A 44,119-nucleotide genomic window follows, 5' to 3' on the forward strand; every position below is an offset into this window, starting at 1 on the left:
AAGCATCAATATTGGATTGCATACGACCCAACTGGATCTGGCGTATGATCGATATGGCTTGTTCTTGAGCGGCGTAAGGAGAAAAACTGGAGGAACCAATATAGCGGCTAGCTGCATAGACGGAAAGTATGCTAAGAAGGAGAATAACAACGACTAATTCAACAAGGGTAAAGCCGTTGTGACTATCTGAGGTCGACTTCATAGATACCACACTTAAAGGTCAATGCTAAGTATAAAATATGTTGTTAATAATAAGGCCAGCAACGTTTACTGACCTTATATTTAAGATAACACATCACATCGTCACATTATTTACAATCAGTCACGTTAACATTTACTGTTGGTGTGTTGCCACTTTGAGTTGGTTCTATGTATTCAACATAACATTTTGTAATCCCTGCATATGCCGTAATTGAGTCAGAAGCAAAAGTTACTCGGTATTTTGTGCTGGCAGCTTCGCTAGCTCCGTCCATATAACCTGACCAGTCAGCAGCATTATCCAACCCTGTAACCGCCTTCGTTAAAGTTCCCGCGGTTGGATAACCAAATGCTGTATTGATAGTAGTCGAACCTTCAGTAATAGACGCCTTTGCGTCACCTTTTGCTAACGACTCAATACCATCAATGGCGGACTTACCAAATACAATACCACCAGCACCATTAATTGCGCCCGATAGACCTTGAATAGAGGAAACACGCGCATCTTCTTGCAAGTTTAAAAATCTCGGCGCGGCTGTAACAGCCAGAATACCCAGAATAACAATAACCACTACCAATTCGATTAGGGTAAAACCACCTTGTCTCTTCATAACTTAATCTCTCTAAATGAAATGTAACAAGCTCAGAACAACTGAACACTTGAATTTACTAATGAATGTCTACATTGCTGTCACTATAGGTAATAGCCAAGCAACAATACTTATCAATAGCGATATTTAAAGTAAACATCGCCATGTTAACGGTTAGTTGGTTAGGTTCACCAATACACGACCTGTTGTTATGTCGTACTCAAAATTATGATTAGTCGAGCCTTCCAACTGAGTATAAGTGCAGGTGCCACTGTTGGTTGCCGCAGCAGAGTACCTTGCATCCGCATCCGAGGTATCATTTTCAACCACGGTTGGTGGGTTTTGAAGCAGGTTTTCCATCAACTCTAAACAAATCGCGTTTGTTGCGCCTGTTGCACCCGAGTTCGCCGTACTTGAGACAGCCAGTGGATAACCGTCGCGAAAGCCACTGTTATTCGATGAGTCGGTAAGAATAAAGTCGACGCCGTCGTAATCGACAACATTAACATTATTAACCTGCGGCCTAGATTCTGCTTCCCATTGAGCTCGAGCAGAAAGCACCGCCGTTGCAAATCCGCCTGCAACCCCTTCAATACTCGCTTTTTTTGCTTCGTCAGTGATGTCCAAAAACTTTGGCAATGCCGCCACGGCTAATAATCCGACCACAACAATGACAATGACCAATTCAACCAAAGAAAAACCAGTCTGTTTTTTCATACTGTCTTCTACCTTTTTTTCTGGAGCGCATTCTATCTGCATAATTTATGTACTTGGTTAATTTTGCGTCAACTAATTCATTTAATTGATGTATCAATATTAATAGATAATTTTTTATCTATAATTTTCAATATTATAACATCGTGTCCTGTATAACTATAACTACAAATATAGTCATTTTTAATATTATTACTTTTTATGCTGTCTAGAGGATGCCCAAACACCTCTTTACCTTCATTTAACAACAAAAGCCAATAGCCACAATCAATGACACCTTTTTTTATCGGTAAGGGCCAACCTTCTGAATTAAATTGAATTTCTTTTTTATCTACTATCATCGTTTCTGGCCGTTTTTGAATCAACCAGTTCTCTTTATAGAAATTTGCTTTATTCAGCATTCTTTTTGCAGCAACCGCATACGCGGTTTCCATCGTTGTAACCTGTAGCTTATTCCCTATGGATAGAACGGATAGCGTCAATATGGATATCAATAATAGCCATACTGCAAATCGAGGTGACACCGACGGAATCACAATGGCTATCCTTTTCCCTGTATCGCGTCTAGCATCCCCCACATTGGCAGGAATATCCCCAACGCTAAGATCAATACAATACCGGCTACAAACACCAACAATATAGGTTCAATTCTCGCGGTTAATGTTTTGAGATCATAGTCAACTTCTCGATCATAAAAATCGGCCACTTCTAATAATAGCTCATCAATACGACCCGTCTCTTCACCTACGGAGATCATTTGAATAACTAATGGGGTAAAAATACCACTTTTGATGGCGGTATTTGAAACCGTCCCCCCCGCTTCTATTGAACTTTTCATTGCCAATAGCCGCAATTCAAGGAATCGATTTCCCATCGCTTCTGCTGATAGCGCAATGGATTGGTTCAGTGGCACGCCTGATTTCAACATGAGAGCAAACGTTCGTGAAAATCTCGCCATTTGAGCCCGGGTGACAATGCTGCCTACTATGGGCATTTTTAGTCTAAAACCATCCCATTTCTCTCTGCCGCTAGGGCTTGATGTCCATGTTTTAAATGCAAATAAAGCGCCAAATATACCGGCAATAATTGCCCCCCAATATGAGACAACAAAATTGGACGTGCCAATTAATATTCGTGTCGGTAATGGTAGGTCAACACCAAATCGACTAAACATACTGGCAAACTGAGGAATGACAAAGTAGTTCAAGATACCGAGCGCAAGCGTAACAAAGACGATGACGAAAGTAGGATATCGCATTGCACTTTTTATTCGCTTTCTCGTTTCCAGCTCCTGTTCATAGTAATTACTTAACTGAAGCAATACCTCATCCAACCGCCCCGTATTTTCGCCCACGCTAATCATAGAAACAAACAAAGAACTAAATACGTTGCTATGCATTCCCATTGACGCCGAGAGATTTCGCCCGTTAGTCAGTTCGGATACTACGTCTTCTAACGCTTTTTTAAGCTGTTTATTATCTGTATTAGAGGCCAATCCATTGATAGATCGTAGCAATGGAACGCCAGCTTTCGTCAGGCTATACATTTGACGACAAAATATAACCAGCACTTCTAACGGAATCGATGGCGTGAACAGTTTAGCAAGATCAAAATTGGCGATTCCTTCACTAGACGAACGACCAATAGTAATAGAGGTAGGAATAACACCTCTATTCATCAAGGTGTCGGCAGCCAGCTCTTCAGTGGGGGCTTCTACATCCCCTACCACCTGTTTGCCATCTGAACTTCGTCCTTGATATCGATAATTTGGCATGGATTATTTCTGACTCCGCATATTAGGGTCTGTTGACCTTTCGTGATTATAAATAGATAGGATCTTTATTGCCGGAAGCGTCACCTTCACCAAGGCCTAATACTTCATTCACACTCACTACACCTTGCAGAGCCAACTCCATTGCAGAAGTAAGCAAAGGTTTATACCCGGGTGCTTTTCTCGCTTTTTTTGCAAATCCAACGGTGTCATCTGCACGAAGGGCGTCCATCATATCCTCTCCAAACTCTAACAGTTCAAATACACCAATACGGCCTTTGTAGCCCGTCAGATTACAGTTTTGACATCCACGTCCTTTCGAGAAGGAAGCGTGTAACTGATTAGGAAATCGGCTCTCTATCCAGATCTTCTGTGCGGTATCTAGTTCTGCCTTCGTACTACAATCTGGGCAGATCTTTCTAATTAATCGTTGAGCGAGCACCGCTCTTACGGAACTTGCGACAAGATAACCTGGCGCCCCCATATCGATCATCCTAAGAGCGCTATCCACAGCATCATTCGTATGCAAAGTACTCAAAACTAAGTGCCCAGTTAATGCGGCACGTAACCCAATTTCAACCGTCTCTTGATCTCGCATCTCACCCACAAGGATAATATCGGGATCTTGGCGTAAAAACGTCCGCAGAACGGTTGAGAAATCTAGATTGATTTTTGGGTTAACTTGAACCTGATTCACCCTTGGCAGTCGATATTCAACGGGGTCTTCAGCCGTGATTATCTTCTTAGACGCGTCGTTTAATTCTGACAGTGCACCATACAATGTTGTTGTTTTCCCGGACCCTGTCGGGCCAGTGACCAATATCATGCCGTGTGGACGCTTGAGCTGATGCCTAAACCTTTCGAGAAGGTCTTTTGGTAATCCTGATTCTTCTAGCTTCCGAACCCCTGTTGTTTGATCCAAAAGACGCATGACAACCGACTCACCATGTTGAACGGGCATAGTAGACATACGTATATCAATGGAATGACCTTTAGAGCGAATATTAAACCGACCATCTTGAGGCAGCCTTTTTTCCGATATATCTAAATTTGCCATCAGTTTTAATCGAAGGACCAAGGCTGAGGCGATATTAACTTCATTCAATAATGTTTCATGCAAAATACCATCGATTCGTTGCCTTAAACGCAACACATTCGAATCCGGTTCGATATGGATATCAGAGGCACCTACTTGTACGGCGTCTTCAAACAGTGAGTTGATCAGTTTAACAACGGTTACCTCATCACTATCGGCACCTTCAGTCAGACCAAAATCAAACGAATCCGTCGTTTGATGCTCTGCCTGTAGCTGCTCAGCAAATGAAGCAATCTCTTTGGTTCGGCGATAATAGCGATCAAAGCCATCAACAAGTTGATGTTCCAATGAAATAACAAACTCTAACGTATACTGAGAAAGCCTTGTTAAGAGTGATTCTTGCGCAGGCAAATCAGCCGGGTCACTCATTGCAATTCGCAATGTATCTCCATTTTTCCCAATAACGAGAGCACGAAGTCGACGAGCATGAACCTCTGGTAGTAATTGAACCGCATCTATATCGATATCAGCACGACTGAGATCGATAACGGGTAACAACAATTGTTGAGAAAGAAATTCCAGCATCTGTGTTTCGGTTAAGAATCCCAGCTGAATAAGCGTATCGCCCAGTTTTCTACCGGTCTTCTTTTGAGCAAGTAGGGCCTGTTCAACAGCCTGCTCTGTGATAATGCCTTCTTCTACCAGCAAGTCACCGAGTCTTTTTCTTAGTTTAATTTGCACCAGACGCGTCCTCTAAATTAGTGAGAATGTTGAGGCGGTCTCGTATGAATGATTGAGTCTGTTTTGATACACCCACTCTTTCCGTTGCTTCTAGATATGACGCTTTCGCCTCTGGGTACATCATTTTCCTTTCTTGCTGAATAGCCAACCCTAACCACCACCGTGCATTATCTGGTTCTTTTTCTACTAACATTTGATAGGTTTCAAATGCGACAACTGAATTCTTAATTTGCTGAGCAAGCGCTGCACGCATTGCAAGATAATCAGTATCCACATTTTTCGGTAAATAGATTAGTGGACTCAGCGCAGCTTCAGGTTGGTTTTCCTTTACTAAGATCTTAGATAGAGCAATACGAAGTATCTGGCTGCCTTCATTTAGTTTAATTCCATGTTGTAGTAATTCGGCGGACTTGCGTAGATTTTTCTTGCCATAATAGAGCGCAGCCAGTCGCTTACGCGTTTCTTCATCTGATGACTGGTACCTCAGTGCGGTTTCAAATTCGCTAATGGCACCATCTAAATTATTACTATCAAGCTCTTTTTTTCCTCTTTCAATCGCATAATTAGCCAACTGCAGAGGGGTCAGTTCTACTTGTTCCACCGCCATGGTACCTGCGCCTAAAGCGCTCTCTTTTTCAACGGGTGTCATGGATGGCTTAATTGGGATATCTTTTTGCTTTGCTGGCGTCGATACCTGCGCGATTAAGACTGGTGACGGCACGGACTTTAACGAAGTAGAATCTATCGTACGATCACTGACTTTTCTTTTCTCAGTCCGTTCTGCTGGGGCGGATTTGGTGGTTTCTGTCGCTATTGATTCTACATAGACACTGATGTTTGCATTCTCGATTACCTTTGATGTTGGCGAAGAGTTCATCGATGTCACTATCGTTGGTTGGATTAATTGAGCATCCTGTGTCGGTATAGATAATGGTTCTGCTATTGGTGTGCTAATTGTTGTCATCTGTTGCGAAACGGCCCAACCACCAATACATAGGCTTAAAGTAAAGCCCCCTACCGCCCAAGCCAAATTATTCGCACTTTTCACTGCCGTAATTTCTGCTCTCACTATCTTTGATACTGTGTCGACATCTTTATTCGCGATGTCGGCTAGGGCGTTATTAATCACACTCATGTCTGTCTCCAACCCCATAATATCGGCGTTTTGTATTTTGGTTTGAGCGCATCATAGGTATCTTGAATTGCGTCGTATATAAATTGGTTTTTTATTATTTTTTCTTGATGTCCAAACGCTAGGATCAAACTTTTATGGCAAATCTGATTGATCAGTCTAGGTATACCTTTGCTTGCTTTCCATATCGCTTTTCTCTGATTTAAAGAGAAGAGTAACTTGTCTCCCCCACTCATCTCTATACGATATTGTATGTAAGCGCATGCCTCAGAAATGGTCAGTGGGCGTAACTTGGCACTAAAAGTAATTCGTTGTCTGAACTGTCGCATATGATTCGCTTCCAAACGCTCATCCAATTCTGGCTGACCAAACAAAACAATCTGTAAGAGTTTTTTGTCTTCTGTTTCTAAATTACCGAACAAACGCAGCGTTTCTAAAGCTTCATCACTCAATGCCTGTGCTTCATCGATCAAAGTGATCACCTGCTTTCCATGCAAAGAGAGTTCCAACAACTTATCTTGAATCGCATCAACCATCTGACCCGGTTCGACATGCCCAATACCTAACTCTTTCGCAATCGCAGAACGTAGACCATCTCCTGAAAGAACGGGGTTGGGCAGATAAACTAGCCCAACATTATTCGGGAGCTGATTGATTAGCATACGGCAAACCATGGTTTTTCCAGTCCCTACCTCGCCTGTAACCTTTATCACACCTTCACCCATTTTCACCGCAGATATAACCGTCTGGAGTGCTTCATAGTGTGGTGCTAGCCCTTGAAATAGCTCGGTCATTGGAGTCAATCCAAATGGCGTTTTTTCAAAGCCAAAAAAGGTTTGGTACATGATTACTCCGAGTCGGGGAACCACTCCTGCAAAAGATCACGAGAACGTTCTACTTCCTGCTGCCACGTGTGTACACCAACAACCGTTGGTTTAAGTAAAATCACTAGCTCTGTTTTTTCGGTATATTCAGATGTATTTCTAAACAAGTGACCTAGCCCAGGAATATCACCTAACAACGGCACCTTTGATACCCTGTCGAAGGTATTCGATTTCATCAAACCACCTATCACGACAACATCACCGTCCCGCGCTCTGATGACCGAATCGGACTCCCTAATCGATGAGCGAGCCATCGGGGCATCGTTAAGAAATTCATAGGTTTTCTCTTCCACATCAATGACGGCAGGATGAACGTGCAACATGACGTTTCCTTTTCCGTCTATCTGAGGTGTCACATCTAGAGATATCCCTGAGAAAAATGGTGTTAACTCATACTCCGTTGTTGGGGTAGTTGTATCTCCAACTTCGATATAATCTATTGTAACCCCAGTAACAAAGTACTCATCGACTCCAACTTTGATTACTGCCTTCTGGTTGTTAGCTGCGGTTACGCGCGGGCTCGAAAGCACGTTAAGATCGCCCTGCGTTGACATGAAACTCAACACTGCTTCAAAATTTCCATCCGAAATAGTGACATTGGTTTGACCGCCTAGAAGCTCGCCTATAGAGTCTTGTCCCGGTAATATAGTCGATACTGCCGTTCTGGCTATATCAACTGAACCGCTGCCTATAGAGGCACCGATATTTGACCAGTTGATACCTTGTTGGTAACCATCACTGAGTGTCACTTCTAATATCTTGGCTTCTAAAATAACTTGTCGTTGCAATCTTTCGTGAGAGATGCTCAAAAACTGTTTAATATCTCGTATTTCACTAGGTTGAGCTCTAACCGTTAAGACACCTGCTTGTGGATTTACCGTCACACTTCTTCCGTCTTCAGAGCCAATTAAGTTCTCTACTGTGCTTTGAAGCTGAGACCAAAAATCACTTTCACTTGTGGTTTCAATCGTTGTTCCGCCGGTATTACTGCTTGAGCTAGAATTGGAATTTGAATTCGATGAGCTATTCGAATTCGACGAGTTAGAATTAGAGTCACTATCGCTATTATCGTCATCATCTTTTGTAGAGACGGTACTGGTTGTAATATTGGTTAGTGAACGACCATTCCTTTTTAGTTGCAGATAATCAACAGGTAAGGTTTCTGTGCGCATCCCGGCAGGGTAAATCTGTATGATTTTCCCTGTTTTAATGATGTCATAACCGTACATATCCCTTGCAACATTAAGTACCTCATCCAAGGTGACGTCTGATAAATTAACCGTCATTCGACCAGAAACATTAGGATGAATCACGGCGCTATATTCCGTACCATTAATGATGCTGGCAAAAAATGTTTTGGCTTCTACGCCATCAGCCTGAACTCTGAATCGTTTTAAAGAGGTGAAAGCGACGCCTGTATTGGTATCGAGTTCCGGCATCAAATCTGCTTGAACCGAAGCTGGCAACTCATCGAGGCTTCGATTATTTGCATTATTTGCAGCTTCATTAAGTTCTTGCTTTATCTCAACAGGATCCCGGTGCCCCATTGAACATCCCACCAATGACGCAATTAAAATTCCAACGACAACTTTACGCATAATAAGTATCAAACCTTAGTTTCAATTCTTTATATCTAATTTAAACAGAGCCAAATGATGCACAACATTTCCTCGCACTATTGTTACTTCTTTTTGTGTGATCTTTCTTACTTTGTAACCACTAATGAGATCATCCACATTGGCTAACTTATCATCCAGTACCGCATAGCAATTCGATTCCTCTCTGCACACAATACTTTGCAGGGTAGGCACCGGATATGTTTTTTTTACTTTTTTGCTAACAGCCGTCTTAGGTGCGATCCAATTTAGAGGAGCTGTTGGGTCTTGAGATGCCAGCGTTTTCGATGCAACAAAAATCAGGCACAATCCCACCAAAATCATTCGACAATTAACCACCAATGAACTCCTGTCTTGTTCCTAAGGTGTATACCACCAGCACTAATTTTGCTTTAGGGTATGCATCAACTTCATACTCAAAACTGCGCCAAAAATATCTCACCTTCATCGACTCTAATGTTGCAAGATAGGCCTTAATATCAAAATACTTTCCAGTCAGTTCTAGCTTAACAGGATGTATAAAATAGCCCGCATGTTCGTTGGCGTCCGATAGGATCGCCTCTGCGGGAAGAGACTGAAGCGAGACAAGTTTTAGCGCCACACTATTATCTAGCACCATTTCAAGTACTTCTGCCATATCAGACGGCGAGAGCAAGCCACCCACAAATTCAGCCAACTCAAATGAAAGATCCTGACTTTCATCAGATAACCGTGCTAATTGTATATCCAATTCGACATTAGGGTCAGTGAGTAATTGCTCTTTAAGCACCACTATTTCTGTTTCGAATTTAGTAATCAGTATTGATTCAGCCTTGTTTTGCTTTTTCTTTGCTGTACTTAGATTTTGAATAGGATCGATTAATAGAGTGAGTAGGATAAAAAATAGCGCGACTAAACCGCCACCTGAAATTAACCATTTTTCTCGCTGAGATAATAGTGCGAATTTTTCTGACAGTTGGTTCCAGCTCTGCATTTATTTTTCTCCTACAGAAAGGGAATTCTTTGATTCAACTTGAGTCATCAATTCAAACGTAACGATGTCCTCTTCGTTTCGACCAATATTCAAACTTTCAAAAGTTCTTCCTACCAGGTTAAGTTCCGTTTTAAATTGCTTGACCCATTTAGGAACACTACTTGGTGCCCTTGCTAACCCTTTGAGATTAAGTATTTTCTCATTCAATTCGATATGAGATATCGAGATATCGTCTCGGCCCAGTTCAGACAGTGATGCCATGACGCCGGAATACCCTTCTTTCAAAGAATCATCAAATTGATTAATCGCTTTAAGCGTCGCTTTTTTCGCATCAACATCGACGGTTAACCTGTCAATCGCTTTAAGCTTCGCTGGATTAGGTTTATGATTCGCGACTTGATAGCTAAGCGTTTCAAACTCATCCGATAATCGTTCTTTGTTCCTTATCTTTACCGTCAATTCTTGATCTATCTCAGCTATTTCGTAATTCATATAGCCGTAATATCCCCCCATAATTAACAAGAGAAGAAGCCATGACGAAAAAACTGTTTTTAAAGTAAACCGTTCTTTTTTAGGCTTAAGGTGGGCAGGGTATAGATTTATACCATCATCAGAAATCAGTGGAAGCGTATTGCATAATACCTGACCACATGACAATTGGTCAGTCATATTCAACGCAGAAACTTGAGTACTCAAACGCTCAGATAAAGCGCTAACTAACTCTTCAGTATTGTCCTCATCACAGAGAACTAATAGATGATTGAAAGCCGCATCACGCAACTGAGATGACAAGTAATCGATTGATCTTTGCAATTCAAGAGCAATACTATCGAGCTGTAGTTCGCTTGAAGCCACACCAGTCAATGGTGGCACAACACCTCGAATGACTCTTTGAAATCTATTTTTCGTTTCTACAAAAGCACTTATTTTATAGCTGTCTTTCATTCCGCGATAAAGCAGCATGAAATTATTTACATCACTTTGTGCATGCCCCCAAACTTCATCTTCTGGAACAATCCGAGATAAACCAATATTCGCATTATCCAATATACCAATAAGTGGCGTTAGGTATTTTTTACTCAGAACATAAGCCTGTGCGCGTCGACCATCCGGCAACAAATAGGCATCGGCTACTATATCCGTCACTCTTTCATTTACCAGATCTTTCAATAGAAACGGCAATGCAACCGACCATTCGTCTTTAGGAAGTTCTGGCTTATCTATTTGATAAAGTTGATAATAATTAGAGCTAAAAACGACCGTTGCCGAATACTTATTACTGGTAAAAGAACTAAGTGCAACTTTCAGTGCGGCATCCCAACTAGACTCAATTGGAAACAGTAACGTCTCTTCACTCGCCTTATCAGAAGACCTGATATAAATAGCATCAACTTGAATGACGATTCTAAGTTGATCTTTATTATTAGATGAAGAAGTTAACTTACTAAATAGTGAACGAACATTCATATAGTTTACACATTTTCCTTAAAACTTCTTACGCCAACGATTTCTACCGCCAACCTGTACCTTGGGAGCTTCAGGTTTGGGGATAATCTGATTTTCGGCTTGGAACATCCTTCCTTGGCCACCATCAACGCCTAATTCAACCAAACAATTCCATTCTTTTCCACGCTCGACACCAACAGCGATGACCTGTGTTTTCGTTCCTTCACAAGCGCCAATTAAGCTACGAATAAATAATTGATTTTCTTGTCTTTGTTCTATTTTCTTAACAAGACTTCTATGCAGTTTTAGATAATCGATATCTAGGTCTTTAATATAATGCGTACTGGTTATTGTTCGCCCAGCCTGCCCTATTATCACCTCACAACCTAGCCCTGAAATCATTCGAACTACAGGCCGCATATAATCCAAATTGTTGACTATCTGCCCTTCGACAAATTCAAAGCTTAATTTACTTCTTGTTTCTGCCGTTAATTGTAGCAGTTCGTCCCTTAACCATCTGAAATTCATTCGATCTTTAAATGGTAGAACGTTCAAGTTTATAGAATAACATGTCCCAAGAGTGGTTGTTTTAATAAATGTAAGAATAGTTTTGACAACCAATTGATCCATATGAGATTCATAGCCCACTTGCTCAATAGCAGACATAAATCTAGAGGCTTTTAATATACCAACACCGTCGTCATCTATCCTTGCAAACAACTCATTATGCAACAACTTGATTTTATATGAAGAACGGTTTATTAGATAACAAGGTTGTTCAAAGATAAGTACTCGTTCATTCGAGAAGGACTTATCAAATAATGTACGCCATCTCACTGTCCCTCGCGAATCGCCAATGACTTCCTTCTTATGAAAGCGACTCCAATTGTTACTATTTTGTAGTTCAGCGCTCTTCAATGCTGTTTCTACTTCACTCAAGATATGACCTCGTCGCTCCCCTTCTGAATACATGGTGATCCCAATATGACACCAATTATCGTTATCCATCGAATCTATGAGTGATACTTTCTCTAATTGACGCACGCATTGGTTAGCCAAAACTGAAATATCTTTACCATTTTGATGAGGAATTAAAACGGCAAACTCTGATTCAAAATATCGTGCAAATACGACATCAGGGAAACGCTGAACAATATTTGAAATTACGCCACCAACTTCAACGATGAACTCATCACATCGTTGTTTATCCACTCCTTCAGTTAAACTGTCCCAGTCGTAAATCCTAAAAAGAACAATCGCGCCCGTCGCACCACTTTCTTGCAATGCAGATTCCAATTTAGAATCAAACAACACTCTATTTGCCGCACCCGTCAATTGATCCAAAAAGGTGTGAGTGCGAATGAAAGTATCGAACCGACTTCGTTCTTGCCGTGCATCCTGAAGCTCATCAATGAGTACATCAAGAGCTTCACTTGCTGTATATGGCCACTCTTTGTGATCACCTTTAGCATACTGAGCCACCCTGCCAGCTAAAATCATTCGTCCTCGTTCTTCCAATAACTCAGAGCCTCTAAGTTGTTTTTTTAGCCAATTAACACCCTGAAAAAGACAAAATAAAACGAGGGCGATAGCCAAAGATACCGACGACAAAGCGCTAAAAGAATGGCTCTGTTCTAGATAGGGCGACAAAACCTTTATATTAATAGAAAATCCATCATTTTTTTCTAAAGAATAACTTTTTTCGTACAGACGAGATGTATCGATTTGAGTGGAATTGTTGACGTAGTGGTAGACACGTTCTTGAGAAGATAAAAGCTCTAATTCTATTATATTATTTGCTTGGGAAAGTAGAGGTATCCAACCTTGTATATTCTGTACATCTTTATCGTCAACGAGTGATTTGTCGATAACAGATATGATGCCATCGACTTGTTGATTGAGATATTCTTGGCCGATACTTCGAAATGTAAGTGTCCCACCAACAAATAAAATAAACATTGCACCTATAACGATAATGGTGACAAAAGCAGTCAGTCTTGTACTCAATTTCAGAGTTGGGGTATAACGCATGAATAGAAAAATCCTTTTAACTATTTTATCCCAGAATCCAGTTTACACTTTTAGCTCTACTTACTTCTTGTAAATATGAACCTTTCTGTACGATATGTGAATGCATGATTACGTATTTATTCGAATCTAGCTCTCAATTTATACAAAAGTCAGTAACAAATTTTGCCGAATGCTTAAGGGGTCCAAAAGGAATAGCGCTTTTACGTTAACATTAAAAAGCCCGCTAAAGCGGGCTCAATTTGGAACATCAATGTTGATATTCGTTAAAATGGTTATGCTCACCTTAAGTGACTGACCGACCCACTAAAGCAATGAAAATAAAAGCCCACAAGATAATCACCAGTGAAAAAGTAAAGTTTTTTGTTAAGTATATGCATATTTACGCCCAAACTTTACAATATGAACAACCCGCCTAAGCTTTAAAAATACAAGATATATTATAGTCTACCTAAACGTTTTCGCACTCTAAAGTTGCTGGTCAGCCTTTTGGCAAGCAACTAAAGTTGCATTGCAAGCATCGAAATCTAAAAAATGTCCAACAGCAAACTCTGACGCTAACAAAGATATCAGTTGTACATATCTTCGCACACGACTAGGTGTATTTATCACATTATAGATTAGTGTTGAGAACTTTTCTTCCGCTGTTTCACCATCAAGCGTCAACATTGCTGAGCGACAACAATAATTAAATACACTATCAGCATATCCGTCATAGAGAGGGTTATGCGCTCTACCTCCTGCTAAGATTTCTCCATCTTTATACGCAACCGTTGTTACGTTTCTCACAATCTCCGTTAAGAACATTAATGGGGAACCAGTTGCATTAACAGTCTTTCCATACTTTTCCATGAACTTTAACACTAAGTACGTATCCGATGCCTCCGATGAGCGGCTAAGCTCAATAACATCGCTGTACAAAATTGGAACAGGAGTACCAATAAATAAATTGAATTGAATACTATTTTTCCTTTCTTCCAGCGATAAGACATTTAAAATTTTCATAACAAAGGAATTCATGTTCGCAGCAGGACATCCAGAACGATACACCAATTCACACATTAGGTGGTCAATACAAAGTAGTGGAATATTGTTTGCTGCGGATAACTGAAAAGTCGAATATACAGTATCATCTACAAACTCCCGTATCTTGACCAGCATCTCAGGCGTATCTGCTGGTTTAAGAACTTCTACTGTTGCGAACTCAAGTAGTGCCTTAAGTTCCTCGATCAAGTTCTTGGAGTCTCTTTGAATGTCTTCAGATGTAATTCGATAAAGCCCTCGATCTGATACACCCATTGACATGTAATCTTCCCTAAGAATATCCTCAATCCAAGCTTCTAAAACGTTCCTTGTGTGCTGCTCTATTATCACAGCTACGTCTAGGCGATCGAGAATTGAGGAAAAACCCATTAGCGAAAGATAAACCGCAGTATAAATGTCAACTATTACTCTATGAGGTTTTTCTTCTCCTTCACTAAACAATCCTAAATTCTGGCTAGTGCTTTTTGAAGTTAAATGGGTGATAGCCCCTCTTATAGGATTACTTGGGCTGGTAATTTTCGCTCGCATCATTAACGGAAAGTTGGGGCTTTGTAGTGCTTCGTCTCTTTTTTTATCTTGCAACGAATACTGCCTAAGAATACTTTCAAAATAAGGTATGTATTCATCTTCATTAGCTGGAAGAGAAAATTTCCTGAAGGCATCTGTCCCATCATTGCCCTTGTGACGTAAATCAGCAGCCTCTTGAAAAGCGGCAACATAAGGAGAATAACGCTGCAATAGTGAAATATTTCCAGATACCTCTCCTATCTGCATATTCTCTAGAGTTTGCCCCAATGGTGAGTCTACTGCCAGAAGGCAAGGGTGGCTCGCATCCACATCACTGACAAGAATACGCCTATACGTTTCAAATCCGTCTGAATACACAACTCCATCACGACAGTTCTTTGGTAAATAAGGGTTCTCTGCAACATTTATACGATGCTGTAAACAATTTGCGTGAATATCAGTTAGAGGCTTTGCAAGCTTATCTGGATTTTGAACAAACCAATCAACAAGCACCCTATCAGCCAAATTCGCGTCAACGTATATCGCTATTTGATTAACTAGAGATACTTTTGACTCATCATATGATGAGAAAATACTTTCAGGGATATCAAATATAATTTTCTTGAGTCCGTTTGTATCTACCCCTTTAACTCTTGAAACATACAATAACAATTGCCATGCATAAGGACTGTTTGGTGCAAGGTTAGTTGCAGCTTTAGCTGATTCGATTGACGGCTCATAATTACCTAGACGCTCGTAAATTTGAGCTTCTCTTAAAAAAATCAGCGTAGTCTTATCTTTAAGTTCTAGGTGCTTTACTTGAGATAAGAATAAGTCAAACTTCTCACTGGCAAATAGAGCATTTAGATAGCATTCAAAAATTGGAGAAACCCATGCCTCTTCAGATAAAAAGGGATTAAGATATTCAACAGCATAAAGAGGTAAATTTAGCTCTATGAATCTGTCACATAGCCTTAAGATAGCGAACGGATTTATTCGAACAAATTTTTCAGAATCCAGTTCTAAGAACTTTTTGGCGCTGTTATCGAGCCGTTGCACTTCTTTTTTATCATCTATTGAACATACTGATGCCCTAAGATACAAATCAAAAAACGAGTTGATATAATCATCACCAGCTTGAACCGCTCCTCCTTTATCTACCCACTTAGTCACTGCCTTAGTTTGTATTTGCTTGTTCTCAAGAGCAAAGTCTAAGCGAGCAAATTGCTCTAAATCCAAAGAGTCAGATACTAAATCAAATTTAGTTTCGGAAACGTTCACTGTTGACGACAGTTGCCCTATGAAGTCAGCAGTCAAATAATCTAGTTTCCTGATTTCATCTATGTGTGTTCTTCCTAAATCGTATAGCCGACGATCTAAATAATAGGTGAGATTAAGAAGATTGATTAGAGTAGCAGTGTGTCTTTTGTCGCTCTTACCTTCTATGTCAACCAATAACTGAAGTATAAGCCTATCCGCAATTTCTTTTTCTTGCTTACCTAATGAAATAAAGTGTTTATGTTGATTTCTAGTAACAAGAGCGCAGCTTTCTGCATAAAGTAAAAGTGTTTTTGAGTTAGTTGAAGAATAATACTCATGTAAACGACTAGCTAACTCAAAAGCAAACTCAAAATTCTGTACTCTTATTGCTCCTCGAACTAATCCAGTCAACTCTTGCTCTGATAAGTCATAAGCTGTCGAACTCTCATAATTTTCAGTTATCTCTTCTTTCGTCGCTAAACGCTCGTAAAACGCCTCTTTAACATAAAAGCTGTCACTTCCAGAACCATCGTATCGCGCTCTTGCTTGCTTCTCCAATGTTCTAGATTCAACATCAATTAAAATTGAGGTAGTAACATCCCAGACACTTTGGGGGAGATTTTCGAGCTTTAATAGCTTTAGTAGTTCATTTTTTGACAATGACTCAGAACCGTTGACCAATTCAACCTTTATGTTTAATGCTTTTAAAAGTAGATGAACGTCAGTCTCTAAAGCATTTATTTCACTAAGAACATCAAGCTTTTCGCAAGCTCTATCTATCTCTCTGTAGCAGATATCACGCATGATATTGTCTATCACACTGCTGAGGTCTCTAGATTGAATACTGCGAACAATGTTTTCGTATTTATTCACAACATTGTCGCCAGGGCCTTTATGCTTCTGAGTCACCATTGCGCCACCTACTAATTATTTATAGTTTTGTTCACGACATTATCACCAGATCCACTATGAGTTTGGGTAACTGTACCAATATTCGTATTTTGCTCTGGCTTTATCAATTTCAAAATCTCTTGTAGCTCTAGTGATTCATTCACCTTACGCTCAATTACATGTTCACCATAGTCCTGGAGTTCAAGAGCATTTACCTTATTTGCTAACTGCTCCAGCAAGACATCGTCAATAAGCCAGCCTTGCAGCTTCTCTTTCAAAAAATCATTTGTTATTGCGACACCTTTCTTAAACCCATCATAGAGTATTCCTGACAGAATCGTGTTCGTTAAAAAATCCATATTAATCCCTTTATTTTGTTATATAGCCAATCTGATAAATCCCACATGTATCAAGTCAAAATATCACAAGAACTAAATTCGTTGAAATACTCAAACACGCCTAAGTGCAATGGTTTTCTCGATTCTCATGACCATATCAGCATCCTCATCTGATGTTTGCAGCTTACTTAATATACCCAGTAGTGTTGTTGTAGCTTCTTTGAAAAAATCGGCATCTACGTCCCTGAACTCCTCTCGAATGTCACTAGGCTTACACTCTAATGCTTCAGAGAGCTTTAAAAGTGATTTTCTGCCAATCGGCGTATTACCATTTAAATACTGAGAGAAGTTACCCTGACTCCAACCTAACCGATCCGTAGCGAATTCTTCTTGGGTTATTTTATATTTATTCTTGTACCTAACCCACAACTCTTTCGTATTCTCCGCTGCACGTAAATCTAATTCTTTTTGAGATCCATTAGTGCAAGATGACGTCCTTTTTACCCCTTTTGATCTTATTTTTTGACACTGACACATTATAAAATTTAAACCTTAAATTATGTAAGAATAATAATACATACGCCCTTAACAAAGCGGCAAACCGCTTGAATTGAAAAATGCGAGTCATTTCTTAACACATTTAAGAATTCTTAACCTATTTAAGAACTGCTAAGAATTCGGCAATCCTTTAGACACTTACCATCATTAAATCGTCTCGCAAGCTTGCTTGATTTAACGCTGACAAGCGCCATAATTTTAAGACCCCTATGCAATCTCAACGTTCATCAAGGCTAACTCCTGTTGCAAAAGATCCTTGAGGTAAGTATCACGTTTGTCAGCCTCGCTTAATCGACCAATCGCTTTGGAAAAACTCTTAAAGTTGCCTACTAGCTCGATCTTCACTTCAGCTCTAGTTAACGCAGTATATATCCATGAGTTATCCAACATTTTGCTGTTAGTAACTGGAATAATTACTCGCTTGAACTGACTCCCTTGAGCCTTATGAAGTGATATGGTGTAGGCAGCACGAATGGAGTCAATCAAATCAATTGTAAGCGCTATCACTTCACCCGTGTCGATTTGCACATCAGCAAAGCTAATCTCACCATCCTCGACTTCCACTATAGATGCACCAACATTCATCAGCGTCCCTAGTGTGCCGTTTTGCACACCTCTATCCCAATTATTTTGTACAAAGATTATCGGATCATTCTCACGAATATCGAGGTAATTTTTAGTACCATTAAAGTCAAAGCGAAGCTTTTTACCATGTGGATTACAGGCGGTTTGGCAAAGTTCGTTAATAACATCGATTCCACCATTACCACCATACTTGGCCGATATAACTTGCGTATCTTTTGGCTTCTGTTTGTAAAGCTGAGTAACCCGCTCATTGATATCCTTTGTCAAGCACGAATGAAATACAATATTGTCATTAAACATGCCTGCTTCAGGCACCAGCTTATCCACAATAAACCTTGTAAAGTCGGGGATGCCAGTGCTTCCCTTTTGGCGCTTAACAACGTCTAAGGTTACTGTTGGAATAACATCGACCGCTTCATGTAACACAAGACCTGCCGAAATTGGTGCAAGCTGTTTGGGGTCGCCCACCAATAAGAACCTTACTCTGCCTTTAGTTAAGTTCACCAACTTAAACATGGTCGCCAAATCAATCATGGATGCTTCATCAATAACTATTAACGTCCTATCACCTAGAGGCTCTTGCTCAACATTCTTAATAAAGCCAGTGATAGTTTGGGCAGGAAAGCCCGTGGCCTCAGTGATACGCTTAGCCGCTCGACCACTCAAGGCCATTGCTCGTATATCTGTACCAAGACTTTGATAAGCTTTTAATATAACATTTAAAACGGTGGTTTTGCCTGTACCAGCACCACCTGCAATGATGGAAATGCCATGAGCCAAAGCACTTCGTACTGCTTCATTTTGCTTTTGAGTTAGTGGAAAAGTTAGGCTTGATAATGCAGAGCTTAACGCTTGGTCGTAATGCTGACTCCAGACCTTTCTCATCGCAAGTTTGGCCAAGCGCCTGGCAACCACCTGCTCCATAATCCACTGTCCAACAGCGTGGTAGTTGCCTTTTTCACTCAAAATAAAAGCCGTGTTTTCGTATCCTGCTTTAAGTGCCTCGATAGCCAGCTCATTGGAACCCAAGAGTGTTTCCACCAAAGACTTCAGGTGTTCATGCTTCGATACGGTGTGCCCGTCGGTCATCCGAGCCTGCAAAGCTTGCTCGACAGCTCCGCGAAGCCTTACGTATGCATTGGGCTGCACGGCAAAATTAGTCATCGCAAGCTTATCGACTTCGGCAAACTTTAGGCCAAAGCTAATAAGACGATAAGGGTCATCTTCAATGGCTTTAACCGCATCAGCCTTATGGTGTTTAATAATGATGCGAGCAATACCAGATGGAATATCATGCCTATCGAACCAAGCAATTTGCTTTAAGTTCTCATAGCGTTCCCATCCCACAACAAGCCCATTTGCAACCGCCTCTGTCACACCCTTAACATGCTTCAAGCGCTCAACATCTTTGTTTTCAAGAAGGTCATATACTTCCTTCTTGAACTTAAGCCAAATACGCCGAGCTAAACGCTCACCAACGCCTGCGAATGCAGAATCCGATTGTATGTACCGTGTAAATAAGTTTTCCGTCTCAGGGACAATTACACGCGCTTTTTTAGCATTAATAAAAACCTCTATGAGTCGAGCTTCTCCCCGTGTAACCGTCCGCGCTGTAACGCTTTCAGCAGTCACCTTCCAGAGTTGACCAACAGCAGGCATCATCGGCAACAGAACATCTGACGCCTTAACAACGTAGTATTTGCGTGCGGAAAGGTTATCGCCATCACTATTCACGGCAACGGCTCGGAATACATGTGAATCCTCGGTTTCATGTCCCGCCGAAGTTACACGCAGTAGAATGCGAGCATCGTCCTTCATCTAGGCATTACCCCTGAACCACTTAACACCTCGGACAGTTCCGTGTACTGCTCTAGCTTACTTCTGAGCCTTTCAATTTCAGCATCTTTATTCAGACACTTAGTTTTTAGACGCTCGACTTCGGTTTTTAAACGCTTCAGCTCGCTACCTGACTGGTCATAAAGCTTCTCCACACCAGAATCTTGCTGCTCCTTAGCACCTTCTGCCAAAGGAGCTAGAACACCTTTGCTACGTAAGTCCCCCTCCAAAGCCAAAAGGGCAGCTTTAACCAGATCATTGTCGTTTAACGTACTTCGAGCAATACCAGTCCCTTTAGCTACTTCGCTTCGATTCAGCTTGGCACCACGACCAATCGCCACAAAATCAGCATCGGAAAGGGAGCCTGCCCACGCCTCAAATTTATCCAAGCTCTCTTGAGCTTGCGATACATCTTTTTTCTTAGCCATGACTTCCCCTACTGGTTATCTTTGCTCGGTAAAGCTTCTGATAGTTGTTCAGGCGTTACGCCAAAACGGTGAGCGTTGTAAAGCCACACCTGAAACTGCTCCAATAGTTGCTGATTCTCTCGCTTCAATCGCTCTATTTCTCGTTGCTGCTTCTCTAATCGCTCAGCGGCTACTTTCAGGCTTGGTGGCAACTTAGGCTTATTTGAAGGCACCTTACCCGATACAAGCGCCTTTACTTCCTGAAACGCACTCTTGATCCTGACCTGTTTTTGCAATGTCTGCCGTGTTGTCTTGAACTTATGTTCATGTTCAACTGCCTCAACGAGCCTATCCCATGAAAGCTTGGAGTCAGTCGGCCAATCATCCAAGATTTCAACAATGTTAGATATATCTTTATCAGTCAAATGCTTAGCCATTAACCTTCTTCCTCCATCATGTAATCAAGCTCATCCAAATCATCTAGGTCATCAAAAACACTATCATCCATTTCAGGTAACTCGACGTCCGCTTTTCCGATAAGCGCTTCGACCGAAACAGATTGAACACGTTTGAAATTGACGATTTCAGGCAAGCGCTTTTTGCCATTAGCTTCCAATGCTCTATCCAGTTGAGTCACATCTTCAACATTGGCAAGCTTGATCAAGGCACCATCTTCGATATTTGGGTTTTCCATCATTTCCAGCAGTTGCTCACAGCGCTCTGTCGTTAGTTTTCTACGCTGATACCATTGCTCAGCCCCCTGAACACCGTCATCAACCGCTTTTTTATCTTGCTTCAGGAGTTTTTGCTCACGAGCCAGCCGCTGGCGTATACGCTCACATTTGCCATCATCACCCTTGATACAAACATGCTCATTGCAGTTAACGCAATCCCTGTACTTGGTGCAAGGTTCACTTAAATACGAGGTCACACACATACCAAACTCGGTCGTGTGGGCTGTTAGGGATGCCTTCGTGTTTAACTCTTGAATCGTTCGAGGGGTAGCAACCTGAATTTGAATTTGTGTGCTAGACGCTTGTTCTTGCGTTGCAAGTTCATTTTCACGATCTTCAATGAAGTCAGAACCATACTCCTCATGTGTCGTATGGTTATAGTAACGGTTGTGTTTCGGGTCACTACGCATTGCCCACTTTGCTCGCATTTCCCCGTCCATGCCATTCACCGCAGCCATGGTGTCCAGCATGTGACGTAACTGGTGCGACGTTAGCGATAAGTCGCCAAAGTCCCAACGCTGAAATATGGAAAAAGTGCCAGTAAGAAGCTCTCCTGTTTTGCGGTTCTTTTTTTTGGTCGGCGCTAAGTCTTCATTTAGCGTGTTAATCGTTGGTATTGTTAACTCGGTATAGATGGTTGCTTTTTGAGAAGAAAACCTATTTGCAAATCCAGCAAATAAGGAATCAGACCACTTCACCTTGACCTTACCTTCCCCTTTTGCAAAGGGCACATAGGGAAAACCCTTTGGCAACTCGCTACGAACAATTTTGCTCAAATCTCGCAATCTCACCACATAGTCTTTGCGCTCTATCCCCTTACGCTTTAAGAGTGGATTAACAGCCCCATTAAGTTTTTGACCCTTTTCATACACGGATAAATCTAACCCTAACGCTAGAGCAACTTCGTTCTTTGTTAATAATTGTTCTTCAGGCACATCAGGACAAAGTGGATGACGAGGAAAGTCAGGCGATTCTTCCAACATTTTCGCAAAGGCACGAGCATCGGCAGATTGCGCCTTAAGCCGCTCAACCGCAGTCGTAACAGAATCAATCATGACCGTAGGCAACCATTTATTTTCATGCCCATAGCTTTTACCTGAATACCAACGAAGTCCCTTAAGCGTGATTTCATCATCATAGTTGAACCTTGAAGGTGTATCGTCACTGCCGTCACTAGGTTGCTTTTGCAAAAGCAGCTCAATATCTTCTTTCGCAAGCCCTAATTCCATGGCTCGATTGGCTTTCATTTCCTCTGAGTGCAAGCAGTCAGCACTTAAATACAAAGGCTCAGAGCCACGGGCAGGCGCACTAAACAACAAAGTCATTGTTGATGTGGTAAATACATCACGAGGACTTAAGTCTTCCGTTTTTTCCGCCGATATCTTAGCGAGTGCCATGAGTGCATTTTCATCGGGCATTTTCTTTTGCCTATGCTCATCAGCCTCATCACCTGTTGCATTATCTGCGGGCTTCTTGATTGGACTTTTCCAAGTGAACGGACTCACCATTTTATTCTCAATCAGAAACTTCAGCAGATTATTAAGTCCTCTACCTGCCTGGTATGCAGCTCCCGCACCAATCGATTCCCTAGCAATTTGCGAAGCCTGATCGAAGTCGCCAATAGTTAACTTGGTAATGTCTACGAAGCCATATTGTTTAACACATACAACGTTTATTGCTTTCAGCGCATAAAACTTTACGCTTAATCCCGCTTTAGAACTCTTACCGTAAACAACATATGCTTTGGCAAACGGCAGTAGTGATGCATCAAAGACATTAGCAGGATCTCGATCCTGATTGGATACACCAAAATTTGTGAAATTCCCCACACCCGCCCAGTAGTTGCTATCGTAATCGTACTTATCATTCAATGGCGGCAACTTGCGAGACTGCTCAATGAATTCTTGCAGGTTTTTTTCATGCTCCAGCTCGTGCTGAGGAGTGAATGTAAAAACATTAGACATTATTTTGCTCCTGACACAGCTTGATAACTTGGCATACCGCAACAATTGCACGGTCATTAATAGTTACGACTGCCATATCGCCATCGGTGTCTGCTTTTAATCGCTCACGTTCTTCCATTAGCCATTGCAAAACAAGGTGATGTGGTGCATTCGCCCACGGTCTAAACTTTGGACATAAATAACATGCAATAGGGGCATAATCTTGGCAAAAGGCACTTGTTCCACACGACCCAACATCACAATCTTTTTCCCGTAACGGAATACGGGGCGCACCTGCGTTTTCCTCGTTTGCCTCGTCCTCATCCTTCACTAGCTTTCCAGCGAAAGCGGCAGCGTAACGAGCCAAAGGCTGATTCATAATCTTAGATATTTCAATTGCGAACTCTGGAACATTAGCGACATACACACCTACATTTTGGGTATCTGAATGATCCAGAAGCGTAGCAATGGTGAGTCTCCCAGCCCCTTCAATGGCAGCACGGGTGCCCAGCGTGTATCGAAAGCGATATGGATTAACGTGAATGAGTTCACCAGTACGCTCGGAAACCACTTTAAGCTGATTTGTTGCGGTAACAAGCCTTCCGCTAAGTGCTGAACTTGAAATATGCGCAAGTTCAGATTTAAGGAAATCAAGGAAGTCTTCGCCAGACAAGGTTTTCATGGTGTCGATTGCATTGCTGGTCACAAACAACGGCAATTCACTTTGCTCCACAGGAGTCAGCTTACGCTCTAACTGAGCTTCCACATCTGCAATGGATTCTTTTATGTGTTGCTCGATGACTTGCCCAACAGATTTCACCAAACCAAAAGGTTTGAACTGGGTACGAAAACGACCGCCACGCTGCTTAACCCTAGGTATATTAACCACATAGGTTGGGTTGCCAGTGAATTTACTGGTAAGAGAGAAGTCTTTGACTTTCAGTGAGGCTATTTGTTCGTTACGTCGCCCTGTGGCCTTAAACAATGACAGGGTGGCGTAGCGTTCTGTGGAGAGTGCCCCCTCAGCATATTTGTGGGCAGCATTAAGCCCAATGGCTTCGAACTCGGTCGAACTAAATGGGCCTGTCTCAGGGTCGAGTGATAAAACTGCAACGCCTTTTTCGTTGCCAGATAAGCGCCACTGGTCAGTTAATTTATAGACCGCATCGTCGATGTTGCCATTAAGCCCAAGATAGCGCATCTGCCGAATAAACCCTCTCACCACAGAAAGCTTGTACTCATCCTTTTTAGGTAAAGCCCCTTTAAGAGCGAGAAAACCTAGTTCTGAAAAGTCATCGCCCTTACTAACCTCTAAGTACAATTTCAGTTGCTTAGATAGGTTACTAGTATGATGAGCAGAGCTGTTTTCAGCAAAATACACCAATGTCTCACGTACATCTTCCGCAACAGCCTCCTTAAACTGCGTCAAAAAATCCAGATTAATGGTGATATTGCGGTTCAATACCCACTTATTTTGATGGTAATCAAATTCGAACCCGTTATGGGAAATAGCAAGTGTAACCTTGCCTTGTTGTTCTAAATGCTGAGTAGGCACAGACCTATTACCTCCATTATTGGTCAATATCTTCATCGTAAGCACCGACAACCCCGTTAATTAAGGTGCTTTCTTCTTCTTGCAGTTCCATACCAACTTCAAAAGCACGCTTGTCATCATGTCGCTTGCTGTACTCTTGCGCCATTTTGGAACCTTCATACCAGCCCATTAATTTCTGACGGTCACTTTCGGATTTAGCTTCAGACACTTTGCCTTCTGCAATACGCTTGTCGGCATGTTTACTAAACTTGTCATTCCAAGAGTGGCGGAATGCGTGCGGATGTACTCTAAAGCCAACGACTTCCGATATTTCACGGCATATTTTATTAACAGCGGCAGTAGAAAGTGCTTGGTTGGTTGAGGTGCGGTGGTTATGAGTGACAAACAAATAAGGGATGAATTCGGCACCATTGGCATTACTTCGGTGGTGTATTACGTAATTGTCGTACATCTCACTCAGGCGCTTATCCATGGGAACATGCCGTCCCAAAGTTTTCGCTTCAGGTCTATCCAAGCGGGTGTCATCTAAATCTACCTTTGAGCGGATCGTGACATAGCGCCGCCCGTTTTTAGGGTGTTTTTTAACATCCTTTGGTCGAACTTTAAGTAATTCGCCACGTCGGAAACCTATCGCTTCCAGCATATTGATGATGAGTTGGTTTCGATGGCGAAGTGATTCGTTTTTCCATGGGTTATCGGATGAGTCTGGGCGAACAACGTCCAGCACCCTTAGGACTTCATGAGGGGTCAAAGATTTATAATTCTCATCCATATTTTCTGTTTCGCCTTCCTTACTGAATTTTTTCGGGCGAAGAGACTTCAGTAATTGCTCAGCCGTTGTATCTTTTGATGGGAAGAGTTCTTCTTCGAGCCAACCAATGTATTCGGCAAACGTGGTCAAACGGTTATAAGCAGTGGATGGCGAGATATCCCCCTCATGATCGACAACCATGACCGCCCTTGCTGTTTCCAGTTTTTTCATCTTTGGTACAAGCGAAACGACATTTTTTGATTTTTGCTTTGCCACATGCTCTCGAAATGTCTTCACCGTGCGCTTTGCCCACTTAACGAGAGACTCCATTTCCTGTTTTGATAAAAAGTCGCCAGCGATACATCGCTGAACAATATCGACATCAAGATAATCACAAATCTCGTAAAGATACCGAAGGTGCTCAAATACGGTGTAACAAGTGTTACTGGCATCAGACTCATTACGGTGATTTATCGTCACAAACAAGTTGGGATACAGCATTGGAAGGCCGCTATCATCAAGCAGCACAGAATACATTTCACCACTTGCCATTTGTATCCTTTCAATTCTCAAGTCACACCTCCAAACAATGATAAACTTAACAAAAACCCAAGGTACACCATAACCAGAAAGCAAGCATAAAAAAAGTTTACAGTAATTACAACACCAAACTGTAAACTTTTTATTGAAGCCCTTGTTATTATTGACCTAAATCATCAAACTTAACAAAACTGGGTCTCTGGTAATCCTCAGAAAGGAATATCGTCATCAAAGTCCATAGGTGGTTCATTATATTGCGGTTGTGCCTGTTGAGGTGCTTGCTGAGCGGCCTGTTGAGGCGCACGTTGTGGTGCCGCTTGTTGTTGCGGTGCTTGTGCTTGCTGAACAGATTGTTGAGGTTGCCCCCATCCACCTTGTTGAGATTGTTGGCCTTGTCCTCCTGATGCTTGAGCACCACCTTGACCTTGGCGACCACCAAGCATCTGCATTACACCATTGAAGCCTTGAACTACCACTTCTGTTGTATAACGATCTTGACCGCTTTGGTCTTGCCACTTACGAGTCTGCAATTGACCTTCAATGTAAACTTGAGAGCCTTTACGTAGATACTCGCCTGCAACTTCTGCCAATTTTCCGAATAAAGCAACTTTGTGCCATTCTGTTTTTTCGCGCTGCTCTCCAGTCGCCTTGTCACGCCAGCTTTCTGAAGTAGCAATAGTAATATTCGCCACTGCACCGCCGCTTGGCATATATCGAACTTCTGGATCGCCACCTAAGTTGCCAACCAAAATAACCTTATTAATTCCACGGCTCGCCATGATCTGCTCCGTATACATGTTTTATTAAAAATATAAGGCGACAAGAATACCATGAACTTTGATAGTCTCAACCTTTCTTGTCTCTCAAAGCCAGAACTTAGTATGAATTAAAGAACCATCTGCACATATAAACTTCTGATTATTTTTCGAGCGGGTACCCAAGTTGATGAAACACATAGGTCATATTCACCTTTTAAAATCAACATTATACGCAGATTTATTTAATTCACTGAGATAGTCAATGACAATTTAAAATCCGCCAAGCTAAGGTGGAAGAACATTTCCAATTGCAGAGGGAAGTGCGATGAAGGATAAAATGAACGTCGTACACATTGAAAATAACTCTTACTATTCAATCCGACTCAACAAGTTGTTAAAAAACAACCACTATAATGACTATAACGAAATATCGGCATCAGCAATCGAAAACGCTATTTATCTAGATGGCACTTTCTTATATTTCATTGATTTCAAAACAGCGATAGACGTTTATAAGCAAATAGAGACACTGACCGAAAGCAACAAATATTGTTTCACTGTGATTTATGATGCCCCTAAGAAAATTGCCACTTCAGAGCTGGTCAAACTGGGTCGATTAAGAGGATATTTCTATGTAAACATTACTGACGAGGAGGTCTTCGGCAGCATAAATGGGTTACTTAAGGGCAAAAGTTCACTTCCCGAAAATATATCCTATCAATTGATCGAGTATTACCAATCGCTGATTCTTCGCTTTAGCGAACCCTATAGCATTGATTTAACCCAAAGAGAGGTACAGGTATTAGAACGCCTTCGCCTTGGGTTATCAAATAGTAAGCTAGCCGACGAGCTTTTTGTCAGTGAGCATACTGTTAAATCTCACCTGTATAAAATTTTCAAAAAAATAAGCGTATCCAAGAGGACTGAAGCAATCGCATGGGCTCACAAATATTTACCGTGATCTAAAGTTTTTAGTTGTTTGAACCAAATATACAGATTTTTCATATCGCTGTGATATTCTACCAACGATAATAATTAAGAATCGTTCTGTATAGGATTTATCTATGATCAAAAAATGTCTATTTCCGGCTGCTGGCTATGGCACCCGCTTTCTCCCAGCAACGAAGTCCATGCCTAAAGAGATGATGCCTGTCGTAAATAAGCCACTCATCGAATACGGTGTCGATGAGGCGATTGAAGCTGGCCTCACTGGTATGTGCGTTGTCACTGGTCGTGGAAAGAATACGCTTATCGATCACTTCGACAAAAATTATGAGCTGGAACATCAAATTAACGGCACCAATAAAGAAGAGTTGCTTGATGATATTCGTAGAATTATGGATTCTGCTCATTTTACCTATATACGACAGCGAGAAATGAAAGGCTTAGGTCATGCTATTCTTACTGGTAAAGAGCTGATTGGCGATGCCCCTTTTGCGGTTGTACTAGCCGATGACTTATGTGTAAACGAAGAAGGCAATGGTGTACTCACTCAAATGGTTGCGCTTTATAAGCAGTTTCGTTGCTCCATTGTTGCTGTACAAGAAATACCAAAAGAAGATATTCACAAATATGGTGTTATCTCTGGAGAAATGATTAAAGACGATATTTATCGTGTTGATGATATGGTCGAAAAACCTGAACCAGGGACGGAACCAAGTAACCTAGCTATTATTGGCCGCTATATTCTAACCCCTGATATCTTCGACATCATTGAAAATACAGAGCCCGGCAAAGGCGGTGAGATTCAGATCACCGATGCCCTTTTACAACAGGCTAAGTCAGGTTGCGTATTGGCCTATAAATTCAAAGGTCGCCGCTTTGACTGTGGCAGCGTTGAAGGCTACATAGAAGCGACTAACTATTGCTATCAAAACCTTTACAAAAAAGATGAACAAAAGGTTGAGTTGGATAAGCGAACCACTGAAAAAAACATGTAAATACTCTTTTCTTATTGCAAACGTGCTGCTATTTCGCAGCACTTTTTGTGCGTAGGATATTAACTGTTTTTTTATACAGTATTTCTTGCAGATAAATTTGACTGTGCGATACTTGAGCGATAGCAAGTAAAGTGAGCAGAAAAATGGATACGATAGAAATTCGAGGCGCTAGAACCCACAATCTAAAGAATATTAATTTAACCATTCCCCGCGATAAACTTACCGTTATTACGGGTTTGTCAGGGTCGGGTAAATCATCACTAGCATTTGACACCCTCTACGCAGAAGGCCAGCGACGATATGTAGAATCATTATCCGCCTACGCTAGACAATTTCTATCCTTAATGGAAAAACCAGATGTAGACCATATTGAAGGACTTTCTCCTGCGATATCTATAGAACAAAAATCGACCTCACATAACCCTCGTTCTACCGTTGGGACCATTACTGAAGTATACGATTACCTCAGACTACTGTACGCACGCGTTGGAGAGCCTCGCTGCCCCATACACAAAGCACCACTGACCGCTCAAACGGTTAGTCAAATGGTTGATAAAGTATTAGAGCTTCCCGAAGGCTCTAAAATGATGTTACTTGCGCCTATTGTTAAAGAGCGTAAAGGTGAGCATACCAAAACGCTAGAAAACCTAGCGGCTCAAGGTTTCATTCGCGCGCGCATTGATGGGGAAACTTGTGATCTAACCGATCCACCAACATTAGAACTCCATAAAAAACACACTATAGAGGTTGTTGTCGATAGATTTAAAGTAAGAGACGACCTCCATCAAAGACTTGCAGAATCATTCGAAACTTCATTAGAGCTGTCGGGTGGTATTGCCGCCGTGTGTTGGATGGATGACCAAAAGAAAGACGACATTATTTTTTCTGCGAACTTTGCCTGCCCACATTGTGGATACAGCATGCAGGAACTAGAACCGAGATTATTCTCATTCAATAATCCAGCAGGTGCTTGTGCAACATGTGATGGATTAGGTGTACAACAATACTTTGATCCAAGCCGAGTCATCCTTGACGATAATCTAAGTATCGCAGAAGGTGCGATTAAGGGCTGGGATCAAAAAAATTATTATTACTTTCAAATGTTGACATCCTTAGCCGATCACTACAACTTTGACCTATTTTCTCCATTTAAATCTTTATCTAAAAAAATTCAGGATACTATTTTAAAAGGGTCAGGCAAAACAGAAGTCGAATTCAAATATATCAATGATCGTGGAGATATCCGCGTTAAGCGACATCCATTTGAAGGGATACTTAATACATTAGAAAGACGTTATCGAGAAACCGAATCCAATACTGTTAGAGAAGATTTAACCAAATATATCTCTACAAAGTCTTGTACTAGTTGTGATGGCACTCGTTTGAGAACTGAAGCCAGAAATGTTTTTCTTGAGGATACCCCATTACCCGATATCGTTGAAATGAGCATCGGTGATGCAATAACGTTTTTTGAAAGCCTTTCTTTATCTGGGCAGAAAGCGCAAATAGCTGAAAAAGTAATGAAAGAGATTAATGACCGTTTGCAATTTTTGGTCAATGTAGGTCTCAACTACCTTAATCTATCACGAAGCGCTGAAACGCTTTCCGGTGGTGAAGCTCAGAGGATTAGGCTCGCAAGCCAAATTGGTGCAGGATTAGTAGGTGTCATGTATGTACTTGATGAGCCGTCAATTGGCTTACACCAGCGTGACAATGAACGCTTACTAAAAACACTCACCCATCTTCGGGATTTGGGTAATACAGTACTCGTCGTAGAGCATGATGAAGAAGCTATTCGCGCCGCCGACCATGTTATTGACATCGGTCCTGGGGCTGGAATTCACGGCGGTAGAGTCGTCGCAGAAGGAACAATGCAACAAATTCTTGATAGCCCTGAGTCTCTCACCGGTCAATATTTAAGTGGTGTAAAAGAGATCAGTATTCCGAAAAAAAGAACGCCTAGAAATACAAAAAAAACCGTCGAGTTAATTGGTGCAACGGGAAATAATCTAAAAGATATAACCTTTTCTCTACCGGTAGGGTTATTTACTTGTATAACCGGCGTATCGGGTTCAGGAAAATCAACTCTAATTAATGACACCTTTTACAAAATTGCTCAAACCCAGCTAAACGGCGCAACAACAGCGGTACCGGCCCCTTATAAGAAAATAAAAGGTCTAGAGCACTTCGACAAGGTCATCGATATTGATCAAAGCCCAATAGGCCGAACACCCCGCTCAAACCCAGCCACTTACACTGGGATTTTCACTCCAATTCGAGAACTATTCGCTGGTACACAAGAATCTCGTTCACGAGGTTATAAACCAGGGCGATTCAGTTTTAACGTCCGCGGTGGCCGATGTGAAGCCTGTCAAGGTGATGGTGTTATAAAGGTTGAAATGCACTTCTTACCTGATATATATGTGCCATGTGATGTTTGCAAAGGCAAACGCTACAACCGTGAAACCTTGGAAGTAAGGTACAAGGGGAAATCTATCGATGAAGTGCTGCAAATGACGGTAGAGAATGCCAGAGAATATTTTGCCCCGGTGCCAGTGATTGCACGAAAACTACAAACATTGATGGATGTTGGTCTATCTTATATACGACTAGGTCAAGCCGCTACAACGCTTTCTGGTGGCGAAGCACAACGAGTAAAACTTGCTAAAGAACTATCTAAACGCGATACAGGCCAAACACTATACATCTTGGATGAACCTACAACAGGCCTTCACTTCCACGATATTCAACAACTATTAACTGTACTGCATAGGTTAAGAGACCACGGTAATACCGTTGTGGTTATTGAGCATAATTTAGATGTGGTCAAAACGGCTGATTGGGTAATTGATCTTGGACCTGAAGGTGGCAATGGTGGTGGCGAAATTATAGCTGAAGGTACACCAGAAGACGTCGCTAAAGTGAAAGGGTCTCATACCGCACGGTTTTTGAAACCCATGCTAAAATCTAAAAAATAGTCCAGAACAAATATGTGATTTTGAACATCACCCGCGTTAAAAACAATAGACTCTAGGTAGTCTTAAAAAAAAAAGGTACAGTAGAAAAGCGAGCGTAGCTCGCTTTTTATTTAGGGATCCAATAATGGCTATCATTCACCTTAGTGGGACAAGACTCGCTCCTCAGAAAGCTAAGGCGCCGCTTAACCGCACATTTATGTTCGCAATTGGCTTTGTATTTATCATCGCCATGCACATTTATATCCCAAATTTAGATGGCATAGGGTTAGCTCTCCCATTCAATACCCTCATTTGGGCTTGCCTTGGACTAATCATTGCCATTGGCTTCTACCATATTGCTAGCACAAAACAGATTCGCTACACCAAGCTAACCATTGCCTTATTGATCTGTTGTTTCATACTAACGTTACCTGTTTTTTATCCAATAGCTAATCTCTGGCTCCTCACACTACCTCGGCTCGCTAGTCTTTGGTCTGGATGGCTATTTTTCGTCGTATTGCAGCAATTTAATCTCAGTAATCTCCATAAACAACGTTTACTTTGGTTTATTGTCATCGCCGCCATAATCGAAGTGGTACTTGGTTATGTTCAGTTTTTCAATTTATTACCTAAGGAACTACTTGGTTCCAACACATTCACTCAAATGCCTTTCGGTATTTTCCAAGACCCCAGTGTCATGGTTAGTTTCATCTCTACTGGTCTCGTTATCTCTGGGTATTTACTTGCGAGACAACAAAGAAAGTATGGTCAGAAAGTAAGTCGAACACTGTTTCTTTACTTAGTACCACTGATCACTGCCCCCCTAATTATCATCCTTGCACGTGAATTAGAATGGATAGGTACGGCATTCGGTTTTGTTATTATTGCAACCTATCTGTATAGGTTCTCAACACCACAAAGATTCAGCGGTTGGATATCATCGTCAGTGGCCGGAATAGGGTTTGGTTTGATACTTATTTCCGCTAATAGCGTTGACGCGCAGTCCTTTCAAAAGCAACAAATAGAGAGATCTACGTTATTTCCACAAGCGATAGATATGCTCATAGAGAAACCTTTTACTGGATACGGGTATGGTCGATTTGAACCCGAATATATTTTATATTCTGCAAGACAACATCAATTAAACTCCGATTATCCGGTAGGATATTCATCCGTCGAGCATCCATTAAATGAAACTCTTTATTGGGGAATCGAAGGAGGACTGATTCCAATTGTGGGTATTTTCCTTGCGATGATAATGGTGCTGTTCAAAATATACTCTGCACGTAGAGGAACTCGATTAGCCATATTTAGCCTATTTATACCTATCGTGCTGCATAGTCAGATGGGCGCACCTTTTTATCACTCCGCTATTCATTGGTTAGTTTTCATCATCCTTTTATATTGGATCGATCAAAGAACCTCAAAATACAAAGTCCACTCTATTTCTAAGGTCACCAAGGTTCTAATAAGAAGCACTAGCTTTGTTGTTCCAACGGTCACTTCTGCTTATATGTTGATGGCATTACAAACCAACATGACATTGTTCAGGTTTGAACACTCTTTTCCAAAAGACTCAAGAATTTTGACACAAACCGTCTATCCCATATCGCAACAATTGCGCTACGAGTGGAATCTATACAGTACCTCACTTAAGCAAGGATTATTAACCGGTGATGCGCTTGCCATCAAACAGTATATAGTCTGGGCTTTACAAGCCATTAGACAAAAACCACAAGAATTATATTACAGCAATCTGATCATGGCTTATTTAGGTTTAGGTGAAATAAGCAAAGCAAATCAAATACGTTCGGAAGCCAGCTTCTTGTTTCCAAATCATGACTTTTCAACCATAGACATAGAACCCATTGCTATAGATGAAGAGCACAACCAAAATACTGAAAATAATGTGATTGAAGAAGAGAGCAATTCGATAGAGTCTGATACTACAAAAAAAGAGGGAGCGATTAAAAAGTAGAGTGGTACAAACCACCCTACTTACGAACTTATTGATTTAAAGTGTCGTCTAACGCTTTTAGACATAGAGCCACGTTTTCATTTCTCGAAGCGTACCCCATCAACCCTATACGCCATGTCTTTCCAGCTAATGCTCCCAAACCAGCACCTATTTCTAAGTTATAGTCATTAAGTAACGTTGCTCTAACGGCGCCATCATCTACCCCTTCAGGTATATATACGGCATTGAGTTGTGGCAGTCGATAATCTTCATCTACTACAAATTGAATCCCCATCAACTCTAAACCAGTCTTTAATTTTTCATGCATGACTTGATGTCGTTTCCATGCATTTTCCAACCCTTCATTTTTTAGTAACAACAAGGCTTCATGCAAAGCATAAAGACTATTTACAGGTGCAGTGTGATGATAGCTACGTTTACCTTCACCGCTCCAATAACCCAATACTAAACTTTGATCTAAAAACCAACTTTGCACAGGTGACTGTCTATTTTGAATGCGCTGAATAGCCGCTGCAGAAAAAGTCAAAGGAGATAAACCAGGCACACAGGACAAACATTTCTGACTACCTGAATACACGGCATCTAACCCCCATTCGTCTACTTTCAACGGCACGCCTCCAAGCGAAGTCACCGCATCAACAATGGTCAAGACCCCTCTTTCTTGTGCTAAAGAAGCCAAAGCCTGAGCGTCACTAAGAGCACCTGTAGAGGTTTCAGCATGTACAAAAGCTAAAATTTTTGCGTCAGGGTTGGTGTCAAGAGCGTCTCTTACTTTTCTAACGTCAACAGGTTCGCCCCATTCATTATCAACCACGATAGCTTCACCACCGCAGCGGATGACATTTTCACGCATCCTTTCACCAAACACACCATTTCGGCATACAACTACTTTATCGCCGGCTTCTACTAGGTTGACAAAACAAGCCTCCATACCAGCACTACCGGGTGCAGATACCGCAATAGTAAACGTATTCTCTGTTTGGAAAGCGTATTTAAGAAGCTGTTTTAGTTCATCCATCATATTGATGAATAATGGGTCAAGATGCCCTATCGTTGGACGGCTCAACGCTTGCAAAACTTGCGGTGAAATATCTGAAGGTCCGGGCCCCATTAATGTTCTATGAGGAGGTACAAAGCTCTGAATCGTCATAATTATTCCTTTTATAAGACGTGTAGGGGATTAAAGACTAACTCATAATCCATCATTCAACAATTCGACTCTAGTATAGAGGTCAAACCACTTGATCAAGCACCGTTTTTACGTTGTATAAATACTGGGCAAATATTCGTTTTATCAATTGACATTTAGACGTCAACATCGTTCAATGAATAGGTCTGGATTTGTTTGAACTTGATTTAGATAATTCGCTTTATAGCAGAAGAGGAGCATTGCCCAGGCAAGTGTTTTGTGGAGCCTTAACTCCGAGACAAAGCATTCAGGGGGAGCGGTGCCGAGATGATATTTCATTGAGTGTGTATAATCATCGGTTGAGTAGGCTGAATCCTACCAATTGTCACCAACCTTGTTTGGTGAAGAGCTTCTGAGGTCCGCATCCATATCTAATGCTTTTCCTCTGCTCTAGTAATCTCTCTTCAATATAACAAAAATAGAAATACTGTTAATTTGAATACATACAGGGAGAAATGCCGTGAGCGCATTCAATGTAGCAAAATTTGGTGGCACAAGTGTTGCCAACTTTGAAGCCATGAGCCGTTGTGCTGAAATAATAGAGAACAACCCAAACACAAAACTTATCGTCATTAGTGCTTGCTCTGGTGTGACAAACTTGTTGGTTGAGTTGGCAAATGGAGTTCAAGACGAACAACGTCGTCGTGTTGTCATTGAACAACTTGAAGATATCCATTATGCCATCATTGATAAGCTCGCCGACCCTTTAGAAACAGAACAAGCCGTCGCCTCTTTATTAAAGAGCGTGGCATCGGCTGCTGAAGCAGCATCATTCCAAAGTAGCGATAAACTCACAGATCACATGGTTGCTTATGGCGAACGGATGTCAACCCACTTGCTCACTCAAATACTAAGAGAGCGCGGCTTAAGTGCGGCACGTTTTAACATTCGCGATATAATGAGAACCAACAACGCCTACGGAAAAGCAGACCCAGAACTAGATTCGGTTGCTAAACTAGCACAAGAAAAACTCATCCCTTTATGTCGCGATAATGTTGTCGTTACACAAGGCTTTATTGGCGCTGATATAGATGGTAATACGACGACATTTGGTCGTGGCGGCAGTGACTATAGTGCAGCATTAATTGCAGAATCGGTTGAAGCATCGGGCCTTGAGATTTGGACAGATGTTCCTGGTATTTACACGACAGATCCACGCATAGTAGCGAAAGCTGCACCCATCCCTGAAATTAGTTTCAGTGAAGCCTCCGAAATGGCCAACTTCGGAGCCAAAATACTACACCCATCGACATTAGTTCCCGCATTACGCCATGGCATTCCCGTGTTCGTAGGATCGTCTAAAGAGCCAGAGAAAGGGGGGACTTGGATCAGACAAAAAGTAGGAAGTTCACCGCTATTTAGGGCATTAGCATTACGCGGAAACCAAACTATGGTAACACTGCGTAGTCCGAATATGTTTCAAGCGTATGGTTTCTTAGCCGACGTGTTTAAAATTCTAGCGAAGTATAAGATTTCCGTTGATCTGATCACTACATCAGAAGTAAGTGTATCGCTTACCCTTGACCAAACGAACACGTCAGGTGGCGCGCCAGAACTACCCATTGACGCTCAAAAAGAGCTGGAAGAACTTTGTACTGTAGAAGTAGAGCAAAATCTCTGTTTGGTCGCGCTTATTGGCAATAATATGAGTGAATGTAAAGGTTACGCAAAAAAAGTATTCAGTACTTTAGAAGACTTCAATCTACGCATGATTTGCTATGGTGCTAGTCCGCACAATTTGTGTTTCTTAGTACGTTCTGTTGATTCCCGTCGGGCTGTTCAGGATCTACATAGAGAATTATTCGAACTACGTGAGTAATGGTCGTCGAATAAAAAGGCTTGGTATCTTTAACCAAGCCTTTTTATCACCTTTCTTTGTCTTCTATCGTGCAGTCAAAGACTGTCATGTTTAGCAATAGCTTTCACTACTAGCTGATGTTAGGGCCTAACCACTTCTCCGCATCAAGAATATTCCAACCTTTACGCTCTGCATAATCCTCAACCTGATCTTGTTGTATCTGAGCAACAGCAAAAAATCGCGAATCAGGGTGTGAAAAATACCAACCCGAGACTGAGGCTCCAGGCCACATTGCATAACTAGATGTCAAAGACATACCAATCGCTTCTTCAACATTAAGAAGCTCCCATAAAGCACCTTTCTCTGTATGCTCAGGACACGCTGGGTAACCAGGTGCAGGCCTAATACCTTGGTATTTCTCTCTAATAAGATCTTCATTGGATAACGTCTCCTCGGGAGAGTAACCCCAAATTTCTCTACGCACTTTTTCATGTAGACATTCTGCAAAAGCTTCGGCTAATCGATCGGCCACAGCCTGAACCATGATTGCATTGTAGTCATCACCTTCAGCTTTAAACTTATCGGCCAGTTCGCGCTCACCAATACCACCTGTAACCGCAAAACCTCCAATCCAATCCTTTTTACCACTCGATTTGGGGGCAATATAATCACTCAAACAATAGTTAAAGCCTTTAGGCTTTTCTGTCTGCTGACGTAAATTGTGAAGTACTTTTGCAACTTGAGTACGTGATTCATCAGTATACACTTCGATATCGTCACCAATGCTTGCGGCAGGAAGTAAAGCACAAATGCCACTAGCTTTAAGTAAGCCTTCGCGTTCTATTTTGTCCAACCATTCATTCGCGTCATCAAATAACCTTTTCGCTTCTTCACCGACTTCTTCATGTTCAAAAATCTTAGGGTACTTACCCATAAGCGTCCAAGTCATAAAGAACGGGGTCCAATCTATATAGCGTCTTAAGCTCGCCACATCGAAATTTTCAAAAACGTGCACACCTAATTTTGCCGGTTCTGGGGGAGTATAATTCTGCCAGTCAATCGCAACTTTATTGTCTCGTGCTCTTTGTAATAAAACAGGCTTTGTGCGTGGTTTTTTACGATTATACTGATCTCGAACTTTGACATAGTCTTGTTCCACTTTTTCAACAAACGCTGGACGCAATTCATCTGAAAGTAATGATGAACAGACACCAACAGCACGCGAAGCATTATTTACGTAAACAACGGGATGGCTATAATTCTGTTCAATCTTGACGGCGGTGTGGGCTTTCGATGTCGTCGCACCACCAATTAATAGTGGAAGGTCGAAACCCTGTCGTTCCATCTCTTTGGCTACATGCACCATCTCATCGAGCGAAGGTGTAATCAAACCAGACAAACCAATGATATCGACCTTCTCTTCTTTAGCCACCTTGAGAATTTTTTCGCAAGAAACCATCACACCAAGATCAATTATCTCGTAGTTATTACACTGTAAAACGACACCGACAATGTTCTTGCCGATATCGTGTACATCACCTTTGACGGTCGCAAGCAGGATTTTTCCGTTTGCACGACTTTCTTCTTTCGAAGCATTAATAAAGGGCTCTAAATGCGCGACCGCTTGCTTCATTACCCGCGCAGATTTAACCACTTGAGGTAAAAACATCTTTCCTTCGCCAAACAAATCACCGACAACATTCATGCCATCCATCAAGGGGCCTTCAATGACGTGCAGTGGCTTAGCAGCATTAACTCTTGCTTCTTCTGTATCTTCGACGATAAATTCTGTAATGCCTTTAACGAGTGAATGCTCTAACCTTTTCTCTACAGGCCAACTTCTCCACTCTTGAGTAGATGAATCTTCTTCTTTACCCACGGCATTACCACGATACTCGTTCGCGATGTCGAGAAGGTTTTCTGTTCCCTTATCCGTTCTATTTAGAATGACATCTTCAACTGCATTACGTAGTTTTTCCGGTACGTTGTCATATATTTCCAATTGCCCAGCATTAACAATACCCATATCCATACCATTTTTAAAACAGTGATACAGGAATACGGCGTGTATTGCTTCACGTACATAATTGTTGCCCCTAAAAGAAAAGGATACGTTAGAAACACCACCAGATATCATTGCGTATGGAAGATCGCGCTTGATATCCGCTACCGCATTAATAAAGTCTAATGCATAATTATTATGTTCATCGATACCCGTCGCAACTGCAAATATATTTGGGTCAAAAATAATGTCTTCCGGTGGAAAACCGACTTCATCAACGAGAACACGGTATGCCTCAGTACAGATTTGTAACTTACGTTCACGTGTATCAGCTTGTCCTATTTCGTCAAAAGCCATGACAATCACAGCAGCGCCGTAACGACGGATAAGCTTAGCTTGGTGGATGAATTTTTCTTTTCCTTCTTTCAGGGAAATAGAGTTAACAATACCTTTTCCCTGAATGCACTTCAGACCAGCTTCTATTACTTCCCATTTTGACGAATCCACCATGATAGGAACTTTAGATATTTCTGGTTCCGTTGCGCAAAGATTAAGAAACCGCACCATACACGCTTCAGAATCAAGCATTCCCTCATCCATATTGATATCGATGACCTGCGCACCACTCTCAACTTGTTGACGCGCAACCTCTAAGGCTTCATCGTAAAGTTCATCTTTGATAAGCCGCTTGAAACGAGCGGAACCTGTCACGTTGGTTCGTTCACCCACATTTACAAACAGTGTTCCTTTATCAATGGTTACTGGCTCTAAGCCAGAAAGACGACAAGCCTTGGGGATATCTGGCAATTGTCGAGGTTTAACCCCTTCTACCGCTAATGCCATCTGACGAATGTGTTCAGGCGTCGTTCCACAACAGCCTCCAACTATGTTTACGTAGCCGCTTTCAGCCCACTCAATAATATGCTCCGCCATATCCTCTGGCGAAAGATCATATTCACCAAACGCATTAGGTAATCCCGCATTAGGGTGAACGGAAACAAAGGTTTCCGAAATTCTAGACATCTCTACGACATATTGCCTAAGTTCGTCGGGCCCTAGGGCGCAATTCAGGCCAAATGAGATAGGACTTACATGACGAAGCGCATTATAAAATGCTTCCGTAGTTTGACCTGAAAGTGTACGACCAGACGCATCAGTAATTGTTCCGGAGATCATTACTGGTAACGTGATATTCAGTTCTTCAAATACCGTATCGACAGCAAACGCACACGCCTTTGCATTAAGTGTATCAAATATAGTTTCGATTAATATAAGATCTGAACCGCCTCGTATAAGGGCTTTCGTCGATTCTGAGTACGCTTCTACAAGTTCATCGAAGCTGACATTACGAAAGCCTGGATCATTCACGTCAGGAGAAATTGAACACGTACGGTTAGTTGGGCCTAATACCCCAGCAACAAAGCGAGGCTTATCCGGTGTTTTTGCCGTCCACTCATCCGCAATCGCTCTAGCTAGTTGCGCGGCTTGATAATTAATCTCTTCACTTAGGCCTTCCATATCATAGTCAGCCATTGCGATAGTAGTTGCATTAAACGTGTTCGTTTCTAGAATATCTGCGCCCGCCTCCAAATAAGCAGAATGGATTTCTTTAATCAAGTCGGGCTGACTCAAGACTAAAAGGTCATTATTTCCTTTTAGATCTGAGTGCCAACTAGCGAATCGCTCTCCACGATAATCTTCTTCTTCAAGTTTATATCCTTGGATCATGGTGCCCATGCCACCATCGATTAACAAAATTCGCTTCTTTAGCTGATTTTCTATTATTTCTTTTACACTACTTCCAGACACGTTTAAGCCTCAATCCTTTTTAACTTTGTATCCATCCTATCACACAACAGGGAGAAATCTAGACGTCTAGACGGTTTTGTAATTAGAATTTATATCGCCAAATGTGTGTACGGTAATTTTTCATTATTCGTATTGATAAAGTTCGCTTTTCAACCGAAAATGGTCTTATAGAATAAAATTTTTGGAAAATTCGATGTACGTATACAACACCCTCTGTTTTTTAGCCGCCGCCGCAATGGCGATAGCCTTCGTTAATTCCAAAGTTGGTAAACTTCAAACCACCATAGCTATTACTGCAGGTGCTCTTGTTCTTTCTTTAATTATGATTGTAGCAGGCCAAAATGGTTGGTTTTCACTTAATGAAGTCGCGGCAAATACAATAGATTCGATTAATTTTGAAGATTTTCTCTTAAAAGGTGTGTTGGGCTTTCTGCTTTTTGCTGGTGGGTTAGGTATAAACCTAACCAATATGAAAGATCAAAAATGGGAGATAACCTTACTTGCCTTGGGCGCAACTCTCGTCTCAACCTTCCTAATCGGAGCTGTATTATTTGCGGTAGTGAACTGGGTCCTAGGTATATCGTTCGCTTTAGTCTACTGCCTTCTATTTGGCGCCTTAATTTCTCCAACTGATCCCATCGCCGTGCTTGCTATCGTGAAGAAGCTCGATGCGCCTAAACGTATATCAACACAAATCGAGGGCGAGTCGCTATTTAATGATGGCTTCGGTTTAGTCATTTTTGTTACTCTTTTTACTATCGCCTTTGGCACTGAGACACCTACTGTCGGTTCCGTATCATTACTATTTTTACATGAAGCCGTCGGTGGAATCGTTTATGGTGCTGCATTAGGACTGCTATTCCATTATCTTATAAGCTCAACAGATGATCATTCGATGGAGCTTCTTTTGACCCTAGGTATACCTACGGCCGGTTATGTATTCTCTCAAGTAATCGAGGTTTCTGGCCCTTTAGCGATGGTAATTTCAGGTATTATGATTGGTAACTGGACTCGTTACACAGGGTTCTCGAAAGAGAGTGAGCAACACCTAGACCACTTTTGGGAACTGATCGATGAATTCCTTAATGGATTGCTTTTCCTACTTATTGGCTTGTCTATGCTTACCTTTGAGTTTCATTCCGAAGATTGGATTATCATGCTCATCTCAATACCATTAGTATTAGCAGCTCGCTATATCAGTGTCTTTCTTTCATACCAAATATTTAATCGATTCAGAATGTACAACCCATGGTCAGTAAGGATTCTTACATGGGGTGGATTACGGGGCGGACTTGCACTTGCCATGGCCATGGCGATCCCGGCGGGGATAATGGTTGTTCCCGAAAAAAACATTGATGTGCGAGAAATACTGCTCGTGATGACCTACTCGGTAGTTGTATTTTCGATCTTAATCCAAGGGTCGACTATAACGCCACTCATTAATCGCGCAAAAGCTTGGGAAAGAGCAAAATCAGTTGAGCCTGAATCGCTACCTTTAAAGAAGAAACAATAAGTCATTGATCTGATTTGATTTGATTTGATTATAATAGGTTTCGTTTATTGCCTAAAAAATACCACCCATAATTTATCTTCATTTCCTTGAACACGTAAATATGTTTAGATTTGATTATCCCCATACAATGGGGATAATCAAATCTAATAACCTTGCATGGTTCACGATCAACTAACACCACTACTACTCGTCATCCTTAGTAAAATTCTCCTCCGAGAAATGTTCTAAATCATACGGTGTTTGTTGATAAACGCAGTAGTTTAACCAATTAGAGAACAATAGATGACCGTGACTACGCCAACTCGCTATAGGGTCATTGTCCGGATTATCTTTAGGGTAGTAATTAAGAGGGACCGTTGGTTCCATACCTTCACCTAAGTCACGTACATATTCATTATGTAATGTGTGGGACTCATACTCTGGGTGACCCGTTACGAAGACATTACGTTTATCTTTTGTCGCCGCCAAGTAAACCCCTGCGAGATCTGAAACAGCAAGTATATCTAGGTTGGTGTGTTCTTCTAAGTACTGAGCGGAAAAATCTGCATAGCGTGAATGTGGAGCCAAGAAACTATCATCGAAGCCTCTTAAAAGTGGGTGATACTTTTGTTGTATCTTATGAAAGTACACACCAGAAAGCTTTTCCTTACGCGTTTTCTTAGGCAATTCATAAAGTAACTTCAAACCTGCTTGGGCAGCCCAACAAACAAAAAGAGTCGATGTTACGTGCTTACGCGCCCACTGCATGATCGTTTCTAGATGATCCCAATAAATAACATCTTCAAACTGGACTAGGCCTAATGGAGCACCCGTTATGATCAAACCATCATAATTTTTTTCTTTCACTGTATTGAACTGGCGATAAAAATCATCAAGATGCTCTGTAGGTGTATTTTTACTCGGTCGGTCATCAATACGCAGCAGTTCGACATCGATCTGTAATGGACTATTCGAAAGGAGTCTTAAAAATTGTGTTTCTGTTTCGATTTTTTTTGGCATTAAATTGAGAATAAGTACTTTTAACGGCCTGATCTCTTGCGTTGAGGCGCGGGACATCGGCATTACGAAGATATTCTCTTTCTTTAATACATCTGAGGCTGGCAGTTTATCTGGTATCCGTATCGGCAAAGCTTTATCCTTAAGCTATCTAGACGTCTATATAGCTAGCCTAATTCAAAACATAATATTTGTCGAGAAAGAATTGTTCTTGGATCTTGTTTTACAATTGTAAAAAAAGCAAATTAGCTGAATAGCCGGAACTCGCTTTCTGTGTACAACCACGCGCCCGCCCCGGCGTGACGGCCGGCTTCCCTTAACAAAAAGAAAACCAACTGAACGACCACTCCACCGTGGTATTCTTTTCTTCTATAAACGCAAAAAAGCCCCAGCATTTCTGCTGAGGCTTCTAAACTTTTTTTGTAAGAACTGGCGGAGTCGACGGGGATTCGCTCTCTGTACACAATCACACGCGTCCCCCGGCGTGACAGGCCGGCTTCTCTTAACAAAAAGAAAACAAACAGAACGACCACTCCACCGTGGTATTCTTTTCTTCTATAAACGCAAGAAAGCCTCAGCATTTCTGCTGAGGCTTCTAAACTTTTCTTGTAAGAACTGGCGGAGTGGACGGGACTCGAACCCGCGACCCCCGGCGTGACAGGCCGGTATTCTAACCAACTGAACTACCACTCCACATGGTATTCTTACGCTAATTAAAGTCTCATTAACTGTGCTTTAATTAGTTTTTGCCTTCATCTTTTTCTAAAAGATAAAAACGATGTTAAAGCCTGGCGATGTCCTACTCTCACATGGGGAGACCCCACACTACCATCGGCGCTATTGCGTTTCACTTCTGAGTTCGGCATGGGATCAGGTGGGTCCACAATGCTATGGTCGCCAAGCAAATTTGGTAAAGTTTCCTAATAATTTAGAAAACTTTAATAATCTGGATTACTGACTTAAATAAAAGTTCGCACACATTCAATGTTCTTGCATTGAGTCCACAAAACCCCTTGGGTGTTGTATGGTTAAGCCTCACGGGCAATTAGTACAGGTTAGCTCAACGCCTCACAACGCTTACACACCCTGCCTATCAACGTT

Annotated in this window: 32 protein-coding genes, 1 tRNA gene, 1 rRNA gene and 1 riboswitch (1 of these 35 cut by a window edge); of the genes, 6 read left to right on the forward strand and 28 right to left on the reverse strand. The window is 41.6% G+C overall.

Translation table 11 applies throughout. The features are described from left to right. The 23 genes from AACW90_RS07490 to AACW90_RS07600 all read right to left on the reverse strand — a co-directional run. Positions 1-202, reverse strand: the 5' portion of a protein-coding gene (locus AACW90_RS07490; RefSeq protein ID WP_390232800.1) for a prepilin-type N-terminal cleavage/methylation domain-containing protein. It extends 257 nt beyond the left edge of the window; the window shows 202 of its 459 coding nt (coding positions 1-202); it begins with the start codon at positions 200-202; its stop codon lies off the left edge, out of view. A gap of 106 nt (positions 203-308) precedes the next feature. Next, positions 309-809 (reverse strand): prepilin-type N-terminal cleavage/methylation domain-containing protein, encoded by a 501-nt coding sequence (locus AACW90_RS07495; protein ID WP_390232802.1) that lies wholly within the window; start codon positions 807-809, stop codon positions 309-311. Between the two features lie 153 nt (positions 810-962). Further along, on the reverse strand, positions 963-1,547 hold the full coding sequence (locus AACW90_RS07500; protein WP_390232804.1) for a prepilin-type N-terminal cleavage/methylation domain-containing protein: 585 nt from the start codon (positions 1,545-1,547) through the stop codon (positions 963-965). Positions 1,548-1,582: 35 nt separating this feature from the next. Further along, on the reverse strand, positions 1,583-1,936 hold the full coding sequence (locus AACW90_RS07505; protein ID WP_390232806.1) for a hypothetical protein: 354 nt from the start codon (positions 1,934-1,936) through the stop codon (positions 1,583-1,585). 107 nt (positions 1,937-2,043) lie between these two features. Then, entirely contained in the window at positions 2,044-3,276 is a 1,233-nt protein-coding gene (locus AACW90_RS07510) for a type II secretion system F family protein (RefSeq protein ID WP_390232808.1), read from the reverse strand. A 46-nt stretch (positions 3,277-3,322) separates the two neighbouring features. After that, the gene (locus tag AACW90_RS07515; protein WP_390232810.1) at positions 3,323-5,050 is read right to left on the reverse strand and encodes a GspE/PulE family protein; all 1,728 of its coding nucleotides are present in this window, start codon (positions 5,048-5,050) and stop codon (positions 3,323-3,325) included. Further along, complete coding sequence (locus AACW90_RS07520; protein ID WP_390232812.1) at positions 5,040-6,185, reverse strand: tetratricopeptide repeat protein; 1,146 nt, start codon at positions 6,183-6,185, stop codon at positions 5,040-5,042. The genes AACW90_RS07515 and AACW90_RS07520 overlap by 11 nt, the downstream gene beginning before the upstream one ends. Next, positions 6,182-7,027, reverse strand: coding sequence for an ExeA family protein (locus AACW90_RS07525; RefSeq protein ID WP_390232814.1), 846 nt, complete (start codon positions 7,025-7,027; stop codon positions 6,182-6,184). The genes AACW90_RS07520 and AACW90_RS07525 overlap by 4 nt, the downstream gene beginning before the upstream one ends. A 2-nt stretch (positions 7,028-7,029) precedes the next feature. Beyond that, positions 7,030-8,664 carry a pilus (MSHA type) biogenesis protein MshL gene (gene mshL, locus AACW90_RS07530; protein ID WP_390232816.1) on the reverse strand — a complete coding sequence of 545 codons (1,635 nt, stop codon included), beginning with the start codon at positions 8,662-8,664 and terminating at the stop codon, positions 7,030-7,032. A 21-nt stretch (positions 8,665-8,685) separates the two neighbouring features. Beyond that, complete coding sequence (locus tag AACW90_RS07535) at positions 8,686-9,021, reverse strand: MSHA biogenesis protein MshK (RefSeq protein WP_390232818.1); 336 nt, start codon at positions 9,019-9,021, stop codon at positions 8,686-8,688. Next, positions 9,014-9,655, reverse strand: a complete 642-nt coding sequence (locus AACW90_RS07540) for an MSHA biogenesis protein MshJ (protein WP_390232820.1) — start codon at positions 9,653-9,655, stop codon at positions 9,014-9,016. The genes AACW90_RS07535 and AACW90_RS07540 overlap by 8 nt, the downstream gene beginning before the upstream one ends. Then, positions 9,656-11,122 (reverse strand): MSHA biogenesis protein MshI, encoded by a 1,467-nt coding sequence (locus AACW90_RS07545; protein WP_390232822.1) that lies wholly within the window; start codon positions 11,120-11,122, stop codon positions 9,656-9,658. Positions 11,123-11,140: 18 nt separating this feature from the next. Next, a complete protein-coding gene (csrD, locus tag AACW90_RS07550; RefSeq protein ID WP_390232824.1) occupies positions 11,141-13,132 on the reverse strand; it encodes an RNase E specificity factor CsrD in 1,992 nt (663 codons plus the stop codon). A 465-nt stretch (positions 13,133-13,597) separates the two neighbouring features. Next, positions 13,598-16,852, reverse strand: coding sequence for a GapS6b family protein (gene gapS6b, locus AACW90_RS07555; protein ID WP_390232826.1), 3,255 nt, complete (start codon positions 16,850-16,852; stop codon positions 13,598-13,600). Between the two features lie 11 nt (positions 16,853-16,863). Next, the gene (gapS6a, locus tag AACW90_RS07560) at positions 16,864-17,190 is read right to left on the reverse strand and encodes a GapS6a family protein (protein ID WP_390232828.1); all 327 of its coding nucleotides are present in this window, start codon (positions 17,188-17,190) and stop codon (positions 16,864-16,866) included. Between the two features lie 90 nt (positions 17,191-17,280). After that, complete coding sequence (locus tag AACW90_RS07565) at positions 17,281-17,706, reverse strand: helix-turn-helix domain-containing protein (RefSeq protein ID WP_390232830.1); 426 nt, start codon at positions 17,704-17,706, stop codon at positions 17,281-17,283. 228 nt (positions 17,707-17,934) lie between these two features. Continuing rightward, a complete protein-coding gene (locus AACW90_RS07570; RefSeq protein ID WP_390232832.1) occupies positions 17,935-20,130 on the reverse strand; it encodes an AAA family ATPase in 2,196 nt (731 codons plus the stop codon). Continuing rightward, complete coding sequence (locus AACW90_RS07575) at positions 20,127-20,576, reverse strand: VPA1267 family protein (protein ID WP_390232834.1); 450 nt, start codon at positions 20,574-20,576, stop codon at positions 20,127-20,129. The genes AACW90_RS07570 and AACW90_RS07575 overlap by 4 nt, the downstream gene beginning before the upstream one ends. An 8-nt stretch (positions 20,577-20,584) precedes the next feature. Continuing rightward, the gene (locus tag AACW90_RS07580; RefSeq protein ID WP_390232836.1) at positions 20,585-20,992 is read right to left on the reverse strand and encodes a hypothetical protein; all 408 of its coding nucleotides are present in this window, start codon (positions 20,990-20,992) and stop codon (positions 20,585-20,587) included. Then, positions 20,992-23,253: an integrase gene (locus AACW90_RS07585; RefSeq protein ID WP_390232838.1), complete on the reverse strand. Its 2,262-nt coding sequence runs from the start codon at positions 23,251-23,253 to the stop codon at positions 20,992-20,994. Before AACW90_RS07585 ends, AACW90_RS07580 begins: the two co-directional genes overlap by 1 nt. Next, complete coding sequence (locus AACW90_RS07590; RefSeq protein WP_390232840.1) at positions 23,246-24,823, reverse strand: site-specific integrase; 1,578 nt, start codon at positions 24,821-24,823, stop codon at positions 23,246-23,248. Before AACW90_RS07590 ends, AACW90_RS07585 begins: the two co-directional genes overlap by 8 nt. After that, positions 24,804-26,090 carry a tyrosine-type recombinase/integrase gene (locus AACW90_RS07595; protein WP_390232842.1) on the reverse strand — a complete coding sequence of 429 codons (1,287 nt, stop codon included), beginning with the start codon at positions 26,088-26,090 and terminating at the stop codon, positions 24,804-24,806. The genes AACW90_RS07590 and AACW90_RS07595 overlap by 20 nt, the downstream gene beginning before the upstream one ends. A gap of 197 nt (positions 26,091-26,287) precedes the next feature. After that, positions 26,288-26,857: a single-stranded DNA-binding protein gene (locus tag AACW90_RS07600; protein WP_390232844.1), complete on the reverse strand. Its 570-nt coding sequence runs from the start codon at positions 26,855-26,857 to the stop codon at positions 26,288-26,290. Between the two features lie 304 nt (positions 26,858-27,161). Here AACW90_RS07600 and AACW90_RS07605 point away from each other — a divergent pair, with 304 nt between their 5' ends. From AACW90_RS07605 to AACW90_RS07620, 4 genes are all read left to right on the forward strand, one after another. After that, on the forward strand, positions 27,162-27,797 hold the full coding sequence (locus AACW90_RS07605) for a LuxR C-terminal-related transcriptional regulator (RefSeq protein WP_390232846.1): 636 nt from the start codon (positions 27,162-27,164) through the stop codon (positions 27,795-27,797). Between the two features lie 103 nt (positions 27,798-27,900). Next, positions 27,901-28,776 carry a UTP--glucose-1-phosphate uridylyltransferase GalU gene (gene galU, locus AACW90_RS07610; protein ID WP_390232848.1) on the forward strand — a complete coding sequence of 292 codons (876 nt, stop codon included), beginning with the start codon at positions 27,901-27,903 and terminating at the stop codon, positions 28,774-28,776. A 143-nt stretch (positions 28,777-28,919) separates the two neighbouring features. Beyond that, a complete protein-coding gene (gene uvrA, locus AACW90_RS07615) occupies positions 28,920-31,754 on the forward strand; it encodes an excinuclease ABC subunit UvrA (RefSeq protein WP_390232850.1) in 2,835 nt (944 codons plus the stop codon). 124 nt (positions 31,755-31,878) lie between these two features. After that, positions 31,879-33,711 carry a PglL family O-oligosaccharyltransferase gene (locus AACW90_RS07620; protein WP_390232852.1) on the forward strand — a complete coding sequence of 611 codons (1,833 nt, stop codon included), beginning with the start codon at positions 31,879-31,881 and terminating at the stop codon, positions 33,709-33,711. Positions 33,712-33,739: 28 nt separating this feature from the next. On the opposite strand, the gene AACW90_RS07625 is transcribed toward AACW90_RS07620, so the two are convergent. Next, complete coding sequence (locus tag AACW90_RS07625) at positions 33,740-34,861, reverse strand: pyridoxal-phosphate-dependent aminotransferase family protein (protein WP_390232854.1); 1,122 nt, start codon at positions 34,859-34,861, stop codon at positions 33,740-33,742. 221 nt (positions 34,862-35,082) lie between these two features. Further along, a riboswitch (Lysine riboswitch) is annotated at positions 35,083-35,260 on the forward strand. 100 nt (positions 35,261-35,360) lie between these two features. Between AACW90_RS07625 and lysC the strand changes: the two genes are divergently transcribed. Continuing rightward, complete coding sequence (gene lysC / locus AACW90_RS07630; protein WP_390232856.1) at positions 35,361-36,719, forward strand: lysine-sensitive aspartokinase 3; 1,359 nt, start codon at positions 35,361-35,363, stop codon at positions 36,717-36,719. A gap of 109 nt (positions 36,720-36,828) precedes the next feature. On the opposite strand, the gene metH is transcribed toward lysC, so the two are convergent. Beyond that, a complete protein-coding gene (gene metH / locus AACW90_RS07635; RefSeq protein WP_390232858.1) occupies positions 36,829-40,509 on the reverse strand; it encodes a methionine synthase in 3,681 nt (1,226 codons plus the stop codon). A gap of 193 nt (positions 40,510-40,702) precedes the next feature. Here metH and AACW90_RS07640 point away from each other — a divergent pair, with 193 nt between their 5' ends. Beyond that, positions 40,703-42,022: a cation:proton antiporter gene (locus AACW90_RS07640; RefSeq protein ID WP_390232860.1), complete on the forward strand. Its 1,320-nt coding sequence runs from the start codon at positions 40,703-40,705 to the stop codon at positions 42,020-42,022. 183 nt (positions 42,023-42,205) lie between these two features. On the opposite strand, the gene metA is transcribed toward AACW90_RS07640, so the two are convergent. The 3 genes from metA to rrf form a co-directional block, all read right to left on the reverse strand. Further along, positions 42,206-43,150 (reverse strand): homoserine O-acetyltransferase MetA, encoded by a 945-nt coding sequence (gene metA, locus AACW90_RS07645; protein ID WP_390232862.1) that lies wholly within the window; start codon positions 43,148-43,150, stop codon positions 42,206-42,208. Between the two features lie 484 nt (positions 43,151-43,634). Continuing rightward, positions 43,635-43,711, reverse strand: a tRNA-Asp gene (locus AACW90_RS07650). A 93-nt stretch (positions 43,712-43,804) separates the two neighbouring features. Then, a 5S ribosomal RNA gene (gene rrf / locus AACW90_RS07655) occupies positions 43,805-43,920 on the reverse strand. Positions 43,921-44,119 lie beyond the last annotated feature (199 nt).

The organism is Vibrio frigidus (assembly GCF_042465995.1).
Lineage (GTDB): Bacteria > Pseudomonadota > Gammaproteobacteria > Enterobacterales > Vibrionaceae > Vibrio.

What these genes read in the sequence shown, in the direction of transcription:
- AACW90_RS07495 (WP_390232802.1), bottom strand. Translation starts at nt 809, where the DNA reads ATGAAGAGACAAGGTGGTTTTACCCTAATCGAATTGGTAGTGGTTATT.
- AACW90_RS07500 (WP_390232804.1), bottom strand. Translation starts at nt 1,547, where the DNA reads ATGCAGATAGAATGCGCTCCAGAAAAAAAGGTAGAAGACAGTATGAAA.
- AACW90_RS07505 (WP_390232806.1), bottom strand. Translation starts at nt 1,936, where the DNA reads ATGGAAACCGCGTATGCGGTTGCTGCAAAAAGAATGCTGAATAAAGCA.
- AACW90_RS07510 (WP_390232808.1), bottom strand. Translation starts at nt 3,276, where the DNA reads ATGCCAAATTATCGATATCAAGGACGAAGTTCAGATGGCAAACAGGTG.
- AACW90_RS07520 (WP_390232812.1), bottom strand. Translation starts at nt 6,185, where the DNA reads ATGAGTGTGATTAATAACGCCCTAGCCGACATCGCGAATAAAGATGTC.
- AACW90_RS07525 (WP_390232814.1), bottom strand. Translation starts at nt 7,027, where the DNA reads ATGTACCAAACCTTTTTTGGCTTTGAAAAAACGCCATTTGGATTGACT.
- mshL (WP_390232816.1), bottom strand. Translation starts at nt 8,664, where the DNA reads ATGCGTAAAGTTGTCGTTGGAATTTTAATTGCGTCATTGGTGGGATGT.
- AACW90_RS07540 (WP_390232820.1), bottom strand. Translation starts at nt 9,655, where the DNA reads ATGCAGAGCTGGAACCAACTGTCAGAAAAATTCGCACTATTATCTCAG.
- AACW90_RS07545 (WP_390232822.1), bottom strand. Translation starts at nt 11,122, where the DNA reads ATGAATGTTCGTTCACTATTTAGTAAGTTAACTTCTTCATCTAATAAT.
- csrD (WP_390232824.1), bottom strand. Translation starts at nt 13,132, where the DNA reads ATGCGTTATACCCCAACTCTGAAATTGAGTACAAGACTGACTGCTTTT.
- gapS6b (WP_390232826.1), bottom strand. Translation starts at nt 16,852, where the DNA reads ATGGTGACTCAGAAGCATAAAGGCCCTGGCGACAATGTTGTGAATAAA.
- gapS6a (WP_390232828.1), bottom strand. Translation starts at nt 17,190, where the DNA reads ATGGATTTTTTAACGAACACGATTCTGTCAGGAATACTCTATGATGGG.
- AACW90_RS07565 (WP_390232830.1), bottom strand. Translation starts at nt 17,706, where the DNA reads ATGTGTCAGTGTCAAAAAATAAGATCAAAAGGGGTAAAAAGGACGTCA.
- AACW90_RS07570 (WP_390232832.1), bottom strand. Translation starts at nt 20,130, where the DNA reads ATGAAGGACGATGCTCGCATTCTACTGCGTGTAACTTCGGCGGGACAT.
- AACW90_RS07575 (WP_390232834.1), bottom strand. Translation starts at nt 20,576, where the DNA reads ATGGCTAAGAAAAAAGATGTATCGCAAGCTCAAGAGAGCTTGGATAAA.
- AACW90_RS07580 (WP_390232836.1), bottom strand. Translation starts at nt 20,992, where the DNA reads ATGGCTAAGCATTTGACTGATAAAGATATATCTAACATTGTTGAAATC.
- AACW90_RS07585 (WP_390232838.1), bottom strand. Translation starts at nt 23,253, where the DNA reads ATGTCTAATGTTTTTACATTCACTCCTCAGCACGAGCTGGAGCATGAA.
- AACW90_RS07590 (WP_390232840.1), bottom strand. Translation starts at nt 24,823, where the DNA reads ATGAAGATATTGACCAATAATGGAGGTAATAGGTCTGTGCCTACTCAG.
- AACW90_RS07595 (WP_390232842.1), bottom strand. Translation starts at nt 26,090, where the DNA reads ATGGCAAGTGGTGAAATGTATTCTGTGCTGCTTGATGATAGCGGCCTT.
- AACW90_RS07600 (WP_390232844.1), bottom strand. Translation starts at nt 26,857, where the DNA reads ATGGCGAGCCGTGGAATTAATAAGGTTATTTTGGTTGGCAACTTAGGT.
- AACW90_RS07605 (WP_390232846.1), top strand. Translation starts at nt 27,162, where the DNA reads ATGAAGGATAAAATGAACGTCGTACACATTGAAAATAACTCTTACTAT.
- galU (WP_390232848.1), top strand. Translation starts at nt 27,901, where the DNA reads ATGATCAAAAAATGTCTATTTCCGGCTGCTGGCTATGGCACCCGCTTT.
- uvrA (WP_390232850.1), top strand. Translation starts at nt 28,920, where the DNA reads ATGGATACGATAGAAATTCGAGGCGCTAGAACCCACAATCTAAAGAAT.
- AACW90_RS07620 (WP_390232852.1), top strand. Translation starts at nt 31,879, where the DNA reads ATGGCTATCATTCACCTTAGTGGGACAAGACTCGCTCCTCAGAAAGCT.
- AACW90_RS07625 (WP_390232854.1), bottom strand. Translation starts at nt 34,861, where the DNA reads ATGACGATTCAGAGCTTTGTACCTCCTCATAGAACATTAATGGGGCCC.
- AACW90_RS07640 (WP_390232860.1), top strand. Translation starts at nt 40,703, where the DNA reads ATGTACGTATACAACACCCTCTGTTTTTTAGCCGCCGCCGCAATGGCG.